We start from the raw sequence: 46,410 nt of genomic DNA on the forward strand, positions 1-46,410 counted from the left end.
GAGCACCTGGTCCAAGTTGTACCGCGATCCGCCCGGTACTCAGCCCGCCTGGTGCGCTCAGGCGCCCGCGGGCACCTTGTCGAGGAAGCCGTAGACGCTCTTAACCTTCCCGACCGCGTCGGTCGCCAGGACGTCGAAGCCGATGACGATGTTCTCGCCGCCACCGACGGGCACCAGCTCCCACTGGAAGCGCGCGATGTTGTGGTGGGAGTCGGCCTCGCCGAGCACCTTGAAGTCCAGGCCCTTGAACTGGTCACGGGCGCCGGCGATAACGGCGCCAATGCCCTCGTGCCCCGCCACCTCGGTCAGCGGGTCAGCGTACGTGGCGTCCGCGGTGAACAGTTCGGAGATCGCCGCGGCGCGCTTGCCGTCGTCCGCCTCGTTCCAGATGGCGATGTAACGGCCGGCCAGGTCGGTCAGATCACTCACGGGTACTCCTTGGTCGCTTCGTCTTGATCGGCTGATGTCCGGAATCCTGGCCCGGGCCGGTCGTCCGGTCCATGACCTCACAGGTCATGGCACCCCGGACACAGCCCCTTAGACTCGCGGACATGAGCGTTGCAGCCGAAGCCCCGCCGGTCGGTGCACTGCTGCGAACCTGGCGTGAACGACGCCGGTTCAGCCAGCAGGAGCTGTCCAACCGGTCGCGGGTCTCTACCCGGCACCTCAGCCGGGTGGAGACCGGCAGGGCACACCCGACACCGGAGATGCTCATGCGCCTCTCCGACAACCTGGACGTGCCGCTGCGGGATCGCAACCGGCTCCTGCTCGCCGCCGGCTACGCACCGCGCTATCAAGATCACACATTGGACGACGTCTCGATCGCGGTAGTGATGGACGGCCTACGCCGACTCCTCGACGCCCATCTTCCCTACCCCGCACTGCTGTTGGACGATCACTGGGACATCGTCGACACCAACGCCGCCGTTGACCAGCTGCTGGCCGGTTGCGCACCGGAACTGCTGGAGCCGCCGGTCAATGTGGTCCAGGTCTGTCTGCATCCGGACGGGCTGGCCCGCCGGATCGGCAATGTCTCGGAGTGGGGCAGCCATCTGCTGCAGCAGGTGAGCCACCGTGCCGAGCGCACCCATGACCAGCGCCACCACGAGCTTGCCGCAGAGATCGCCGGGTACCTCGACACATCCGATGCCGCCATCCCCCTCACGGGACCGGTGATCACCCTCGAAATCGACGTGGACGGCACCCCGCTCCGGTTCTTCAGCACCTCCGCCACCCTCACCGCCACAGATGCCGCCCTGGAAGGACTGCACCTGGAGACGTTCCTGCCAGCCGACGACGAGACCCGACGCCGCTTCGATCAGCGGTAGACCACGCCAGAAAGGACCTGCCACGCGCCCAGCACACGGCATCGGAGCACGCCCGGGCCAGCATCCGGGGAGCACCCGCCCGGCGCCCCGGCCGAGAGGCCCGCGGCCGGAGCGCACGAGTGGACCGTGACCCGGCCGGACGGCGGATGGCGGGCAGCCAGGACGGCGTGGTGTGTGGAGCACATCGTCGTGACAGCCCATAAGTGCAGTGTGATTGAGCGATGGAGCGGACCTACGGCTGGTTCATGCACCGCCGCCGCCTCGCCCGCAACTACGAAACCCACTCGCACCGCTCCGAAGCCATGATCCATCTCGCGATGATCGACCCCATGACCCGCCGCCTCACCAGAGAAACCACCCCGAACTGGCGCGGAACCCAACCCCGGGACCAACACGAATCAGCGGACCAAACGCTCAGTCAGGCCGGAGAGGGTGCTGCCGGTCCCGTTGCGTGTGCCGCGGTGCGCTGGTCGTCGACGAGTACGTGCCAGTGATGCTGGTCGGCGTACTCCTGGTCCAGGTATGCCTGCAGTTCTTCCACGACGACCGGTCAGCCCCGCGGGCCCCGGCGCGCGTGCTCGGCGGCCGGCACGCGGACCCACCAGGCATAGTAGGGATCGTCGTCGCTTCCGAAGGTTCCGTCGTCCTTGCACCCCTCGTAGACACACCCCAGCCGGGCAGCGAGCTCGGTCATCGACGCGCGGCTCCTCTCAGCGAGCATGAACCTGATTCCTTCGGTCTCGTACGGCGCGCTGATCCGGTTCTCAGGATCGTCCACGACAATCTGCCAGACGACCCATTCGAAACCCGACCAGAGGTCCGCGCCGAAAGTGTTCCGCACCATGGAATGGAGGCTTCCTCCGTACATCACGGCGCGCCACCGGAACGGGCGCGCCGTTGGGACGAGGCAACGACGATACTCCGGGCGCCCCACGTCTTTACACAGCGAAGCCCACGCTGCTGCAGTACGCGTAAGCCCCCCTGGCTGCCCAGGTCCGGGAGCACCTCAGTGGTCCACACGTCGTCCAAGCCCTGATCATCCCCGGCAGCCCGCTCCCCGACGGCCCTGTCCAGCGACGCACGTTCAACCCACCCGCTGCCGAGGCCTCGGCACCTGCGACTGGTTCGGAGGACGACCGGTGCCTCACCCAGCGGACCCCGCGGATGAACGGGCCGTCCATCGCACCAAGCGTGGAGTCGGAACCCCGACTACGCCGCCATCTGGTCCACGGCACAGCAGACCCGGCAACGGGCGCCCTGCCGAACCGCGCTCAGCGGAAATCGGCTGAGCGCGCTGTACCTCGTGCACACGGCAGCCCAGGGAACGTGCCGCTCCGGGGTAAGGGGCCACGAGGCGGAGGCCGGCACGCAGCACCTCCTTGACTGCCGTTGCGGTGGACCGCGGGTGCTCCCCGTGCGCCGAGCGGATCGTGGTCGGCGCACTGCTTCTTCCTGCCGATTCCTCGTGGGCCTGGACCCGTCCGAAGGCCCCTGCCCATTGCCAGAGTTCGGACGTCGGATGTGGTGCTACGCAGCCCTGCCAACGGCGAGGTCAGCGGCGCGCACTCGCGGGGTCAGCAGGGCCACCGGAAGGAGCAGGAGGCCGAAAGTGAAGAACACGGCAGGGCCGGACAGCTCTTCCAGCAGCAAACCGGCGAGCGTCGATCCCAGCGGAGGCGCGGCCATCAGCAGCAGGCCGAAGGCGCTGTGCATGCGGCCTTGCAGATGGGTCGGCGTGCGGACCATGCGGGCCACCGTCATCAGGGAGCCGGACAGTGACAGGGCCAGGCTGCATCCGCCCCACATGACGGCGAGGAGGGCGGCCGTACCGCTCAGTGCCATGGCACTGACGAGCACCGCACACGCCACACCCGCCACGAAGAAAAGCAGGCCGGGGGACAGCAGCTTCTCCAGCCGCGGAGCGAGTAACGCCCCGGCCAGTGCGCCGACCGCGGAAGCCCCGGTTACCGAGCCGACGGACAGCCCGGATGCCCCCTGCCGACTGCTGGCCGCCACCACCACGGCCAGGTAGGTTCCGGCCAGCGCGAAGTTCTGGACGGCCGCGATCAGCGCCAGCCGCCGAAGCAACTTGTCACGCCAGATGAAGCGCAGTCCGGCACCCAAATTTCCCCGTCGGCCCGGTTCGTGGTCCGCCTGCGGCACTTTCAGCGACGTCCGTACCGCGTAGACGCTCACCGCGGAGGCGGCGAACGACATCGTGTCCAGCCAGAAAGGGTAGCTGGGCGACTTCGTGAAGAGCCAGCCGCCGAGCACCGGACCGAGCAGGTACGCGGCCTGCCCACGCGCCCGGTTGACCGCCAGTGCAGTCCGAAGCTTGTGCTCCGGGACGATCTGCGGCAGCGACGCGAGGCTGGCCGCGACGCACGGCCCGGTCAGCAGCCCCGTGACACCGCCCACGGCCAGCAGCAGAGCGAGCCCGGTGCGTCCGGTGAGAACGGCCACGGCCAGGACGGCGCTGGCCGCCACCCGTCCCAACTCACCGACCAGCAGCACCGAACGCCGGTCGAACCGGTCCGCGACCGCTCCCCCGGGCAGGCACGCAAGCGCCAGGCCGGCTGTCCACACGGCCTCGACCAGGCCGGTCTGCAGGGGCGACTGGGTGGAGCTCAGCACCAGCAGTGGCAGGGCGAGGCTGGAGGCCGCCGATCCCAGCATGGAGAAACCCTGCCCCGCGGACAGGAGCTTGAAATCGCGGTTGCGGCGCAGGCTGTCCGCTCCGCCCGGCTTCACCGGAGGGAGCCGAGCAGCGGCAGGTCGTCACGGACCGGGATGCCGGTGGTGTGAGCCGTCGCGGCGCTGTGGACAGCCAGCATGACTCCCGCGGTGCCGGTGGCCAGGTCCATCGAGAGCCGGAGCAGGCCGCCCCCACCGAAGGCCGGGCGTCCCTGGTAACGGACGGCGTGGCGGCCGAGCGCCCGTAGGTGTGTGTCCCGTACTCGGCTCGGCCCGCCCAGCCGGGCCTGGCAGTGCAGCAGGCCGGCATGCCCGTCGAACAGTCCCGGGGAGAGCATGAGCTCGATCTCCAGGCTCTTCCTGATGCGGGAGAGCAGCCCGGCGAAGTGGGCGTCAGGCCGCTGTTCCAGGTAGGCGTGGAGCGCGAGGCCGATGCCCGCGCTGCCCCGGTCGGGGCCGATGATCCAGCCCTCCCCGCTCTTCATATGAACGGTCCGCGGCTCCGGTACCCCGCACCACGCCAGGTCCCGGGCCAGCGCGTCGCGCGCGTTCCGGAAGTACGAGGCTTCACCCGTCGCGGCCGCCAGCCGGGAGAAGAGGTATGCCGGACCCGACCATCCCCACATCAGCCCAGGTTTGGCGGGATCGGGGGCGGCGGGGTCGTCGAGGAGGGCCGCGACGCGGTCGGCGAGGCGTACGGCCCGCTCGTGGTCGCCGAGGCGCAGGTATGCCAGGGCGATCCCGGTCAGGCCGCCGAACAGAGTTGGCCCGCAGCTTGTCAGATCGAAGGTGTTCAGCCGGTCGAAGGTCTCCCGGGCCTCTTCGGGTCGGCCAAATTCCTGGAGGGCGAGAGCGACTCCCGCGAGGCCGTCGTACAGGCCTGGCCGCGGCCACTCGGTGGCCCGGTTCGCCCGGACCAGCCAGTCGACGTGGGCGTCGAACTCCGGGTAGTCGCTCCGCCCGGTGGTGTGCAGAGCGTGCAGGACCCCGGCGGCGCCGAAGGCCAGGGATGCCCCCTGGTGGTCGAACTGCCGGATATCTCCCGGGAAGAGGCGATCGTTACGCAAGGGGGTCGCCGTGCTCAGGATGGAGTCGCGCAGCAGATCCAGCGCCGAAGCCGGATCCTGCAGCCAGTCCCCGTCAGCCTGGCCCGGTTCCCGTCCGGGGTGGGTCCGCGCCGGGACCGAGGGCCGGGGGTCTTCGGCCGGAGGCGAGATCTCCGCCAGGATCCTCTTCCCGAACTCCTCGGATACGGGGAAGCGGTCCGCCACCCACCGGACCAGCTGTCCGGCTTTGTCCGGGTCGAAGTGGAGCAATGGGGTCAGCGGACAGAACGTCGCCAAGCGCAGACACGCCAGACCGTAGGCGTCGATCGCAAATCCTGACCGCGCCCAGGGAGCGAAGAAGCCGGCCGTGCCGAACACCGGCCGGAAGTCCTCGCCGACAGCGAAGGCGGTCTCGAAGTCGATCAGGCAGACGGTGCCGTCCGGTCGGACCATGACGTTGCTGGGCTGCAGGTCGCCGAAGACGACCCCGCGCGCGTGCAGCGCGGCAACCGCCTCCTCGATCCGGTCCACAACCCCGAGCGCCCAGCGGGTGTAGTCGTCCGTCCGGGCCGGCCCGGCTCCGGCGGTGTCGCCCAGCAGAGGGTGGCGGCGCCCGACGGCCTCCGTGAGTGTCTCCCCTTCGATCAGTTCCTCTACCAGGAAGAGATGCTCCCAGTGGCGTGCCAGTCCGAGGACGGCGGGGACTGTGCCAAGGCCGGCCAGCCGCCGCAGCATGGCGTGCTCATGCTCCAGCCGGGCCACCGCGTCCATCCCGCTGGGGTCCACGCCCGCGTGCGGCCGGGCCTCGCGGAGCACGACCGTGCGGCCCGTTCCGTGCTCGACAGCCCGGTACACGCCGCCGCTGTTGGAGAAGTGGAGCGCCTTCTCCACGCGGTACGGGAATACTCCGGGAGTACGCTCACGGGCGGCCCGGATGCGCTCCTCGACGAATGCGGGTGCCCGCACCCACGGCGGGACGCGGAAGACAGTGCCCCGGACGTCGGGGACCAGCAGGCCGTCCGGCCCGGTGATGGCCGGAACATAGGCTCCGTCCGGCCCGAAGCAGTACGTGACGCTGAACCCGCCGTAGCGCAGGTGGAGCGGCCCGTCGCCCCAGCGCAGATCGCTCAGGATGTACGGACCTTCGACGCCCCTCAGCAGTTCACCAAGCTCCTCAAGCACCCGCTCCAGGTCGGCATCCGCCTCCGGGTAGACAGTGACCAGCTTCCCGCTGGCGGAGCGCGCGGCCTGCTTGCCGTTGACCAGCGCCAGCATCTGCGTGCTGCGCCTGAACTTGAAGCAGATCCCGCGCTCCACGCAGTACTCCCAGACCGTGTCCACGACCTGGGCCGCTGCGGCCTCCGTCGACGTGACGTGCACCTTCCACCCCTGCGTCGGCAGCCGGGCGCGGTCATGATGGAGGTAGACCCAGCCACCGTTCTCCGCCCTGCGCCAGCCCGGCGGCACCCGGTGACGCGTACGGTCGAACAGCGTGTCGGCGTCGTCGATCTTCTCGATCGAATCCGCGAAGAACGGGTCTGCCGTCAGATGGGCCTGGTAAAGCATGCGGTGTCCCCCCGAGGGCTGCGTCGAGATGTGCGGGAAGGGCGCAGTACTGGCCTGCCGGCCGTCGGGATCATGACCGACGACCGGCAGGCGGTCTTCACACGGCGGGCCATCACGGCACGTAGTGGGTGCTGGGGTAGCTGTTGTTGCATTCGCTCAGCTCTGCGGTGTCTTCCTGCATTTCCTGCAGTTCGAGGATCTCCATCATGTCGTTCACCTCCTTCCAGGTAGGTCGGACGGGTGCCGCGGGTCGAGGAAGGGCAGGCTCGGCCCGCTTTCCTCGAACGCGGAGCTCAGGGCGAGCAGTACGCCTGCGGAGCCGGTCGCCAGGTCCGAGGAGAGCCGGCGCATCCGGAATCCCGGGAAGGCCAGGTGTCCTCGGTACAGCTGCGCGTACCAGCCCAGGCGGCGGACCTGGGTAAGAAGGGCCGGGTCGTCCGGTGGGACGCCCAGTGCGGTCAGGGTCGTGATCACACTCGCCCGCCCGCGCAGCAGGCCCGCGTTGCGCACGTAGACGGGCTCGCAGGTGCGGCGGATAGCGGCCAGCAGCTCCGCCTTCGCCTCGTCCGGGCGGTGCTCGAGGTAATCCCGCAGCGGGACAGCGAGCCCGCAGCTCCCCGCTTGCAGGTACGGCAGGCCGCGCACCCCGTCGTGCAGCATCACGGTGCCGTCCGGAAGAGACCGGCAGCGGCCGATGTCGTGGCGCAGCGCGAGCTCGGCGAGGTCCAGGTGGCGCGGCTGCCCGGTCTCCCGGTAGGCCCGCAGGAAGAGCAGGGCCGCCCCGGTGGTCCCGTGCAGCAGTCCGTACGGCGGAGGATCGCCGCGGCGCGCGGTGAGCGAGCCCTGCGCCACGCGGCCGGCGACTTTCTCGGTGAGGTGCAGTCCGGCGTCCAGGAGGCGGGCGTCGTGCATCGCCGAGGCGAAGTGCAGCAGGGTGAGGGCGATGCCCGCCAGGCCGGAGGAGAGGTTGGCCGGGCAGCCCTGGAGGTCCAGCTTCCGGCAGCGTTCAAGCACCTCCAGTGCCTGTTCGCGGTGGCCGATCCGGTCGAGGGTGTACGCGACTCCGCACAGACCGTCGTACAGACCGGGCCGCGGTTCCGCGTCCCGTTCGGCCGCCGCGGCGAGCCAGGTCAGATATTCCGGGGGGATGGTGGCGTCGGCGCCGTGCAGCGCGTAGAGCACGCCGGCCGCTCCGTGATCGAGGGCATACCCGCCCAGGGTCCGGTGCCAGGTCGGCGAGCTGGGGAAGAGCCGGTCCGTCCGCTCCGGCGTGGCGGTGGCGTGGATACCGGCTACCAGGGAGTCCCGGATCGCGGGCCAGTCATGGTGCTCCGCGGCCAGCAGCGCGGCCGCGGGGTCCTCCCGCGAGGTCTCCCCGGGCGGGCGCAGACCCGCTAGCACGGCAGCCCCGAAGCCCTCCGGGACCGGGAAGTGCTGCTCGATGGCGCGCGTGAGAGTGTGCAGCTTCGCCGGCTGCGGGTGGGGAAGAGGCAGGAACAGCCACAGCCGCAAGGAGTCCACCAGATGAGCGTGCGCGGCCGCACCGCACAGGCCGGCGGGTGCCGTGAACTCCTCCTCATCGAGAGCGTACGGCCGCTCGTCCCGCAAGTCCGTCGCGGAGGCGAAATCGACGACGGCGATGCTCCCGTCGGGCCGCACGAGCACCTGGCCCGGATGCAGCGCCTTGAGACAGACCCCGCGGGCGAGGGCTTCGCCCAGGGCCGCCTCGATCCGTTCCAGGAGCGCCAGCACTCGCGCGGTGTAGCCGGGGGCCTCTCGCGCGGCCCACTCGGCCGAGGTCAGGGGGAACCCCACGGAGACGGACTCGAGCGACTCCCCTTCCATCCGCTCCACGGCGAGGAACCGATGCTCGGCGAAGGCCATGGTGCCCAGCAGGCGCGGCACCCAGCCCAAGCCCGCCAGCAGCGTCAGAGCCCGCTGCTGCGCGTCCAGCCGCGCCACCGCGTCGTCACCGCGCCGGTCCAGCCCCGCATGCGGCCGGGCCTCCCGCAGCACCAGGTCATCGCCCGTCCTGGTGTCGGTGGCGAGATAGGTCGCACTGCCGTTGCCGAGCCTGAGGGCTCGGTGCACCCGATACGGGAACTCCCCGGCGGGCTTGGCGCGCAGGGCTGTGAGGTCCGGACGCAGCACCTCAGGGAGCTCTACCCAGTCCGGGAGGGTGAACACCGGCCGCTGGAGGCAGGGTTCGAGCCCGCCGCCGGGCCGCCGCAGGGCGGGGACACGCTCGCCCGCCGCGTCCTCGCAGCTCAGCTCCCCGTAAGGACCGTAGCCGACATACAGCGGCCCGGCGCGGTGCCGCAGGGTGCACAGGATGTACGGGCCGGGCATCCCGTCCAGCAGGACGCCGAGTTCGCGCAGGACGACGGACAGCGCCTCCTGGCCACCGGGGTAGAGGGTGAAAAGCCGGCCGGCGGCGAGCCGGTCGGCACCCACGCCGTTCGCCTCCCGCGCCGCGGTGCGGCTGCGGATGAGGTCGAAGGGCAGATTCCGAGCCAGGCAGTAGCCCCGCACCAATTCGGCGGCACGCTCCACCTGCTCCGCGACCACTGAGACATGGACCGTCCAGCCCTGCCCCGGCAGTACGGCGTCCTGCCGACGGAACCGCACCCACCAGCCGGCTTCGTCCCGGTCCCACCCCTCGGGGACAGGCCGGCAGGCGGCCGCGAGCCGGTCGTGCTCGTCGAGGAGCCGCTCGGGGAGCTCGTAGAACACCGGATCAACGAGGCAGAAGCGGCCATAATCTCTTACTGTGAGCATGACAATCCCCCCTTCGTGTGCGGGTACGACGGGCAAGCAGGCGAACTCGTCAACGGACGGACGCGGGGCGGCCGGACGAGCGACGCGGCGGACCCGTCGCGGCACTGGAACGAGCTGGCCCGTCCGGCCCCCCTGGGCACGTCCCCCACCTTGGCGCACGCCGCGCAGGCGATGCAACGCGCGGTCCGCTCAGCGGAACAAGCGACGGCCGATAGACCGCCTCGAGGGCCTCCGCCGGACGGCCGGGCCCCGCTTGCCTGACCCGCTGCCAGCACCTCGGCCACACCGAGCACGCCAGGCCACTCCGCCCAGACGGCACCGAAGATTCCGGCAGCAGCCCGGATTACCTCCTGCGCCGCGATTTCCATGGTGCCCGACGCAGCAGCCGCCAATTGCTGCGGATCGACGCTCGACTGGGGTCCACCTGAACATTCCCCAAAGGTTCATTGGGCATGAGACGACACTCCCTCGGTGCCGGTCGCCCACCACCCGTTGCGGAGGCGACTCATCTCCAACGCCATAATGAATTCGAGAGGGAGACGTAGCAATGAATCGGCGATAAATAGCAATAATGACAGTTCACCTGGTGCCAGTTACCGGGTATCACCACTGTCGTTCTGACAGCCTCCTCTACCAGCTGACCACGCGCCGTCCGCCGCGGAGCACCAACACTTGGCCAGGCCATCCGCTACCCGGAACGGCCCGATGCCGCCGTCAAGCCCAAGCCGTTCCGCATCCGGACCCAGCAGCCGCACACCCTCCGCCTCGCCCCCACCGCCCTCGCCTGACCAGCCCCGAGAACCACGGCGCCCAGACAACTGCAGGTGACGCTCAGGCCCGCGCGCCCCGCAGTGCCGAGGCGTAACGAGGACTCTTGAGGTGATACTCCAGGCTGCCGCTCATCCAGTAGCCCAGCCCCGCCACCAGCGTGCGCACGGGTTCGGTGCAGATGACGTGATTCGCCGCCAGCCACAGTGTCCGCATCTGCAGAGCGACGAGCACCTCAGCCGACACGTTCAGCCCCTGGAGAATGTCCAGGAGAAGGAACACCGTCAGGCAGGAGCCGGCGGATTCCCGCATCCGGATGCAGTCCCCGGGAACCGCTCTTCCCCACGGTGCGCGGACTCCCACATCTGGCTGGCCAGATAGTCGCGGACAGCGTCGGCCCACCGCAGGAACTGCACCGGCGAACAGGCATCCCGCACACGGCGGGCGACATCCTGCAGCGCCTTCGCGTACGGTTCCTCCGCCGCGTAGCCGAGATCGTCCACGGCGCGGGACAGGCTGAGCCCCATCTTCGCCATCTCGCCAGGGCCCCCCGCGAGGCGCCTCGTCGCACACGCAGTCGCCGAACGCGTACAGCCACATGCCCCAGTCAGCCACCACCCGCAACGCTTCGCGTCCGAGGAAAGGGTTCGTCAGCCCGGCCAGCAAGGCCGGACGGCTCACAGTGAGCCAGGGAAACCCTCGTCGCTGGCCATGCCGGAATCAGCGGTCCGCTGGAGGGCCTCCTCATCCACGATGTCGATGTGTGGATTGACCTTCACAGGAAACGGCATCGAAAGACGCGGGAAGAGGTGCTCCAGGGTAGTCACATGTCTCCTCCTGTCTCCTCCTTGCGGTGCTGATCAACTGATCAGGACAGAGCGGTAGGACTTCACTAAGGATCTTCAGCGTGGCCACTGATCGAGTGACGGTTGCTGGCCCGTAACGAGCAGGGCTCCCCGGTTGTTGGGCGAGAGGTCTCACGCCTCAACCATCCGGCCAGGGAGCCCTGTTGGTCACCTGTCCTTGCGCACTGGACCTGCCGCACGCCCTCGTGGAGTGGGTCACGATGCTCATCGTCACCCGCGAAGGTGACCGCCGCTGCAAACTCCGGCCTTCGCAAAGGGCCCTGGTGGCCCTGGTGTACCTGCGCGAACACACCACCCTGGCCAAGCTCGCAGCGGGTTTCCGTATCAGCGAAGGAACCGCCCACGCCTACGTACACAGCGTGACCACGCTCCTCGCCGCACGAGCCCCGTCCCTCACCCGCGCACTGCGCAAGGCCCGGCCCGAGTATGTACTCGTGGACGGCACCATCGCCGAGTGCGACCGCGTCGGCGACCGGGAAGCGGACTACTCCGGCAAGGCCAGGCGGCACGGGGTGAACATCCAGGCCGTCACCGGACCCGCCGGCGAACTGCTCTGGTTCTCACCCGCATTGCCCGGCCGGACCGTGGACATCACCGCCGCCCGCACCCATCACATCATCACCGTCTGTGAGCGATTGAAGATCCCCGCCCTCGCGGACAAAGCCTACGAAGGAGCCGGCGGAACCTTCTGCACACCCTTCAAACGGCACTGCGGACGCGACCTGACCGTCAAACAGGAAGCCGTCAACCGGGCACACGCCCGGCTGCGGATGCCCGTCGAGCGGGCCTTCGCCCGCCTCAAGTGCTGGCGCCTCTTCCGCAAGGCCCGCTGCAGCCCCAACCGGCTCACGTCAATGGTCCAGGCCGTCCTCACCCTCGAACAGCAACGCTGAAGATCCTTACTGAGCCGAAACTGGTGGGGTTTCCTACTCGATTGCGTAGCAGTCGTAGCGGGCTCTCAAGTAGTCGCAGACGATGCATAGTTGGCATTGTCCGCGGTGGAGGAAGAGTCGTCTCTCGCGGGCGAGGTCGTCGGCGGAGGTGGCGCGGGCGGCGTGGACGTGGTGGTACAGGTCGGCGTTCAGCAGCTCGTCGTGGCTGAGCTCGGGGCTGTATCTGGTCATCAGGCTCAGCTCGATCCGCTCGGCGCTCTCCTCCAGCCAGGTCCGGACAGCTCTGCTCCGGTGAACCGGGGGCCGGTCGACGATCACGCGGACCTTGGCCCGGCGTGCGTAGCGAGGCGGTCGAGGAAGGCGCACATCACGGTCGCAGTGCGGGCTGCACCTCTTGGATCCCTGCTGGTCAGTGGTGCTGGCGTGGGAGGTCGGTGGTGTACTCACCCTGGGCGGGAGGCTGGCGTGTAGATCATCTGACTCGTCGGAGATGCGGGTTTCCGGTTTCGGCCGCGCCGTGGGCGGCGGGGTTTCTACGATCGCGGGCGGGTGTCGCGCTGTTGGGGAGGGGAACCGTGTCGTCGCTGGAGAAGATCGCAGCTCGCCGCACCGAGCTGGATCAGCTCGCGCAAACACTGGCCAGGCAGCTGGCCGGGGTGGACGCTGAGCGCGAGGAACTCGCGGTCGCGGAACGGGTCCTTACGCGTCTGTACGAGCAGGAAGCCGAGGCCGTCACCGGCGGGCAGAGCGCCGGTCCACCGCGGCAGGTGCAGGTCGCGGGCCGACCGGTGCTGAAGGTGCCGCACCGCAGTGAGGTGCCGGACGCGTCCGCGCTGCCCGGGGACTACCAGCGGATGCTTGAGATCGTGAAGGCCGCGGGCGGGCCGGTGATGGTCAAGGACGTCGGCGCCGAGCTCGGGATCGACGCCTCGGCGCCGGGGCGGCTGGAGCCGTTGCGCGGGAAGCTGTCGAAGCTCGCTGCCCGGGGCTGGCTGCACAAGCTGCCGAACGGCACCTTCACCACCCGGCTGTGATCCACACCCGTCAGGCCGTAACGGGCGGGCCCCCGGCAGGGGTTGGTGAAGTATGCCTACAACAACCGTCCCGGCCGGAGACCACACCGAGCTTGTCTATCAGTGCCGGCTGTCACTGTCCACGCAGACCCTGCGCTTCCTGACCGGGCTGCTGAGCGGGCACCTGAAGAAGATCCGATCCCGGTGGCGGAAGCTCCCGGCCGGGACGAATCGCGGTAATCGTGCTGGCCGCGCTGCGCCACGACCAGCGCCTTTGCGACCTCGCCGGCGGCAACGACATCTCGCGCACCACCGTGGACCGGTGGCTGAAGGAGACGATCGAACTGCTGGCCGCACGGGCGCCGCGACTGGAGCGGGTGCTGGCGACAATCGCCCGCGAAGGTGGCAGCGTCGTGCTGCTCGACGGCTCCCTGATACCCACCCGGCGCCGCACCGGCTCCCCCATGCGGCGCCGCTGGTCGGCCAAGCACAAGCGGCACGGGCTGCTGGTCATCGCCCTGACCGACGTAAAGGGGCGGCTGTTGTGGACCTCCACCGCCCGCCCGGCCCGCGGCTCGGAGATCACCGCCTGCCGCCACGACGACCTGCTCGGCCGGCTGCGCGCGGCCGGCCTCGCCGCGATCGCCGACCTCGGCTTCGTCGGCCTCGACGACAGCGACCCCGATGGCGACCCAGCGATCATCACCGGCTACAAGAAACCCAAGGGCAAGAAGCTCTCGCCCGCCAAGAAACTGGTCAACCAGCTGATCGCGGCAGAACGAGCAGTATGCGAGCACGCGTTCGCGCACTTGAAGAACTGGCGGGTGCTGACCAGGCTCCGCCTCGACGTGAAGTGGGCCACCCGGCTCATACGCGCGCTGATGATCCTCAACCGGCACGAGATCGCCCGCTGACCGACGATCTTCACCACAGACAATCCCCGACGGCCAGCACAAGTACGCCATCACCCGCCCACGCCACCCCCATGACCTGCACCTTCAGGATGAACACAACTCACTCGGCCCGAGCGAGGGGTCAAGTGCCGAAAGGGATCAGCAGTTGACTTCCGCAGTACCTGCCTTAGGTCTCCACGCCTGGCCATGGACGTCTGCGCGGTGAGGCGTCCCCTCCTGTGGCCCGGGGGCCTGTGCCTGCCTCCCTCCACGCGGGAAGGTCCTGGCCATTGCTCATGAGGTAGGTGCCGTCGCCCTTGACCCACCACAGGCGGGGCACGGCCTCGGTTTCTCCGTAGCCGAGCCTGTGCTCGGCGGCCGCGGCCGCGTGCTCAGCGACGGCAAGAACCTAGGTGAGGGGGAAGACCAGCGCGCAGTGCTTCTCCCCGGATTAGGAGAACTGGCCTTTCAAGGTTTCCGGCGGTGGTACATGGCTCGGAGGAGCACGCTCAAGGCGTCGGCCTGTTCGTCGTCGAGGCTGTCCAGCAGGGGCGCCATGTTCATTACTCGGGGGGACGGGCCGTCGTTGGGTTCTACCTCGTACCAGTCTGCGGCGATCATGGCCTGGACCTGTTCTTCGGAGGTCCCGAACAGTTTCGCGATGCCGGGCAGCTGATCGGGGGTCGGGGGCCGACACGGACTGTCCCAGGGCCTTGCCAGGCGCCGAACTCCGCGACGTTCTTCCACCAGGAGTGTGAGCGGGCCTTGTCGGACTCCATCTGCATCACGATGTAGTCCTTGGCGCGGGCCAAGTTGTTGACTGTGTCCCTGAACGGCGTACTCGACATGATGCGATTATTGTCGATGCGCAGGCGCCACACAGTGCTTTGAGCGAAAAAGCAGAGTTGCTCGCGCCCGGAGGGCGCTGTGCGAGCAGACCGTCCGGCACATGCTCGGCGCGGCGGACCGCGCCGGACCCCTGGCGGGGCACCAGGCGCTGTCCGCGTCCCGGATGGCGGGCCGCTGGCCGGTCCGCCTCCCAGACCTCGGCATGCTACGCCGCTCCTCGGCCTCGTTCGATCGTGAGTCGAGTGCGGGCGCTTCACTTGAAGTGCCCGGCCCTCCGGCTTGCACCCCGCTGTGGTTCTCCCGCACGCTGCCGGGCCGCACCCACGACCTCACCGCGGCCCGGGCCCACGGCATCGTCCACGCCTGCCTCACCCGGCAGATCCTCGTTCTCGCCGACCGCGCCTACCAGGGTGTCAGCGCCACCGTCCGCACCCCCTACTACGGACACCGCACCGACCACTACCAGCGATACAACCGCGTCCACGCCAGACTGCGAGCTCTGGGCGAACGCGCCTTCGCCCGGCTGAGGTCCTGGCGCATCCTGCGTCGGGCGATGCTCCACCAACCGGATCGGAACCATCGTCGCCGCTGTCCACACCCTCCTGACCAGCGACTATTCAGGATGAAAGGTTCAGTGGACCTTGGGTACTCTATCGCTGAGTACAAGACCGGTCCCGTCGGCGTGCCGTGCGAGGTGTCACCACACATACGGACGCCCGGGAGGACCGATGTGTTTCTACGGCGCTACCGGACTGAGCCCGCATCAGCTGCCCCTGCTGATCGGCAAGGTCGAGCGCCAGCCTCCGGACTGGGACCGCACAACGGGACGGCCTCATGTGCTTCCGTTGTGGAGAGCGGTGGTCCTGCTGTTTTTTCTCCTGCGGCACGATGCGGTGCAGGAGATGGCCAGCGAGTTCTTCTGCGCTTCCTAGCTGACTGTCTTGCGCTACGGCACCATGCTGCGGTCGGTGGTGCGCGACAGCCTCAGGCGGCTGGGGTTCGGGACCGCCCGGCTGCCCTGCGGCGAGCCGGTCCTCGTCGACGGGTTCCTGGCCCCGTGCTGGGACTGGAAGGCCGCTGGATAGCCGTTTTCTGCAAGACACCGCCGAACCGGGCACAGCATCCAGATCGTCTCCGATCTCCGGGGCCAGCTCCAGGCCGTGGGCAGCCCCCTGCCCAGCGCGCGTCACGACTCCTACGCCTACACAGTGTCCGGGGCGGAGGCCGCCGTCGGCGGACATCCCGGCCTCGGCGACAAGGGCTACCAGGGCTCCGGTCTGTTGACCCCGCACAAGAAGTCCCTGCACCGGCCGCTCACCGCGGTGGAGAAGGACTGCAACCGTGCCCACTTCTCCGTCCGCTCCGCCGCCGAACGCCGCATCGGCCACCTGAAGAACTGGAAGATCCTCTCCGAGAATTACCACTGCGGCCCCCTCGAGCGCTTCCCCGAAACCCTCGGCACAGTCATCTAGCTCGAACTCCCGATCAAGTTCAGTAGCAGTCGAGGCGGGGACGAAGAGCTCGCTGGTGTGGACCCCGAGCGCTGCGGCCATGCGCCAGGCTGTGACTGGTCTGACGCCGCGTTGCCCGCTGACCACCAGAGAGATGAATGCCTGCGAGACATGGGCTTGCTCCGCCAACCGGCGCTGTGACAGCCCCTTTAGACGGATTAGCTCTCCGAGGCGTTTCGTGGGTCGAAGTCGCATGAAATCTCCGGATGTTGTGTGGATAAATGCCGTCCTCTGGAAGGCCAGCACTGCAACGAAGACCACCACAATCACCGCAATCGCCGCAATTGCTGCTGCCGCCAACTCGTGTGACAGTTATCGCAATTTAGACTTCCGCATCTCGCACACATCACGGATATCTTGCCCATTGGCTGCACCACGCCCAGCCGGTCGCAGGTGCCACCGAACGGCTTTGATGTGTACTCCTCACTGCCGCGGTCCGCGCGAAACGCGACGTCGATGATGTTGCCGCCGCGGGTGGCCGCAGCCATGCCTCGTCACTCGATCAGTGACCACCCTGAAAATGCTCAGTACTGGGGTGCCTTTGGGTCAGAGTCAGCGCCTGAAGTACCACCCGTTGTTCCAACAGGTAGCTTGCTTCCTGTCCCGGGCTGACCGAGAGCGCCCGCCCTCGGTAGACCACCAGGTTGGTGCGATGGCGGTCTGACAAAGTTGCCAGAGTGCCAACGGCGGTTTCCAGCGCCCCGTCAATGTCTCCCGTGAAAGCGAGACAAGACGCGTAGTCCAGCCTGATCAGCGGCCGGTAGATGTCCTCCTCAGGCGGAAACAGCTCCAGGGCGTGCTGGTGTTCAGCGCGCGCACGTGCAGTGTCCTGCAAGCACTTCCAGATGTTCCCGGCGTGGAATCGGTACTGTCCCTCGGTGTAGCCGAAAACGGACTCGATGCGTTCCTCGGACGGGAGGTTGCGAAGCGTGTCCGCAGCCCGCCCCAGAGCCTCTGTCGCAGCTGACCGATGGCCGAGGAGTGCGTGCGCGCGGGCTTCTATGGGCGCTGCCAGGGCTGCTCCCGCACATGGGTGGCCCTCCGCCAAGCGCTGAGCATGCACCGCGAGGTCCAGCGCCGTATGCATATCTCCATAGTAATAACGCTGATAGGACTCTTGCGCGTACAGCCATGAGAGGACAGATCGGCTCTCAGCAGCTGTGGCCGCGTGCCGGCCAAGACGCCACCACTCGTGTGCGGCAGCTGGATCTTCTGTCATGAACAAGGCCGAGGCTGTCAGCCCGGCAAGTCGTGCTGCAACCATGTTCAGCCGTCGTCGCACGGGTTGAGGATGCCGTTGACGGAGCAGCTTCCGGAGGTCGCCAAAGTCTGAGGACAATTCTGGAAGCAGTTCCCAGGGTTTTCGGCACCGGAAAGCGCGCCCGTGGCGAGCAACAGTGAAGTCCCATTCCTCCAAGGAGAGGTCGGTGGCCCGGTTTATGGCGAGAGAGTCTGCGAGGGATGCGCGGAGGGCGGCTAGGTGTGCGCCTTCGGCTGGGGCTGGGCCAGTTGACAGCGCATACAACTGGCCGTCGGCTCCGAGGGCACGATCAAGTGCTGCAGCCACGGCTGGGCTGGGTCTTCTGCGTCCGTGTTCCAGGTCCCAGACGTGGCTCTTTCCACAGCGGGCCATCCTGGCAAGTTCCCGGATTGATCGGTCTCCTCGCAGTCGTCTCAAGGCGTGGGCGAAGGTTTCGGTGCTCATATCGCTTGCTTAGTCCTGTCCTCTGAGTGTGAAACGCCGCGCCGCATGAGCATCCGATATTCGCTGGCTGGGGCCTGGCCCAAGCCGGGTGTGGACGTATTGAACCGGAACTATGAGGTTGCCTACCAGCAAGCGACTGAACTGCAGTGATGCCGCTACAGGGCAGGCAACCGAGCCTTTCCGGCTCAATATTTACGCTGGCAGCTAGTGGGGGTCAAGGTCGGATCGAAACGTGGGGCTACAGGGTCGAAACTGAGCTCTTCCGATCTACGTCCTTGTGAGTGATCGTTGTTGGCAGTGGATGACGAGGGTGGTGTGGAGGAGTGCGGTGATGCGATTGGGGCTGATGCGGACGGTGCTGGGGACGCTCCACCGTTTGGGCTCGGCGAGGGCGCGCTCGACGGGCGCGCGGAGCCGGGCGAGGGCGGTGTTGGCCTATCTCTCCCAGCCGTTGTGGCTCTTGCCCGGTGGGCACTTGATCGGAGTGCGGACGGTTCCGCCAGCACCCCTGGCAGCCGGAGTCGGCGGTGGTCCCAATGCCGGCGCTGGTGACGGCTTCGGTGATGCCGTCGGCGCGGGCGGCGGTGAGGTCATGGACGGAACCTGGCTGTGCCTGGCCGAGAAAGACCAGCTCACCCATGGTGTCGGTGAGACCCTGGATGTTCATGCCGCGCTCGCGGCGCCTGCCGCTGCAGAGCGGGTCCGGGTCCGATTCGGTGGTCACGGAGGCGCATCTCCAAGCGGGGACGAGGCTGCCGTCGAGCGGCAGGCGCCGCTCCGGTCCGGCCGCCTCGATGGCGTCGGTGAGGGTGGGCGCGAGCGGGGCGAGAGCCTCGATGCCTTCGTTGACGTACCGCCAGGCGGTGTCAGGGCATGCCAGGTGCTGGCGGCTTCATCTCCAGCCGGGAACCAGGTCCGATGGCACATCAAGAATGGCACGGTGGGTGACCACGAAGTTCCTGGCTCCGCAGAATGGTTGGCGCCCCTGCAACGGCAACGAGCTTCATCACGTCACGGCCCCGTCACCCGAACCGGTCACGAGGGAAGAGCTCAATGTACGCGTGCATAGAGTCGTAATTCAGGGACCCCGATGAGACGACAGGCATGTGAGATCCACCCGTGGAGGCTGAGCCTCTCCAGCAGGTGGGGAGTGCCCAGGGTAACCAGCTCGTCGGCCTTGGTCTGCTGGGCTAGGGCACGGAGCACATGAAGGGGTTTCTCGATATTCTTTTCGATCATCTGAGCATCCATGTCAAGGAGCGATCTCATGCTCAGGTCGGGGGCATACACTTCGGGATGCTGGCCGCGGATGTCGGCAGGTGGCCGTTGGTCTGGATCGAGGTTTTCCAGGGTTTGCAGCAGGCGTTCGTGAAAGCCGCTCGGAGGCACTACCACGATGAACAGGTTCTGCTCGTTCCCGTGTTCTGAGGTCAGCATGTTCACGTCGGCCGGCATCAGTGGCCCCTCGACGAGCACCAGCGTCGTGATCATAAGCAGCGTCCATTCCTGTGGCGGGGATGCGTTGTCGGCCAGTGTTCACTGATGGGTGTTGTCCTGAGGATGCCCGCTCATTGCCGGATGGTCAGATGAGGTCATGACGGACCGCGTATGCGACGGCCTGGGTCCGGTTACGCACTCCCAGTCGGGCGATCAGACTGCCGAACATCGATGTGACGGTCCGCTCGGAGTAGCCGATGCCGCGTGCGATGTCGGTTGTGGAGCATCCCTCGGCCGCCAGCGAGAGGATCCGTTGTTCACGGTCGGTGAGGCTGCCTGGGGCGGTCTCGTTGTGGCCTGCGGCATACTGGTGCAGTTGTTCCACTTGTGCCAGGAGATGGCGCAGCAGGTCGCCGGGCATCGCTCCTTCTCCTCGTGCGGCTGCGGAGATGATGGCGGTGAGGCGTTCCACGGTTGCCAGGCGCCGGGGCAGCAGCGCCAGTACACCACATGCGGCAGCGAGGGGAAGGTCTTTGTTGTCGATGTGGCTGATGAGGAGAGCGGTGCGGTCGGGCGGGCTTTGGTGCAGCTGTCGCAGGAGCTTGATACTGATGTCATCGAGGGCTTCGGCCACCACCAGAGCGACCTCGCCCGGCCCATGCCCGTCTGGCACGATGCGAATGCCAGGGCATTGTTGCAGCTGGGTGATTGTGCCCGCCTGCAGGATGGGGTCATCGGCATAGATCCGGACATCGATGTCCCCCATCAGGCAGACCTTCTCCTCGCCGAGTTCAGCGCATTGAGGCGGAACTGTTGAGTTGCCTGGCTCGTTGGTCGGCTGTGGTCGGGGTAGGGGACGCGCGGTGGTTGACGCCTGCGGGGCGGGAAGTACTGCGTTTGCGGGTGGTGGCTGCGTCGGAGTCCAGGACGGCGTGCAGGTGCTGGCAGGCCGCGGAGATGTTCAAGGTCGGCGAGAGGTCGGTGGGGAGCTGGTGACGTGCCTACCAGGCCGGTGGCCGTCAGGCGCTGGCTGTGCGCCGGGAGGGTCGTCCGAGGCCGAGTGAGCTCATCACCGGCGAGGAACGGTCGGTGCTGTTCCAGGCAATGGCCGACTACACCCCCGAAGAGTTGCCGGTTGGGGGCCCATTGTCGACCTGTCCGCTGGTGGCTGAGCTGGTCCGGATGGCGGCGGGGGTGGTGATGACCGAGCGCGGAGTGGGCGAGTGGCTGCGCCAGCACGGCTTCACCTCGCAGCGCCCGGCCCGCCGCTCCTACCACCAGCAGCAGGACAAGGTGACCGCCTGGCTCCAGGAGGAGTACCCCGCCATCGCCGGGCGGACGCAGGGCGAGAAGGCGGTCGTGGCCTGGGCGGACCAGTGCGGACTGCGCCCGGAGACCTCCCCGCCGGGCTGCTCGTGGGCCACGGCCGGGCAGACCCCGCTCGTGAAGGTCGGCTGCCGGAGGTTCGGGGTGAACAGCATGTCCGCGGTCGCCTCTTGTGGCGCCGTGTGGTTCAGCGTCTTCACCGGGAAGTTCATCGCGAAGGTCGTCACCACCTTCCTCGGCTGGCTCGCCCGCCAGGCCGGACGCAAGGTCCACCTGATCGCCGGTCGGCACCCGGTCCACTGCGGCAAAGCCGTCCGGATCTGGCTCAAGGCGAACACGGGCCGGATCGAGCTGCGCCTGATGCCCGGGTACGGGCCCGAGTTCAACCCCGATGAACTCCTCAACGCGGATCTGGAATACCACGTCCCCGCCACCTGCGCCGCCTCCGCGGACGACCTCGCCCGCGGATGGGCAACCCAACGGTTCCGCCACAGTATGTGGGGTCGCGATCCCCGTGTCGGGGAGTGGATCGGCACGCTGTATAGCGGGTGGAAGGGGACGCTCTTCTATGTGCTGGCGTGTGTCAAGGCAATTTTGGGTGAGGTGTCGCCTGTTTTTCGCAACCAGTGCTGGCGGCACGTCGCGGGCACCCCGGCCCGAGCCCTGGAGGAGGGGTGCTACTTCCCGTGCGGCCCTGCTTGGGATGCGCAGGGTGCTGCAAGGAGTCGCCGATTGGGCTTCGGGCGACTGTCGGCTGCGACTCCTTCTGCTGAAGGTGCTTCTCGGGAGAGCGGTCACGGCTGCCTGCCCTGGCCTTTGAGCGTTCATTGCAGGGCTCCGTCCCACGAACCTCGGATGACAAAGCCGTAGTTGCGTCCGTCCTGGGCGCGCAGCCTCGCATCAAGTACAGCGTCATCCGGGTTCTGCATATGGAGGGCAAAGGGCATGAGCTCATACACCTCGAGTAGTGCGCGGGGTGTTCGTTCGGGTGGCGTAGAAGCCCTGCGCCACCCGGACGCCCTCGGCCAGTTTTCCGCTTGCACCCAACTGAACGCCAGGCCCGTCTGTCCGCATGTGTCCGCAGGTTGCGGACACATGCCCCGTAACCATCATCGTTGTCCCGAAGCAGGCGGGCGTTTCCCCGTGATCGTGGACACCCTGATCATTGGATCGTGAAGATCCATAGGACAGGAGTTCCCGTTGGGGACGTCGAAGTACTCGCCTGAGTTCAGGGCCGATGCCGGCGCGATGTACCACGCCAGTCCGGGTGGGACGTATGCGTCGGTGGCCAAGGACGTGGGCATCAACCACGAAACGCTGCGCACGTGGGTGCGGGACGCCGAGCAGACCGCCTGGCCCGGGGCGGTGGAGGCCACCGCGATGGAGAAGGAGAACCGGCAGCTGCGGGCGCGGGTGAGGGTGAAGGAACTCGAGGTCGAGCGGGAGATCCTGCGGAGGGCCGCGAAGTATTTTGCGGCCGAGACCAGCTGGTGAGCAGCCGCTTCCAGTTCGTCGACGATCACCGTGGCGCCTTCGGCGTCAAGCGGCTGTGCCGGATGCCGCAGGTCTCGCGTTCCGGCTTTTACCGGTGGCTGGCCGGCGCGGACGCGCGGGCCGGGCGGGCCCGGGCGCACGCCGAGCTCGCCGAACATATCGCCCGGATCCACCAGGAGTCGGACGGCCCCTACGGTGTCCCGCGCGTCACCGCCGAGCTGAAGGACGCGGTAGTGCGGGTCAATCACAAGCGTGTCGAGCGCGTCATGCGCAAGTTCAACATCGTCGGGCTGCACCTGCGCAAGAAGATCCGCACCACGGTCCCCGAGCCGTCGGCGACACCGGTGCCGGACCTGCTGCGGCGCGACTTCACCGCCCAGGCGCCGAACACCAAGTACGTGGGCGACATCACCTATCTCCCGATCGGAGGCGGCCAGTTCCTCTATCTGGCAATTCGGTGCTGGACCTATGCTCGAAGCGACTGGCGGGCTGGTCGATCGCCGACCACATGCGCACGGAGCTGGTCACCGACGCGCTCAGGGACGCCGCAGCGGCCCGCAGCGCCGACGGCCTGCGCGGTGCAGTCTTCCACAGCGACAACGGGGCGCAATACGTATCGAAGGAGTTCGCCCAGGTCTGCACAGAGCTCGGCGTGATCAGATCGCGCGGCGCGGTGAGCACCAGCGCGGACAACGCCGCCGCGGAATCCCTGAACGCGACCATGAAACGCGAGACGCTCCAGGGACGGAAACGGTGGAACGGGGCCCGCGAGGCCCGGCTCGCGGTCTTCCGATGGGCGACCCGTTACAACACCCGGCGACGGCGCCCAGGACCATCCGCAGGGTGCTCGATGAGGCCGGCGCCCGCGAGGTCGGCGACGTCCTGGAGGAACTCGACGGCGTGGCCGCCGACGCCGAGGAGGTGCCCGCGCCCGAGCAGCCGCACGCCATCGACGTGCCCGGCCTGCTCGCCGAGCACCTCAAGGACACCAAGGTCGCCGAGATCCGCGAAGCGCTGCGCGGCGGTCGGACCATCCGCCGCAGGCAGGGCTACTCGGTACGCGTCGCCGCCTCGCTCGCGCTCCACCAGGTTGCGTTGAAGCAGTGCGCCGCCCTCGCCGACGACGGTTCCACCCCGGCCGGGCGCAAGGCGTACCGCGCGTATGCCGACCGGATTGCTGCGGCGACGTCTACGGCGCGTCGCTGAGTGCGACCCGGCCGCGCGACGCAGGTCCTGACTGTCCTGACCGGCCAGAGTCGCGCAGGTTATGCTGCGGCGTCGTCCAGCCCCAGGGAATGACGGGCATACAGGCTGGTGCGCACCAGCAGCGCGGTTACGGACGCGGTGCAGTCGTCTTCGCCGGCCTGCAGCGGCGTCTCGTGCAGGGCCCGGCAGGTCTCGTGGTCGTCGTGGCGAACTACGCGATGAACCACAGGGCGAACAGGCTGGCGGCGTCCCCAGGGCGGACGGCTTCCATGTCGAAACGCCAGACGCCACCGGGCTGCCGGGCGACGAAGTTCTTCGGTAGCACTTCGCGCACGACAGCGGCGGCCCCGAGGCACACTTCGTAAAGTGCCTTCGGCGTCGCAGGCGGTGCCGATCTCCAGAAGAGTCTGGGCCAGGCCGTCGGTGTCACGCGCCACGGCGTAGCCGACCGCCCACATGATCAGGGCGATGTGTTCAGCGTCGTCTGGCCGCGCGCTCTGGCTCAGGTCTTCCAAGTGGTGGTCAACGATCCAGGCGGCCGGACGGCACTGGCCGGTGAGGCGCACAGGGCCGATCCTTTGGTGCGTCGTACGCCGCCTGGGCCGCGAGCACCTGGTCCATGCGCTGTTTCGTCCAGCGCGCGAGGCCCGTCACCTGTTCGGCGGCCTCCGTGCCGAGGCCGGTCAGCGAGTAGTCGACGCGGGGCGGGATCACGGGCTGGGCGTGGCGGTGTACGAGGCCGTCGCGTTCCAGGGTCTGCAGGGTCTGGGCGAGCACCTTCTCGGTGGCGCCGCCGGTGGCGCGGCGCAGTTCGCTGAAGCGGTGGGGGCCCTCGAGCAGCGTGGCCAGGACCATGACGCCCCAGCGGCTGGTGACGTGTTCGAGGACCAGGCACGAGGGGCACTGCGCCAGCGCCTGATTGGCCTTGTGTTTGGACGGCTCAGGGTTCGGCGGGCTCACGCTCATGCCAGTGCCTTACTTCAAAGTGGGTACTTACCGGTCATTCATGCTCAATCTAGGGTGGGTGGCGAGCCCAGAGGAAACGGAGATTGCAGTCATGAGCCTCGTCGTCACCGGTGCCACCGGAAACCTCGGCCGCCTCGTCATCGAGGGCCTGCTCGCCACACAGGTCCCGGCGGAGCAGATCGTGGCCCTCGTCCGCAGCAAGGAGAAGGGCGCCGCGATCGCCGAGCGCGGCATCGAACTGCGGATCGCGGACTACGCACAGCCCGAGACCCTCGCCGACGCCTTCGCCGCGGGCGACCGAGTGCTGCTGATCTCCGGCAACGACTGGGGAGCGCGCGTGGCGCAGCACCTGGCCGTGACCGGTGCTGCGAAGGCGGCGGGGGTGGCCCTGCTCGCCTACACCAGCGTCCTGGGTGGTGCTCAAGCTGGTGGATACCGAGGAGCCACCGCTGCGGGCGTTGTTCGGCAAGGTGGCTCTACCGCTCGTCAAGGCGGACTACGAACAGCGGCTCAAGTCCTGGGAGCAGTGGAACCATCTCGCCATCGAAGCGGCCGGATGAACTACTCGGGGCGTCGTCAACGAATAGCGGGCCAGATTCCGGTGTCCCGCGCTCCCAGACCGTCCAGTACCAAGTCGGCCAGTACGTAGGGGAGTCCTTCGCCCAAGGGCTCCCGCGTCATGAGTACTCTGCTGTGCAGGGGCGCGATCAGCGCTTCGAGCGCTATGCGGGGATCGGTCCCGGGGCGCAGTTCGCCCCGGGTGATGCCGCGTTCGATCATCACCGCGGCCAGTTCGATCCTCGACTGCCAGAACCTTTCGCGCGCCTCGGCTATCTCCGGGGCATCCACTGAAATCACCGCGGCGCGGGCGAGTGCGGCGCCGAGCGGGTCGTTGAGGTAGGCCGCCACCAGGGTGGCGAAGGTCCGCAGGTCCTCGCGCACGGAGCCGGTGTCCGGTACGGGGATGCGCTGGTCGCTGGCGGTGAGCATGGCGTCGACCAGGAGGTTCTCGCGGGTGCGCCAGCGACGGTAGAGGGAGGTCTCGTTCACTCCGGCCCGCTTGGCGATGTCGGCAAAGCTGATGCGGATCGTTCCGCCCTCTGCCAGGGCCTCGACGGTCGCGTCGAGCACCGCCTTGCGCACGCGGGCGGCCCGCCCGCCGGGCCTGCGCCGGATCTCGTTGCCACCCACTTGCCTCACCTCTCACGCTCACGCAAGATTCCTTGCTTTTTCGACGATCGTGCCCCATGGCAACTAAAGCAAGCATTCCTGCTTTTGGCGTCGCCGTGTGGTGGCGTGAGAGGAGATCACCATGTCCTTTACCTGGCCCCTTGACCCGCGCGACCTGTTCACTGAGCGCTAACCGCAGATGGTCGGCCTCGGCCTGCCCGCCCAGGATGGGCCTTGACCCTGGGTTTTGGACACCGGAGAGACTTGGATCTTGATGGTCCAGGAGAACGGAGTCCCTGTGGGGATGAAGCACTATCCCGTCGAGTTCAAGGCGGACGCGGTCGCGTTTGTACCGGTCGAGGCCGGGAGCGACGATCAAGTCGGTCGCGACCGATCTCGGGGTGAACACCGAGACGCCGCGGAACTGGATCCGGGCTGCCGACGGGCGCCGCCCCGGCGCCTACTCCGCACCGCCAGCCGCTCTGCGGTCTGATGGTGACGCCGTCCAGGCGGAGCTGGCCGCTGCGCGGAAGAGGATTCGCGAGTTGGAGGAAGAGCGGGACATCCTGCGCAAGGCGGCCCGGTATTTCGCGACGGAGACGCGCTGGTGAACCGCTGCCAGTTCGTTGACGACCACCAGCGCCGTCACGGCGTGAAGCGGCTCTGCGACATTCTCGGCCTCTCCCGGTCGAGCTTCTACTACTGGCGCCGCACCGCGGCCGCGAGAGCAGCCCGGCAGACCGTCGAGGCCGGGCTCGCAGCCCGGATACGCAAGGTCCATCAGGACTCCGATGGCATCTACGGAGCTCCCAGGATCACCGCCGAACTCCGCGGCGAGGGCGAACGGATCAACCACAAGCGGGTCGCGAGGATCATGCGTGCCATCGGGCTCGAGGGAGTCCGTCTGCGGCGCCGACATCGGACCACTGTCGCGGACCAGGCGACGTCGAAGGCGCCGGATCTGATCGGCCGTGACTTCACCGCGGCCGTAGTGAACACGAAGTACGTCGGCGACATCACGTATCTGCCGGTCAGTGGTGCGAAGCCGCTCTATCTCGCGACCGTCATCGACCTCGCCTCACGCCGTCTGGCCGGGTGGGCGATCGCCGATCACATGCGAACCGAGCTCGTCATCGACGCCCTCGCGGCCGCCGAGCGGACCCGCGGGAGCCTGACCGGAGCTGTGATGCACACCGATCACGGCTCGCCCAATATACGAGTCGGGCCTTCGCTGAGATCTGCAGGTCGGCAGGGGTCCGGCAGAGCATGGGCGCGGTCGGGTCCAGCGCGGACAATGCCGCTGCGGAGAGCTTCAACGCCGCCTTCAAGAGGGAGACGCTCAAGGGCCGCAAAGGCTGGCCGAGCGAGCGTGAAGCGCGGCTCGACGCCTTCCGCTGGCTGACCCGGTACAACACCCGGCGCCGGCACTCCCGCCTCGGTCAGCGATCTCCGATCGCCTACGAGAACGACGTCCAACCAGCAGCAACTACCCTGGACCAAACCGTATAGACGTGTTCAAAATCCGGGGCCAAGGCCCCCAACCCAGTTACACCGAAAGCTTTACAGACCTGCGTCGCGGTGCGTCCTGCTCGCACCGAGACCGGCACGGTCCCGTTAGGGAGCGATCTTCATGACGGCTGCCCAGGGCCAGGTTGTGCCGCGCATGAACTGCTCCGGCCACTCCCGCGTGGCGCGGGCTCCCCGCCAGGGGAGCCAGTCGGTCAGGCCAAGGCCGTCGGCACCTGCGCCATGGGGTGCGGCCGGGGAGAGGGCGAAGCCGAATTCGGGCCAGCGCATCCACAGGGACGATCCGATGGGGCGCAGGTCACGGTGGGGGGTGCCGGGGGCGCGGTGGGGGGCGTGGGCTTCGATGAGGAGGGCGGCTCCGTTGCTAGCGGCGCGTACGGCTTCCAGTGAGGACATCAGGACGCGTGCTGTTTCTTCGTCGTTGGGGCTGCCGGAGGCAAGTTTGTAGAGCGGCCCGATGGCGATGATGTCGGGCTGGCTGCGTTCGACGATGCGCAGCAGTCGGGAGCGGTCGGTGGGGTGGTGGAGGTCCAGGCCGTTCTCGATGGCGGCGACGGTGAGCCGGTCTGGGGTTGTCTCATCTGCGCCTTCGGCTGTGGCGGCGGTGAGCATAGTGCGCAGCCAGGGCCGGATCTGGGATCTGCTGTTCTCGGCGTCGATGAGCAGCGCTTGTTGTGGGGGGATGCGGGTTTTTTTCCAGGGGTGGAGGCCAGCGGCGGTGCGCAGGAGGATCTGGCGGTTGAGCAGTGATTTTCCGCCTCCTTCGGCGGCGGTGATGATGAGTCGGTCCCGTCGGGCGAGGATGCCGGGGATGACCCATGCGGGCTCGTCGTCGGCTTCGCTGAGGAAGGTTCGCAGTGTGGTGGAGGGGGTGTCGTCTGTGCGGGGGCCGCGGTCGCGTACGGCTCGGATCCGTTCGATGGTGTCTTCGATGATTTCCTGGGCGTCGCCGTCCGGGTTGTGGAGTGCCTGGACAGCGCGTGTGGCTTCTTCGATGCCGCTGCGTCGGGTTGCTTTTTCGCGGATGATCTCGGCGTAGTACTCGGCGTTTGCTGTGGTGGGGACGGTGTTCACCAGGGTGTGGAGGTAGGCGGGTCCGCCGGTGCGGGTGATGATGCCGCGTCGGGTGAGTTCGGCACCGACGGTGATGGGGTCTGCCGGGGTTCCTTGGTGGTGCATGCTGGTGATCGTGTTGAAGATCAGTTCGTGGGCGGGCCAGTAGAAGTCGGGTCCTGTGATGTGGCGTGTGACGTCGGTGATGGCCTGTGGTGAGAGCAGCATGCTGCCGAGGACGCAGGTTTCGGCCTCGCGGTCGCTGGGGGGGATCCGTTCGTAGGAGGCGGGCAGTGCTGGGCTGTCGCAGGGGCTGGGTGCGGGGTTGGTCATGGCCGGTTTTTCCGTTGTGGCGGTGGTGGGGGCAGGCTGGCTGGGGTGCGGTTGCGTCGGGACAGGGGTCAGAGTCCGGAGCTTTGGATGCCGAGAGCTGTGAGCTGGGCGGTCTGGCTGGCGGGCGGGGCGGGGGCAGGCTGCTGGGGGCGGGGGCAGTGGCGGTGTGTTCTGGCGCGGCCGAGGTCCAGGTAGCCGCGGTCGGCCATGAAGGGCACCACGGTGTGCAGGAGCCAGGTCAGTGAGTCGCCGTCTGTCAGGGCGTCGCTGGCTTCGGCTGTGATCTGTGCGAGTTGCCTGCGTCCTGGTCGGGTGCCGTGTGTTTTCTTCCATTGGGCGGCGAGGGCCTGTGCTACTGCGGCTGCCTGGGTATGGGCGGTGGGAGTGGTGATCCTGTAGGGCCGGGCGGGGGCTGGGACTGACTGGTGCGAGACGTGGCCGACGGGTGGCAGTTGTGCGGGGGTGGCGGCGTGAGGAGGGGCTGGTGGGGCGGGAGGAGAGAGGGTGTTCTTGGCTTTGGTTTTCTTACGTTGTTGCTGGGCCGCATACGGTTTGTCCGTTTGCGGGATATCGCATGGCGGTGCCGACCTGGGGGTTTTCTCCGTGATGCGGTTTTCGCATGACGGAGAGGGCGCGGGTGCGGTGCCGGTGGTGTCGTGGGGAGGGGGGATGCTGATGACGAGGCCGTCCGGCATGTCGGTGATGTAGTACTCCACGGGTCCGAAGGATCCTTTTCTTGCTGTTGGTTTCTCCTGTGTCGGGCCGTCCAGCCGGGACTGGTCACGGCGCAGGTAGCCGAATGCTTCGAGTTCGTTCAGGCCGGTGCGTACTGCGCTAGTGCCGTCCGTGCCGGAGGAGACCACGGCTTCGATGGAGAGTCCGAAGCCGTCCCGGTGCGTGCTGATGAGGCCGAAGATGCCTTTGGCTTTGAAGGACATCCTGCGGTCGCGGAAGACGGCATTGTGAACCTGGGTGTACTGCCGTTCGAAGACATCGGCGGCCATCGGGCCGCGGCGGATGAAGCCGTTCGCGGTCACCGGACCGCCTCAGGGAGATTCCGGTGCAGTGCGGGAAGTGCTGCCGCACGTCCGCGGGTGTTGTGTGCGGTGCTGGGCTCTGGTGTGCCGCAGAGGGCGCGCCGGGTGCCGCCGGGGCAGACGGCCGACAGGAGCCTGGTGCCATTGCTGGCCTCATGGGATAGGCAGGTGCCGGTGGTTCGCGGGAGGTGTGCGGCTGGTCGCGTGCGGTGCATGGTTCAGTGGTCTCCCCAGGATCCGGGGGAGCCGTGCGGGGAGAAGCTGCCGGTTCGGCAGCACCGGGCTTGTACGGCTGCGCATGGTGGGGTGTCTGGCTATCCTGGTGCTTGCCTGCGGCCCTGCGAGAGCCGGGGTATGGCGTTCTGCCCGTGTACGACTCGAGGCTGTGGTGGCTTGGGTCGGCAGGTGAGGGCCGTTCCCGTTGTGGCGACGGGGCGGCCTTCGGCATTCATGGCGCTGTCATGATCATCCTGAGGGTGCGTCGTCGAGGGCCGACGGAGTGGGGACGCGCGGACCGGCCGGGAGACAGGGCGATTCCGGCAGGGCGGCGGCCGGGCACGGGGGGCTTGCGGGTCGGGGCCGTAGTCTTGCATGGGGCGTCTGGTTCCGGCCTTGCGAGAGCCGCTGCCTGGCTGTCCGCAGTCGACCTGGGCCCGGCGGCGCACGACGGACCCGGCCAGGTGGCACGAGCATATCCTCCACGATGTGGTTGCCCGGTTGCTTGTACCTCTGCGCCGGAGTGTCGGAGCTGGGACCTCTGCGAGTCTTGAGGGTACGGTCCGGCGGACCCTGTGGTTGCCGTGCCCACACAACTCCGCGTCAGCAGCTTTGTCTTGACGGAATTCATTCATACAGGCTGTCCCCTTCCGCGGGGCTGGCAGGGCACGGCCCGGATGATGGGCCCGGCAGGGTTGACGATGGCATGGGTTCCTGTACGTGGCCCTGGCCCGGCTGCACTCAGCCCCCCGCCGGGCACTTGCGGCACAGAGCCAGCGGGACTTGAGCGGTTCGAGGGCAACAGGACCGCTGGGGAGCCTCCGTGAGGTCCCGGGCGGATCCCGGTGGTGCGCCGGCGGGATCCGCCGGGCGCACGCTGCAGAGGGGCCCGCTGGCCCGCTGGTATCCCCGGGCAATTTCCCGTGCACTCTGCCCATCTGCCCCCTCCTTCGCCAGCTGGAGCCGCTTGTGCAGCTGGGCGGCAGGGATCCGTGCGCGTCGGCCGCCGGACAGCACCCGGCCCTGTCCGACAGCATCCGTGCCGTGCGGCGCAGCACAGTGGTCTTTGCCGGCCGCCTTCAGCCCGTCGGCTGGGTGGCATGCCGACCAGGGCGCGTCGCCAAGAAGGATCACTACTGGACTGCCTGGCAGGGCGCTTCCCTTCCTCGGCTGTCTGCCGCTGGTTGGGCATGCCGCAGGCCCAGCCAGTCCGCAGGTTGCCGCACCGGACCGGGGCAGGGCGCGTGACACCAACTGCAGGCGGGCGGTTGACGGTTACGACCCTTGGCTGCGGCATCAAAGCACCGTTTTGTCGGCGCTCCTAATAGGTCATGCGGTGGGGTGACAGCGGGCGCAGCGCGGACGGACTCCTTTGCACTTGACCGTTTCGACCTTAGGTGTCACGATTTATTCGCAAGCTCTTGCACTGCGGCCTCCGGCAGGTGCATCAGATACAGCGGCCCTGGCGAGGCTTTGCCGCAGGCCCGACGGCTCCACACTCCGAGCCCCGCTATTTGACATGACCGGGCCCGCCCGCGCCAGCTGCGTCGGCGGGCCCGGTCATGCACAGCCGGAGCCTGCACCCCCGGCCAACCCACAATGAACGGAAGCTCCGTTCTCCTGTCGCGGGAAAGCGCGCCTATGACAGCATCCAGCGCCGTCACAGTGTCACAACGAGCAGGCAGCGCCCGTAAGGTCGGCGCTGTCCGGTCGGCGAACCCGCCGCGTCCAGACAGCGCGGCCCACCACATCCGCTGCAGAGCGATTCCCTGGCTCGCACTCGGGGGCCCAGGCACAGACATAACCGCCGGGGTACAGCGATAGCGTCCGGTCCCCCCTGACGGACTACACGTTCCGCGATAACTTCGGAGCTCCCTTCCGGCGGTGGCACGGGCTGGCGGAGGCGGAATTCCTCATGGCAGGGGCGCTGGAGGCAAGTTGAGGGATTGATAACTGCGCCAGGAATGGGATGTATGCGGCAATTGCAGTGATTGCGATAACTGTGGTGAGGTTCACCGTGACGCCACCACTGGCCGTGGCGCGCTAACCGGCAGTCAGACTCAGGGAGATGCATTCCATGCGACTTCGACACCCGGAACGCTTCGAAGAGCTGGTACGGCTCGAGGGCCTTTCCCAGCGCAAACTCGCCGAGCAGGCTCACGTCTCGCAGGCCTTCATCTCGCTGATGGCAAGCGGCCAGCGCGGCGTCAAGCCGGTCACCGCGTGGCGCGTGGCCTCTGTGCTAGGTGTATACACCAGTGAGCTGTTCGTTCCCGACACGGAGGAGAACGGACTGCCCATGCCGTGCGGGGAAGACTCTGCGCATCCCGGTCAGCGAAGTAAGTTGAATTCCAGACACGTCACTCCTGCTGGGCGCCGACCGGGAACGGCTCTCGTTCCTACTCCGGCCAGGAGGTCACGACGTTGTCCCTCAGTTCCGACCCGCCGCCCCCTCGTCTCAACGCCCGTGTAATGCAACTGCGCGCCGCGCAGACAGCGAAGGAAGCGGTCAAAAGACCAGGCGTCTACGTGCTGTTCGGCACGTACTCGCAGCACCAGGCAGACCGGATCGTCACTCGCGTCAAGACCGGGGGGTACCCCGCCTTCGAACGAGGGATGTGGGACGCCACACGCCGCAAGGACCAGGTATGGGTGATGTACCTGGGCAGCAAACAGAGTTGACTTTCCATCCGGCTGTGCACGTGAGCGCGGACACTGCTGTGCGAAGACAGCAACAGCCACCTCACAAAGCCAGGAACGATGCCAACGACGCCAGGAGGTCTGCTCACCAACGGGTCTCCGGCGTGCGGCCCTCCCCTTCTTCGATGGCTGCGCGCCCTTGCCGTCGGCGAAGCTGCAGGTCCAGACGGAGCACCCGGGCGAAGCGAGGACGAACAGCCTGCACAGGCGGTAAGCGACGGCCGCACCCGGCCTGCGAGGAAGGGCGCGGTGGCATGCGAAAGCCAGTGTCATCGACCTTACTGGAGGCCGCCTGGCTGACTCCCGAATCCGTCGCGACACGGCTCCCGCAAGACCTGACAACAGCCACCCCGTAGCCACCCTCTTCCCCTGTCGCACCCTCCCTGCAGGTACACACTCGTGCCCTGTGGACCGGCGCAGCCGGAGCTGCCCCAGCTGCGCCTCTTCTTCCCCGGTCTCGTCTCCATCCCTGTGGCAGGCCGGTTCCTGCTCTGTGACAGCGGACGCTGGTCCCGGCTGCCCCCGCGGCGCCTTCTGCTGCATTTGTGCTCCGGCGGACAGCGGCCCGTTGTTCTGGATCCCCCACGCAAGGTAAGGAATTTACTGTCGTGATGTCTGCCCGTCATACGCGATGTACTGCCCTGCTCGGCCCCCGTAACCGGGCTGCGCGCAGAGTCCTGGCTTCTCTCACGGCGGGCCCGTCCCGCAGAACAGGCTGGTGCCCGCGAACCTGCCAATGGCTCGGTGAGGTATCCGTGGTGTCCCTGCCCCGCGGACGGCGGGCGGAGGCCGGTCCCGGGGAAGACGAGGGCACCGTGCCAGGCAATTGTCGGCTGGGTGCTCTGCCGCATCCGAGCCGGGGATCGCTGCCGCAGGGACCGCCTCCCGAGTACCCCGGCCATGCCTATTTCGGCCCTGGCAAAGGCAACATCTGGATCCTGCTCCTGCGCCTGAAGCTGATCACAGCGGGGTGGGCACCGGAGCAGCGCGAGGCTCTTGAGCACTACAACGGGTGGGAAGAGGGCCGGTATTGGGACGAATCCCTGCGGGAGGCATGCACGCGCTTCCAGCTCGCTCAGGGCCTGCGCGGTATGGGGGCGAACGGCTACCCGGATGCCGACACCTGGCAGATGCTGTGGAACGGCTGACCCCATCCGCAGCAGGAGCGCGTTCCTGGGATGTGTACTGGCGCCAGCGCGGCGCCTGCACCCTCTCTGAAGGCGACGCCTACTTCTTCGCCACCAGAAGCCAGGTCTACCAGCAAGAAGCACTCCAGATCTGCCGCATGTGCACGGTGAGCACCGAATGCCTGGCTTATGCGCTGGACGGACGCATCCTCGAGGGGATTTTCGGCGGGACGACCGCAGACTGGCGCCGGGAGCTGCTCGAGCGCCGCCCTCAGGTCACCTCGTGGCGGGACCTGCTGGAGCGTGCCCGCGCCGAGCACCACCGCGCGCACGCTCCCTGCCTTCCACGGTCCACACCTGCCACCGGGAAACGCCGCGTCCTGCGACGGGCACACCCCCAGGCAAGAGCTGGCAGCACATCCCCTGAGCCGTAGGGGTGTTGCCGGGCGAGTGGCGAAACCGGCAAACGCCGCGGACTTAAAATCCGCTGCCCCTTGAGGGCTTGTGGGTTCGAATCCCACCTCGCCCACACAGCGTTCCCCCTCTCTCCCCAGCAGGCAGCCGGGCACCCACCCGGCATCACACCCCCATCGACGTATCCCAAAGCCCGGGGCAACAACACAGCGGAGGAGCATCCGGCAATGAGCAGCACAGCGTCCCGGTCCGCTCCTGTCCTCCCGTCGCGGGCCGGCCCGGTGACGAGCCGGTACCTGATGATCGCGCTCAAGGAAGCGGCCCGCTCCGAGTGCCGCTTCAAAGTAGGTGCCGTCCTCGTCAAAGGCGGACGGGTCCTGGGCCGGTCCTGCAACCGCAGGCGTAACTGCCCCCGGACGGATTTCCGTCATGCCACCTTCCATGCCGAGGAAGCCCTGATGCGCACCACGGACATACCGCGTCGGGCTGTGGTCTACGTGGCCCGCCTGGGCCGTACGGGCGCCCCTCTGCTGGCCCGCCCGTGCCCGCGATGCCAGCACCAGCTGGCCGCTCGTGGCATCACACTCGCGCACTACACCACGGGCGCCGGTTCCGGCACCCTGCGCATGTCCTGAATACAGCAACGCCCCTTGCCTGTCCGGCCCCCGGGGACCATGCCCGGGATACGGCACCCCAATGGCAGGGGAAGCAAGGAGGCGTTAGCTCAGCCGGTCAGAGCACGGGACTCATAATCCCACGGTCGGGGGTTCAAGTCCCTCACGCCTCACCCCGCTCCGGGACACGGGCCCTGACCCGTTGCACTTCCCACGGGCGGCGGCGCCAGCGCCGCCGCAATTGCCCCGCCATGTCTTCCCAGCCACGCACGAAGGACGGCCATGCCCGGTTCCACGCCCCTCAGCTATGGCGAGCTCATGCTCCACCGCCGCAGCGGCATCCATGGACTGCACCTGTCCGCCATCAGCCTCAGCGTCGGCAGCTGCGCCGCCGATCCTACGGCCCCTACCTCTTTGCAGACGCTGCTGCACCACGCGATGAGCCTGGGCATCTCCCACTTCGACGTCACCCCCAGTACACGCAGCCCCGAGAGCACCACCGCCGCCATTGCGCTGGCCCTGCCCGCGCTGCTCCCTCACCGCGAGTCGCTCATCTTCTCCGCCCGCATCGGCCTGGGCAACCAGCCGCCAGGCCTGCCCGGCTTCGGATCCCGCAAGCGCCTGCTGTCAGGTCTGGACAGTCTGCTGCTGCACACCGGCCTGGACTACCTCGACCTCCTGTACGCCCACCGCTACGACACCGGCACTCCGCTGGAGGAAACGATCACGGCCCTGGCCTCGGCGGTGCAGCAGGGCAAGGCCCTCTACATCGGCCTGTCCGGCTACGCCCCCTCCATGGTCCGCGCCGCCCTGCGTCACTTCCAGACTCTGGGCATCCCTCTGGTCTCCTGCCAGGCCAGCTACTCCCTGCTCGACCGGTGGATCGAAGACGGTCTCCTGGACATGCTGGAACGCAACGGCATCGGCTGCGTTGCCGCCGCCCCTCTGGCACACGGCGCACTGACCCCCTCATTTCTGCCCCCGCAGGAGGACGCCCCTCCGCTGCCCGCGATCTCCCGCATCGCCGCAGACCGCGGGCAGAACCTCGCACAGCTGGCCCTGAGCTGGGTCCTGCACAACCCGCGCATCACCTCCGCCCTGATCACCGCCACGCGCCCGCACCATCTCGCCGAGGCCCGCGCCGCCCTGGAACACCTCTCCTTCACCCCCGCCGAACTCACCGACCTCGACGCCTGCTGCCCACCCCCCGAACAGCCGGCCCCGCCACCCCTGTATCCCGCCCACACATCCTCGTCCCCCTCACCGGGTCACACAGCGGCACCATGACCTTGCTGCCACGAAAGCCCACAGCGGCCGGTTTCCATCCTCGGCCTGTGCGCCGAGTCACGAAACGTCCTGCTGTCCGCCCGGTGCTCACCTCCCTGCGCCACCGCAGGCAGCAGGACCCGGCCCTCCGCCACCGTGCCAGGCGCCCTCTCCGGCCCGGACGGCTGCCAGGCGGCTATGTTCCCGTGCCCCCGCACCGGCAACCACGGTGAGCAAGCCCTGCCAGGCCGACACAGACACACACCCAGGCAGGGAAAGCCCAGAATGCCTCTCACCCCGTCCCCGCAACCGCCTGAGCCCGGTAACGCGCGGCCCCGGGCACACACGCAGTCTGCGGACGGACCACAAGCTGCGCCGGTCCCACCACGACCGGCCGGCGCGGGCCTGGCCTCTGGGAGGCACCCGCCTCCCAGAGGCCAGAGCACACCAGATACGGAACACAGATCACCGCCCCCATAAGAGAAAAACCAGTGCACCAAAGACAGCCGACTCTCACGCTCTCAAGCATTCATCCGACCGCCCCACCGTCCCCATGACTACTGCTCTGCAGTGCCCCATCCCTCCGGGAACCACAGCACACATGGAAGCAACCTGCCTGGTTTGCGCCACGCCCCTGCAGGAGGACGCCCCGTCCTTCCCCGCATGCTCCACCTGCATCGCCCGGCTCCGGCAAGCCCTGGACCGCCTGCCCGCCCTCTACGTCCAGATGCACACCGAACTCCCCCACCCCGCCTCCCGCACCCCCGCCACAGCCCGCCCCGCTCCCCTGCCCTGGAAATACCGCCCCGTCCCCGTCCCGCTGAACATGCCGCTGCTCACCCACGCCGACCACACCGTCCGCACCGTCCACGCCTGGGCCCTGTACGCACTCCCCCGAGCGCTGCCCACGACCCCGGTCCGTCCCGGGTACCTGCTGCAGCACCTGTGCCGCCAACTGACCCGGTCCATGCCCGCATCTCTGCAGCCCCCGGTCCTGCCGGACCACCCCCAAGCCGTCTGGAACTCCTACCTGAGAGCTGTGCAACTCCTTCAGCAGGAAAGCACACCCCAGCGGCTGAGCACCCCGTGCCCGGTGTGCGACCTGCGCGCCCTGTACCAGGACTCCACAGGAACCACCTGCCGTTCCTGCCACAGCCGCATCCCTTGATGCCGCCGATACCCGAAAGGCAGCAGCCAGGACACCGGCCCTCCACGCATCCCCTTCCGCAAGGCGGCACCCAGGTCAACCTCCCTAGCTACCCCACAGCCCTCCAGCGCAGAATCCCCGTGCCCTGCGCCTGCCATGATGCCCGGCCGTTGCTACAACCTGCGGCACTCCCCGGCTACGTGCGGAGCACACCGCCGTCGGTGCCCCAGTCCCACCGCACACCACCGCCCCTGCCTGCTCTCCCGGAAACTCTCCGGGACGTCGCCCCCGGACCAGGCGATCCCAACCCTTCACGGAGGTCCCCATGCCCCCCACACGCCGACGCGCTGCTGCCGCCGCCCAAGACAGCGACTCCCCCCGCCGCAGGCTCCTCACCACACAGGAAGCCGCAGTCGTGGCTCAGGTGACCCCCGCTTGCATCCGCCAATGGACAAGCCGCGGCTACCTTGTCCCCACAGCCCGGCAAGGCAGAACCAACCTCTACCTCGAGGACCACGTCCTTCGCACCGAACGTATCCGCCGCAACCGCCGGTCCGCTGCCCGCACGCCCCAGCCAGACCAGGACGTCACGCCCCTGGTCCCCGGCCGACGCGGCCCGCAGCACTCTGCCCGTGAGCCGGGACACCAGGCCCGGCCCGGTCCCACTCTCCTCATGACCAGGCAGCACACCGCACACACCCCGGTCCTGCCACGGCGCGGCCGCCTCTCTTTGACCAACGCGTGGCGCCGGATCAGGGCCCCCCGCTGGATGTGGCGTCCCGCCAGACGCTGCCACGAGCACCGCGAGAGCCACGACTGACCCAGCCTCGCGCCAGGTGACGGGGTGTGTTGCTATCCGAGGAGGATGCGGTGGCGAAGGAGGGTGAAGCCGGCTGGGTGTAGTTCCCTTGCAGGGACCGGTGGCCTGGGAAGTTGTGTGTTGATCTGTTGTGAAGGGGTGACTTCTCCTACCGTTCTGGGAGGGAGCGAGGAGATGCCCGATGAGTTCGCTGCTCGAGGAACTGCGTCGGCGTGAGGCTGCGGCCCGGTCAGAGGTGAACGAACTCCAGCGTGACATCGCGGAGTTGCGCAAACGTTAACTCAGGCCGAGGGGCGGCTGTCCCGGCTGGAGATCGCCCGGGAAATGGTTGGCGAGATCCTCGATGAGACCGATGCGGATCCGGCGGCTGCCGGACAGGATCGGGAAACGGAAACCGGAGCAGACCGGGCGGCGGATTCCGGGTTCGGGGATGGCTCTCCGATCGGGGTGCAGACGGTGCCGCCCTGGCACTCGGGCCTTGGTGTGTCGGTGCTGCCGGGTGCCTATCAGGATCTCGTTGAGGTGATCGCTGATGCCAAAGGGCCGTTGCAGGCGATGCGGGTGGCCGAGGCGGCCGGGCTGAGCGTGGACAGGTCGAAGGTCGAGGGGCTGCGGTCGAAACTGAAGCGGCTGGTGGAGCGGGGCTGGCTGGTCGAGGCCGGGCCGGGCCGGTTCGCCTTGCCCGAACGGCAGCCGGACGGAACGGAATCGTGAGGCCGTAGCGCGGGCGGGCTCTTCTCCCTAGGTTCGAAGGTGCCAACGCCCTCGGAAGAAGAGCCCGATGGGACCGTACGACATGCCCTCGGCAAGCTGACCCCTTTGACTGCGCGACTGATTTCTTCACCGCCCTGGTTGCCGACCTCGCCGCCCCGGAGTGCGGCGTGCTGACCCACGATGAACTGGAAGAACTCCTCGACGTGCGGGGCCAGGAGATCCTGCGCCAACTGCTGCAGGGCCACCTGGACCTGCGAGCCCTGCGCGAAGAAAGCCGCCCAATCCCGTCCCCGCCCGCGGATCGGGGACGAGTTCATGGAGGTCCTGAAGGGCCTTCAGCTCCGCAGGTCAGCCGACCGCACCGGGACCTGCTTCGATAACGCTATGGCCGAATCATTCTTCAGAGCTCTGAGGGATGAACGCGTATCGCGGGTCACGTACTTGACTCGCGAGGCCGCCCGGCAGGACATCACCCAGTGTATCGAATTCTGGAACAATCACCAACGCCTTCACTCGGCAGTGGAATACCGCCCTCCCCGCGAAATCCACGCCGAGCACCAGAAGTTGCGCATCACCGCGTGAAAGAAACCGTCAGACGACTGTCCGGGAAACGCGAGGCCCCTCACAGCAAGGAGCCAGGAAGCCATGCTCTTCTATCGGCATGCAGCCGCACCCGCCAGCACCCCAAGTTCCACTCAATTCCCCACACAGCAAGGCAGGCACAGCAAGTGGCCACTGGAAAAGTAAAATGGTTCAACGCCGAAAAAGGCTACGGCTTCATCTCCCGCGAGGAAGGGCCCGACCTCTTCGTTCATCACTCACAAATCGACATGCCCGGTTACCGCTTCCTCCAAGAGAACCAGAAAGTCGAATTCACCATCGTCGAGAGCGAACGAGGCGTCCAGGCCGAACAGGTCCGGGTGCTGCCCGGCTGAACCGCCAAAGTTCCACCCATAACGAGACCACCACACCGCCAGCTAACCAGCCGCCGTAGGAACCACACGACAGTGGCAGACAAGACAGAACGCCTGCCATTGAGCGAACCGCCCAGCATGCACACCTGCGGGCCCGGCTCGGGAAAGCGGCCAGACCACGCCCCCGCCAGAACGGTTCACACGACCCCGCTTGCCTCGCCCCGCCCAGGTAAGGGCACGGCAAAGGCAAGGCACAACGTGCAGGCCACGACCTGGCCCATGGCGGGACTGTCACTGCTTGAGAGGCCGACCGGTGAACCACCTCGACACCTGGAAAATCATCAGCTACAACGTTGCCTTCACCCTTCCCTGCCCTGGGGAAGAGAGCTATGCCAACACTCGCCGGGCACGGCTGATCCCTGCGGCAGGATTCCTCCAGGGCGCCAGCGTCATCATCCTCCAAGGCCTCTTCGAGACAGACAGCTCGCTGCGTCTGCTGCAGTGCCTGGCCCGCCACGGCTTCACCCACCAGGCCCCCGCTATCGACTCGTTCTGCGCGCACACCGGTACCGTGAGCACGGGGGTCGCCGTGGTGAGCCGCCACACCATCACACACGCCGAACATCACCTCTACCCGAGGTCGCCGAAGACAGGCGCCAGCCCGAAGAGAGGATTCACCTACGCAGCTGTGCGCACCGCCCGCAGCAGCCTGCACGTCGTCGGCACCCACCTGCGTAGTGGCCAGGACGCGGCTTCCAGGAACATCCGCAGCCACCAGCTCGCCTGCCTCGCCGACTTCCTGATGGAACAGGAGAAGAACGGCACCATGCCACCCGAGGACATGGTGGTCATCGCCGGCACCCTGAACACGGCCTACGGCAGCAGCGAACACGCCCGCGCACTGACGGCACTTCACGCAGAAAGTCCCACCGCGAAACTGGGCTGGCCGTACTCTTTCGACACCACCAACAATACCCTCGCCCGACGACGCCAGGCCGATGTCCCTGCCCGCTCACGCAGACCCGCGCAGGACCTCGACCACATTCTCCTGCGCCGCGGGCACGCTCACCCCTCACGCTGGAACAGCCGGGTCCTCGTCTCCCGCACTCCCTGGAACTCCGGCACCCGCCTGTACACCGACTACAGCAACCATCAGCCCGTGATGGCCGGGGCCAGCGTCACCACCCGTCCAGGCCGCTACGACCTCATCGTCAGCGCCGTCCGACTCATCACCCGACACTCCGCCGACGGCGAATGGCCCCGTCCATGGGGCACCGTCGCCGTCTCCACCGACACCAGCGGTCCCACCATCATCTGGGAGTGCAGGTCTTCGCGTTCCCACGACCAACGCCCCGGCACCAACCTCCTTCACCACCCCCTGCTCTTTTCCTCTGCCACAGCCTTCGCCGTACAGATCGACCTCTCCCACGGCAGCCCAGGACGGGACGCCACCCTCGGCTACGGGACCCTGTGGTGGCAGGCAGGCGCCCGCCTCGGACGCCACATCGCCACCGTCGAAGGAAACGCCGGACAAGCCACCGTCTCCTTCACCGCCCGACTCGCACCCACCCAGTTGCCCGCTTCCGCCCGCCATCTCAGTCACAGAGTCTGGCCATAGGACCGCGTAAACGATGCGTCTCGCCAGCAGCCAGGAGCACAACACTCGCGCAGGACCTACCCCTCCAGAACGTACCGGCGACTGACCGCCCCGGCGCACCCCGCCCGCCAGGCGCGCCTCACCGGCCCTGCCAACGCCATCTGCTCCTACCCCCTTACACCGCCGTCCTCACGCGCGCCCTCCGTCCCCACCGGTACCAGCGCTGACGGCGGCGTGCCAGCGTCCTCTGCCGGACCCTGGCAGCCCCGCCCGTGTCCCCCGCGCACCTCCGGCGAACAGGCCACCATCGGAATCGCCCCGCTTACCCGCCGTCCCGCGCTCAGTCACCAGCAGCATCTGACGACCGTCCCGGGAACACACAATCAGCCCTGACCTGCACTGCCCAACACGCGCAGCAAGCCAATGCCGCAGTGCCCACCACTGCGACGGCCCATCCTGGAGAGGCACGTGACGAATCTCAGCAAGTACGTGTTCGCGGCAATCGCCCTGTGCGGGCTTCTCGTCGTGAATCTAATCCTGTGCGAGATGAAGAAAGAAAGAGACACCGCCCATGGCAAGGCCACGATCAGCACCGGCGAAGACACTACTGGGCCCATCATCGAGTTCACCCAGAAAGACTGCTCGACCGGCGCCGGAATCAGTGCTGCTTCCGGACGGGTCAAGGTCTCCGACGGCGAACTCACCCGAGTACACATGACCGCCCGCGACGGGACTGCCATCCCCGGCACGTACACAGCCGACCGGCGCTCCTGGGCTCCGGACAAAAGCCTGGTTCCAGGCACTACTTACTCCCTCACCGCCGAGGCCAAGGGCGACGGCAGCGCCACGCCCCGTACAGCTACCGCTTCCTTCACCACCAGCGATCCCCAGCACAGCACCACCGTTTCCTGCACGCCCCAGGACGGCGCCGTCGTCGGCGTGGGCATGCCGGTCTCCCTCACCTTCGACAAACCGGTCCTCTACCGCGACGCCGTACGCTCGCGCATCACGGTCCACTCCAGCAGCGGCCAGAAGGCCGTCGGACACTGGTTCGGTGACAGACGCCTGGACTTCCGCCCCCCCACCTTCTGGCGACCCCACAGCCGCATCACCGTCCGTATCGACCTCGACGGCGTCACCACTGCCCCTGGGGTCAAAGGAATCCAGACCGAATCCACGCAATTCACCACAGGCCCTGCCCAGATCTCCACCGTCGATGCTCAGGCCCACAAGATGACTGTCACCCGCGACGGCATCCCCCTACGCACTCTGCCCATCAGCGCCGGCTCTCCTGCCCACCCCACCTACAACGGCATCATGGTCATCTCCGAGAAATACCCCACCGTGCGCATGAACGGCAGCACCGTCGGATTCCCCCAGAGCCCTGCAGCAGGCGGCTACGACATCCCCGATGTCCCCCACGCCATGCGCCTGTCCGACTCCGGCACCTACGTCCATGGCAACTACTGGGCCACCCACAGTGTCTTCGGCACCGCCAACACTTCTCACGGGTGCATCGGCCTCGAAGACACCCGCACCAGCAACCTCCACACCCCAGCCGCCTGGTTCTACGAGCACTCCCTGCCGGGTGACCTCGTCATCGTCATTGGATCCACCGGACCCACCGTCCGCCCCGACAACGGTCTCAATGGCTGGAACATGGACTGGTCTACCTGGAACACCACCTCCCCCACCACCCTCACCACCCGGATCACCGCCTGGTGGCAACGCACGAAAGGCACCCTCCTACACCGCCCAGCCCTCGCCCTCCAACGGCGCGGCTACCACGACGGGAATGCCTGAGCACCAGCACGGACTGGAGCTGCCAACGGCACCTACGGGCCTCCTGGCCCTCGTTCAAGGGAACACGTCATGCCACGCAAGCCGCACCTTGCGACCGCCGCCGTTTTCTCCTCGGGCGTGTTCTGTGCCACCACGGTGCTCCTCCTAAGTCCCCTGCTGCACCGACTGACCTCGGCTGCTCTGATCCGGATCGCCCATTGGGCCCATACCCCCACAGACCCAGAAGAGGCCCTGGCATGCCAATGCGGCTCCTGACCCCCAGCAACAGTACAAAGGGGCCCACTCATTACTGGCGACAGCGACACTGGTGGCACACCACCAAACTCACCAGGCAACCGGCGTCCTCTCCCTGGAGGCTCCGGGCGCCCGGCGGCCCCCCAGGACCGGTCCGATGTCACCGAGACCGCGTCTGAAAGGCATGGCCCTGGACAGGCCTCAGCAGGAAAACCTGCACACCTGCACCCGCGCAGGCACGGTGATGGCCCTGGGAACTCTCGTCTGCCGCATCACCGGCTTCGTCCGCAACTCCATGGTCGTCGCCGCCCTGGGCACATCCCTGCTCGGCGACACCTACGCCGTCGCCAACGTCTTGCCCAACACCCTTCTGATGCTGCTGCTGGGCGGCGCCCTCAACGGCGTTCTCGTCCCTGAACTAATCCGGGCACGCCACGCCCCCGACGGTGGCGCCGGCTACCGCGACCGGCTGCTGACTCTCGGTACCATCGCCCTGGCCATCACCACCACGGGGGCCGTCCTTGCCGCTCCCGCCCTCACCCACACCGTTGCCACGGCATTCACCGGCCGACAGCTGGACCTGGCTGTCTCACTCGCCCAATACTGCCTACCCCAGCTGTTCTTCTACGGACTGTTCGCGCTCCTGAGCCAGATCCTCATCGCCCATGACCGCTTCACCTCAACAGCCTGGGTACCGGCACTGAACAACCTCATCGCCATCGCGGTGTTCGCCACCTTCATCATCCTCACCCGTACCACCACACCGCAGGAACTCACCGGCGGACAAGCAGCCCTACTAGGGCTCGGCAGCACCCTGGGCATCGCGGTGCAGGCCCTGGCCCTGTGGCCCGCTCTTCGTCGCACCGGCTACACCTGGACACCACGGTTCGACTGGCGCGGACACGGCCTGGCCCGTCTCGCCCGCGCAGCGGGCTGGGCCTGCACCGCTGTCGCCACCAGTCAGGTCGCGTTCTGGGCCATCACCCGCATGGCCACCCGGCTCAGCCAGCGTGCCGCCCGCCAGCAGCTGGACACCGGCATGGGACTGAGCACCTACTTGAACGCTTACCAGGTGTGGATCGTCCCCCACGGCGTCATCGCCGTCTCCCTCACCACCGCAGCCCTCCCTGCACTGACTCGCACAGCCCTGCACCACAACGCCGCAGCCTTTCGCCAACGACTCACCCACCTCAGCCGCGCCCTCACCGGCCTCCTCGTCCCCATTACCCTCATCCTGGGCACCACCGCCCCACACCTGGCCACCCTGGCCTACGGATACGGCCGCACCACGGCTGCGGACTGCCTGGTCATCGCCCAAACCCTCACCGCATTCGCCCCCGGCCTGCCCGCCCTGTCCCTCCAGTACGCCTACGCCCGCGCGCTGCAGACCCTGGGAGACGCCCGCACCCCCGCCCTGCTAACCACCGGCATCAGTGCCCTGAACGTGACCGGCAGCGCGCTGGCCTGCACCCTCCTACCCACCCGCTGGGCCGTCATCGGCATGGCCAGCGCCCACACCTGCGCCTGCCTGGCCGGAGCCGTAGCCACGGCTGCCCTCCTGGCCCGCCGGACACACACCACGGCCCACGACACCGACGACGCCCCGCACCCAGTCCTGCCACTACAGACCACACCCCCCGGGCGCGGCCCCGTCAACGCCCACCTGCGTATCACGGCAGCGTGCCTCCCCGGAGCAGCAGCCGCAACCCTGCTCACCTATGCCTGCCCCGCACCCCGCACCATGAGCCATCTCCAGGCTGCCGTGCAGGCCCTTACAGGAGGCGCACTCGTGCTCATCTCCCTCCTCCTCTTCGCCCGCCCGACAGGTGCAGCCCAACACCTCGGCATCCTCACCGAGCTCACACGCACCACCCTCCGGCACACCCGTGCCCAGACCCGACGCGCACGCATACGCCTGCACGCGCTCCGGGGCGCCCGCCGCCACCCAGGACGACGGCCATGATCTGGCTGACGGGGTCTGACAGGGCCTGTAAATAGAACGGCCCTCTCTCACATTCGGTGGTGACAGAGCGTGCTGCTATCCGAGGAGGATGCGGTGACGGAGCAGGGTGAAGCCAGCTCGTCCGTGCATCTGTCGTGCGATCCGCTTGGTCTTGGTGTTGGCGCCCTCGGTCGGGCCGTTGCTGTACGGAAGTGTGAGCGCGGCGATCACAGCGTCGAGGTCCCGCTCCAGCCCCCAGGTGAAGGCATGCAGGTGGGGCAGGCCGGCTCTGCGGACCTTCGTGATCCAGCGCGTGAGCGCGTCGGTATTTCCGGCGCGAGGCGTCAGCAGCTGAGCGAAGTCCCTGATACAGGTGGTCAGTTGGGTCATCTCGGGGCAGGCGGCGGTGAGCTTGTCCAAGAGCTCGTGATGCTCGGCCTTGAGGTTGTCGGGCCTGGTCAGCAGCATCCGGGCGAGTCTGCGCGCGGACCGAGATCGTCCGCGCCGCGGGCCGTGAGGCTCAGCGGCTGGAGAAGGAACTCGAGGACACCGGAATGAAGATCAGCTCGGTCCTCAGCGACATCGTCGGCGTCACCGGACGCGCCATCCTGGAGGCTCTCATCGCCGGCGAGCGGGAACCTGAACGTCTCGCGGATCTGGCATGCGGCAAGGCCAGGAACAAGATCCCGGCTCTCATCGAGGCCCTGGACGGCGAGTTCACCGCCCACCACGCGTTCATGGTCCGCCACTACCTGGACGAGATCGACCGTCTCAACAGTGGCACTGCCCTGTTCGACAGCCGGATCGCCGCGCTGCTGGCCGAACGGCAGCAGGACCTGGACAACCTCGACACCATCCCCGGCATCGGCCGTCTCGCCGCCGAGGTCATCATCGCCGAGACCGGCGGCGACATGGCCCAGTTCGCCTCTGCCCAGCACCTTGCCTCCTGGATCGGCGTCTGCCGGGCCAGAACGAGTCGGCCGGGGTGAACAGATCCGGACGGACCCGCCCGGGCAACAGCAACATCAAATGCCTGCTCGGGACCGCCGCGATGGCCGCGATCAGGGACAAGAACTCCTACCTCGCTGCGTTCTTCCCCCGTATCTCCGCCCGCAGGGGCGGCAAACGGGCACTGGTCGCCGTCATGCACAAGCTCGCCATCGCGATCTGGCACGTCCTGCGCGACAAGGCCCCCTACCGTGACCTCGGCGCCGACTACTTCACCAAGCGCGACCCCGAACGCGCCATGCGCCGCATGACCAGGGAAGCCAACAGCCTCGGCCTGACCGTCCGCTTCGAACCGATCACAGCGGCCTGAGCTGCACGGTTCACTCTATTTTCGTGTCAGTGAGCTCTTTCAGCGTGACCACTGATCGGGTGACGGGATCGGTCTCCGCAACGCACGAGGCTCCCGTGCCGTTGAGGGAGGTGTTCGAAGTCTCA

Annotated in this window: 40 protein-coding genes, 2 tRNA genes and 10 pseudogenes; 32 read left to right on the forward strand and 20 right to left on the reverse strand. The window is 67.8% G+C overall.

Features of this window, described 5'->3' with window-relative positions:
• Positions 1-57: 57 nt before the first annotated feature.
• Complete coding sequence (locus tag ACWD4A_RS24380) at positions 58-429, reverse strand: nuclear transport factor 2 family protein (RefSeq protein WP_451197179.1); 372 nt, start codon at positions 427-429, stop codon at positions 58-60.
• A gap of 122 nt (positions 430-551) precedes the next feature.
• Between ACWD4A_RS24380 and ACWD4A_RS24385 the strand changes: the two genes are divergently transcribed.
• On the forward strand, positions 552-1,328 hold the full coding sequence (locus ACWD4A_RS24385; protein WP_451197181.1) for a helix-turn-helix domain-containing protein: 777 nt from the start codon (positions 552-554) through the stop codon (positions 1,326-1,328).
• 221 nt (positions 1,329-1,549) lie between these two features.
• Positions 1,550-1,705, forward strand: a pseudogene (locus tag ACWD4A_RS24390) (IS5 family transposase); the annotation flags it as partial.
• 173 nt (positions 1,706-1,878) lie between these two features.
• On the opposite strand, the gene ACWD4A_RS24395 reads toward ACWD4A_RS24390, so the two are convergent.
• The 7 genes from ACWD4A_RS24395 to ACWD4A_RS24425 all read right to left on the reverse strand — a co-directional run bounded on the left by ACWD4A_RS24395 (position 1,879) and on the right by ACWD4A_RS24425 (position 11,007).
• A complete protein-coding gene (locus ACWD4A_RS24395) occupies positions 1,879-2,172 on the reverse strand; it encodes a hypothetical protein (RefSeq protein ID WP_451197182.1) in 294 nt (97 codons plus the stop codon).
• A gap of 683 nt (positions 2,173-2,855) precedes the next feature.
• Complete coding sequence (locus ACWD4A_RS24400; protein ID WP_451197183.1) at positions 2,856-4,079, reverse strand: MFS transporter; 1,224 nt, start codon at positions 4,077-4,079, stop codon at positions 2,856-2,858.
• On the reverse strand, positions 4,076-6,634 hold the full coding sequence (gene lanKC, locus ACWD4A_RS24405; protein ID WP_451197185.1) for a class III lanthionine synthetase LanKC: 2,559 nt from the start codon (positions 6,632-6,634) through the stop codon (positions 4,076-4,078). Before lanKC (ACWD4A_RS24405) ends, ACWD4A_RS24400 begins: the two co-directional genes overlap by 4 nt.
• Before the next feature lie 213 nt (positions 6,635-6,847).
• Positions 6,848-9,412, reverse strand: a complete 2,565-nt coding sequence (gene lanKC, locus ACWD4A_RS24410) for a class III lanthionine synthetase LanKC (protein ID WP_451197187.1) — start codon at positions 9,410-9,412, stop codon at positions 6,848-6,850.
• 831 nt (positions 9,413-10,243) lie between these two features.
• On the reverse strand, positions 10,244-10,492 hold the full coding sequence (locus tag ACWD4A_RS24415) for a hypothetical protein (protein ID WP_451197188.1): 249 nt from the start codon (positions 10,490-10,492) through the stop codon (positions 10,244-10,246).
• Positions 10,465-10,707 (reverse strand): terpene synthase family protein, encoded by a 243-nt coding sequence (locus ACWD4A_RS24420; protein ID WP_451197189.1) that lies wholly within the window; start codon positions 10,705-10,707, stop codon positions 10,465-10,467. The genes ACWD4A_RS24415 and ACWD4A_RS24420 overlap by 28 nt, the downstream gene beginning before the upstream one ends.
• A gap of 150 nt (positions 10,708-10,857) precedes the next feature.
• The gene (locus ACWD4A_RS24425) at positions 10,858-11,007 is read right to left on the reverse strand and encodes a hypothetical protein (RefSeq protein ID WP_451197191.1); all 150 of its coding nucleotides are present in this window, start codon (positions 11,005-11,007) and stop codon (positions 10,858-10,860) included.
• 182 nt (positions 11,008-11,189) lie between these two features.
• On the opposite strand from ACWD4A_RS24425, the gene ACWD4A_RS24430 reads away from it, so the two are divergent.
• The gene (locus tag ACWD4A_RS24430; RefSeq protein WP_451197192.1) at positions 11,190-11,939 is read left to right on the forward strand and encodes a transposase family protein; all 750 of its coding nucleotides are present in this window, start codon (positions 11,190-11,192) and stop codon (positions 11,937-11,939) included.
• Between the two features lie 33 nt (positions 11,940-11,972).
• Here the strand turns inward: ACWD4A_RS24430 and ACWD4A_RS24435 are convergent, their stop codons facing one another.
• Positions 11,973-12,575, reverse strand: a complete 603-nt coding sequence (locus ACWD4A_RS24435) for a transposase (RefSeq protein ID WP_451197194.1) — start codon at positions 12,573-12,575, stop codon at positions 11,973-11,975.
• Here ACWD4A_RS24435 and ACWD4A_RS24440 point away from each other — a divergent pair.
• From ACWD4A_RS24440 to ACWD4A_RS24465, 6 genes and pseudogenes are all read left to right on the forward strand, one after another.
• A complete protein-coding gene (locus ACWD4A_RS24440; protein WP_451197195.1) occupies positions 12,515-12,973 on the forward strand; it encodes a hypothetical protein in 459 nt (152 codons plus the stop codon). The two genes, ACWD4A_RS24435 and ACWD4A_RS24440, sit on opposite strands and share 61 nt — an antisense overlap.
• Positions 12,974-13,194: 221 nt before the next feature.
• Positions 13,195-13,866 carry a transposase family protein gene (locus tag ACWD4A_RS24445; protein ID WP_451197197.1) on the forward strand — a complete coding sequence of 224 codons (672 nt, stop codon included), beginning with the start codon at positions 13,195-13,197 and terminating at the stop codon, positions 13,864-13,866.
• Positions 13,867-14,968: 1,102 nt separating this feature from the next.
• Positions 14,969-15,320, forward strand: a pseudogene (locus tag ACWD4A_RS24450) (transposase family protein); the annotation flags it as partial.
• A gap of 102 nt (positions 15,321-15,422) precedes the next feature.
• On the forward strand, positions 15,423-15,626 hold the full coding sequence (locus ACWD4A_RS24455; protein ID WP_451197230.1) for a hypothetical protein: 204 nt from the start codon (positions 15,423-15,425) through the stop codon (positions 15,624-15,626).
• Positions 15,627-15,635: 9 nt separating this feature from the next.
• Positions 15,636-15,779, forward strand: coding sequence for a hypothetical protein (locus ACWD4A_RS24460; protein ID WP_451197231.1), 144 nt, complete (start codon positions 15,636-15,638; stop codon positions 15,777-15,779).
• Positions 15,780-15,794: 15 nt separating this feature from the next.
• Positions 15,795-16,166 (forward strand): annotated as a pseudogene (locus ACWD4A_RS24465) (transposase family protein); the annotation flags it as partial.
• A gap of 57 nt (positions 16,167-16,223) precedes the next feature.
• Here ACWD4A_RS24465 and ACWD4A_RS24470 read toward each other — a convergent pair.
• From ACWD4A_RS24470 to ACWD4A_RS24490, 5 genes and pseudogenes are all read right to left on the reverse strand, one after another.
• Positions 16,224-16,400, reverse strand: a pseudogene (locus ACWD4A_RS24470) (helix-turn-helix domain-containing protein); the annotation flags it as partial.
• Between the two features lie 307 nt (positions 16,401-16,707).
• Positions 16,708-17,292, reverse strand: a complete 585-nt coding sequence (locus ACWD4A_RS24475; RefSeq protein WP_451197232.1) for a hypothetical protein — start codon at positions 17,290-17,292, stop codon at positions 16,708-16,710.
• Between the two features lie 447 nt (positions 17,293-17,739).
• A pseudogene (locus tag ACWD4A_RS24480) lies at positions 17,740-17,910 on the reverse strand (helix-turn-helix domain-containing protein); the annotation flags it as partial.
• 1,050 nt (positions 17,911-18,960) lie between these two features.
• A complete protein-coding gene (locus tag ACWD4A_RS24485) occupies positions 18,961-19,401 on the reverse strand; it encodes a hypothetical protein (protein ID WP_451197198.1) in 441 nt (146 codons plus the stop codon).
• Positions 19,402-19,492: 91 nt separating this feature from the next.
• Complete coding sequence (locus tag ACWD4A_RS24490; RefSeq protein ID WP_451197200.1) at positions 19,493-20,113, reverse strand: LuxR C-terminal-related transcriptional regulator; 621 nt, start codon at positions 20,111-20,113, stop codon at positions 19,493-19,495.
• 245 nt (positions 20,114-20,358) lie between these two features.
• Between ACWD4A_RS24490 and ACWD4A_RS24495 the strand changes: the two are divergent.
• The 3 genes and pseudogenes from ACWD4A_RS24495 to ACWD4A_RS24505 all read left to right on the forward strand — a co-directional run.
• Positions 20,359-21,543 (forward strand): annotated as a pseudogene (locus ACWD4A_RS24495) (IS630 family transposase); the annotation flags it as partial.
• 330 nt (positions 21,544-21,873) lie between these two features.
• A pseudogene (locus ACWD4A_RS24500) lies at positions 21,874-22,990 on the forward strand (IS3 family transposase); the annotation flags it as partial.
• A 20-nt stretch (positions 22,991-23,010) separates the two neighbouring features.
• Entirely contained in the window at positions 23,011-23,373 is a 363-nt protein-coding gene (locus ACWD4A_RS24505; RefSeq protein WP_451197234.1) for a hypothetical protein, read from the forward strand.
• Positions 23,374-23,432: 59 nt separating this feature from the next.
• On the opposite strand, the gene ACWD4A_RS24510 is transcribed toward ACWD4A_RS24505, so the two are convergent.
• Together ACWD4A_RS24510 and ACWD4A_RS24515 are read right to left on the reverse strand one after the other, a co-directional pair.
• Positions 23,433-23,939 carry a hypothetical protein gene (locus ACWD4A_RS24510; protein WP_451197201.1) on the reverse strand — a complete coding sequence of 169 codons (507 nt, stop codon included), beginning with the start codon at positions 23,937-23,939 and terminating at the stop codon, positions 23,433-23,435.
• A complete protein-coding gene (locus ACWD4A_RS24515) occupies positions 23,896-24,339 on the reverse strand; it encodes a winged helix-turn-helix transcriptional regulator (RefSeq protein WP_451197202.1) in 444 nt (147 codons plus the stop codon). The genes ACWD4A_RS24510 and ACWD4A_RS24515 overlap by 44 nt, the downstream gene beginning before the upstream one ends.
• Positions 24,340-24,430: 91 nt before the next feature.
• On the opposite strand from ACWD4A_RS24515, the pseudogene ACWD4A_RS24520 reads away from it, so the two are divergent.
• Positions 24,431-24,766 (forward strand): annotated as a pseudogene (locus tag ACWD4A_RS24520) (NAD(P)H-binding protein); the annotation flags it as partial.
• Between the two features lie 149 nt (positions 24,767-24,915).
• On the opposite strand, the gene ACWD4A_RS24525 reads toward ACWD4A_RS24520, so the two are convergent.
• Positions 24,916-25,530, reverse strand: a complete 615-nt coding sequence (locus ACWD4A_RS24525) for a TetR/AcrR family transcriptional regulator (RefSeq protein WP_451197204.1) — start codon at positions 25,528-25,530, stop codon at positions 24,916-24,918.
• 277 nt (positions 25,531-25,807) lie between these two features.
• Here ACWD4A_RS24525 and ACWD4A_RS24530 point away from each other — a divergent pair.
• Positions 25,808-27,018: pseudogene (locus tag ACWD4A_RS24530) on the forward strand (IS3 family transposase).
• A gap of 105 nt (positions 27,019-27,123) precedes the next feature.
• On the opposite strand, the gene ACWD4A_RS24535 reads toward ACWD4A_RS24530, so the two are convergent.
• Positions 27,124-28,422 carry a DnaB-like helicase N-terminal domain-containing protein gene (locus ACWD4A_RS24535; protein ID WP_451197205.1) on the reverse strand — a complete coding sequence of 433 codons (1,299 nt, stop codon included), beginning with the start codon at positions 28,420-28,422 and terminating at the stop codon, positions 27,124-27,126.
• A gap of 68 nt (positions 28,423-28,490) precedes the next feature.
• Positions 28,491-29,459, reverse strand: coding sequence for a hypothetical protein (locus tag ACWD4A_RS24540; RefSeq protein ID WP_451197206.1), 969 nt, complete (start codon positions 29,457-29,459; stop codon positions 28,491-28,493).
• A gap of 2,293 nt (positions 29,460-31,752) precedes the next feature.
• Between ACWD4A_RS24540 and ACWD4A_RS24545 the strand changes: the two genes are divergently transcribed.
• The 16 genes from ACWD4A_RS24545 to murJ all read left to right on the forward strand — a co-directional run bounded on the left by ACWD4A_RS24545 (position 31,753) and on the right by murJ (position 44,988).
• Positions 31,753-32,148: a helix-turn-helix domain-containing protein gene (locus ACWD4A_RS24545; protein WP_451197208.1), complete on the forward strand. Its 396-nt coding sequence runs from the start codon at positions 31,753-31,755 to the stop codon at positions 32,146-32,148.
• Positions 32,148-32,357, forward strand: a complete 210-nt coding sequence (locus ACWD4A_RS24550; RefSeq protein ID WP_451197209.1) for a hypothetical protein — start codon at positions 32,148-32,150, stop codon at positions 32,355-32,357. Before ACWD4A_RS24545 ends, ACWD4A_RS24550 begins: the two co-directional genes overlap by 1 nt.
• A 776-nt stretch (positions 32,358-33,133) precedes the next feature.
• A complete protein-coding gene (locus ACWD4A_RS24555; protein WP_451197210.1) occupies positions 33,134-33,523 on the forward strand; it encodes a hypothetical protein in 390 nt (129 codons plus the stop codon).
• The gene (locus tag ACWD4A_RS24560; RefSeq protein WP_451197212.1) at positions 33,430-33,936 is read left to right on the forward strand and encodes a WhiB family transcriptional regulator; all 507 of its coding nucleotides are present in this window, start codon (positions 33,430-33,432) and stop codon (positions 33,934-33,936) included. The genes ACWD4A_RS24555 and ACWD4A_RS24560 overlap by 94 nt, the downstream gene beginning before the upstream one ends.
• 10 nt (positions 33,937-33,946) lie before the next feature.
• Positions 33,947-34,031, forward strand: a tRNA-Leu gene (locus tag ACWD4A_RS24565).
• 112 nt (positions 34,032-34,143) lie between these two features.
• Complete coding sequence (locus tag ACWD4A_RS24570; protein WP_451197213.1) at positions 34,144-34,551, forward strand: hypothetical protein; 408 nt, start codon at positions 34,144-34,146, stop codon at positions 34,549-34,551.
• 78 nt (positions 34,552-34,629) lie between these two features.
• A tRNA-Ile gene (locus ACWD4A_RS24575) sits at positions 34,630-34,703 on the forward strand.
• A 109-nt stretch (positions 34,704-34,812) separates the two neighbouring features.
• On the forward strand, positions 34,813-35,817 hold the full coding sequence (locus ACWD4A_RS24580) for an aldo/keto reductase (protein WP_451197214.1): 1,005 nt from the start codon (positions 34,813-34,815) through the stop codon (positions 35,815-35,817).
• Positions 35,818-36,397: 580 nt separating this feature from the next.
• Entirely contained in the window at positions 36,398-36,964 is a 567-nt protein-coding gene (locus tag ACWD4A_RS24585; RefSeq protein ID WP_451197215.1) for a hypothetical protein, read from the forward strand.
• Between the two features lie 304 nt (positions 36,965-37,268).
• On the forward strand, positions 37,269-37,763 hold the full coding sequence (locus ACWD4A_RS24590; protein WP_451197216.1) for a MerR family transcriptional regulator: 495 nt from the start codon (positions 37,269-37,271) through the stop codon (positions 37,761-37,763).
• A gap of 324 nt (positions 37,764-38,087) precedes the next feature.
• Positions 38,088-38,477 (forward strand): hypothetical protein, encoded by a 390-nt coding sequence (locus ACWD4A_RS24595; RefSeq protein WP_451197218.1) that lies wholly within the window; start codon positions 38,088-38,090, stop codon positions 38,475-38,477.
• Positions 38,478-38,792: 315 nt separating this feature from the next.
• Positions 38,793-39,059, forward strand: a complete 267-nt coding sequence (locus tag ACWD4A_RS24600; protein ID WP_451197219.1) for an integrase core domain-containing protein — start codon at positions 38,793-38,795, stop codon at positions 39,057-39,059.
• A 146-nt stretch (positions 39,060-39,205) separates the two neighbouring features.
• Positions 39,206-39,412, forward strand: coding sequence for a cold-shock protein (locus ACWD4A_RS24605; RefSeq protein ID WP_451197221.1), 207 nt, complete (start codon positions 39,206-39,208; stop codon positions 39,410-39,412).
• Between the two features lie 292 nt (positions 39,413-39,704).
• On the forward strand, positions 39,705-41,009 hold the full coding sequence (locus ACWD4A_RS24610) for an endonuclease/exonuclease/phosphatase family protein (protein WP_451197222.1): 1,305 nt from the start codon (positions 39,705-39,707) through the stop codon (positions 41,007-41,009).
• Between the two features lie 447 nt (positions 41,010-41,456).
• Positions 41,457-42,791: an Ig-like domain-containing protein gene (locus tag ACWD4A_RS24615; protein ID WP_451197224.1), complete on the forward strand. Its 1,335-nt coding sequence runs from the start codon at positions 41,457-41,459 to the stop codon at positions 42,789-42,791.
• 391 nt (positions 42,792-43,182) lie between these two features.
• On the forward strand, positions 43,183-44,988 hold the full coding sequence (gene murJ, locus ACWD4A_RS24620; protein ID WP_451197225.1) for a murein biosynthesis integral membrane protein MurJ: 1,806 nt from the start codon (positions 43,183-43,185) through the stop codon (positions 44,986-44,988).
• 75 nt (positions 44,989-45,063) lie between these two features.
• On the opposite strand, the pseudogene ACWD4A_RS24625 reads toward murJ, so the two are convergent.
• Positions 45,064-45,456 (reverse strand): annotated as a pseudogene (locus ACWD4A_RS24625) (ISL3 family transposase); the annotation flags it as partial.
• A gap of 65 nt (positions 45,457-45,521) precedes the next feature.
• Between ACWD4A_RS24625 and ACWD4A_RS24630 the strand changes: the two are divergent.
• Entirely contained in the window at positions 45,522-45,956 is a 435-nt protein-coding gene (locus ACWD4A_RS24630) for a transposase (RefSeq protein ID WP_451197227.1), read from the forward strand.
• Positions 45,953-46,285: a hypothetical protein gene (locus ACWD4A_RS24635; protein WP_451197228.1), complete on the forward strand. Its 333-nt coding sequence runs from the start codon at positions 45,953-45,955 to the stop codon at positions 46,283-46,285. The genes ACWD4A_RS24630 and ACWD4A_RS24635 overlap by 4 nt, the downstream gene beginning before the upstream one ends.
• The last annotated feature ends 125 nt before the right edge of the window (positions 46,286-46,410 follow it).

The organism is Streptomyces sp. NPDC002537, from assembly GCF_053594975.1.

Excerpts from the sequence above, each read along its gene's own strand:
- ACWD4A_RS24385 (WP_451197181.1), top strand. The coding sequence starts at position 552 with ATGAGCGTTGCAGCCGAAGCCCCGCCGGTCGGTGCACTGCTGCGAACC.
- ACWD4A_RS24395 (WP_451197182.1), bottom strand. The coding sequence starts at position 2,172 with ATGGTGCGGAACACTTTCGGCGCGGACCTCTGGTCGGGTTTCGAATGG.
- lanKC (WP_451197185.1), bottom strand. The coding sequence starts at position 6,634 with ATGCTTTACCAGGCCCATCTGACGGCAGACCCGTTCTTCGCGGATTCG.
- lanKC (WP_451197187.1), bottom strand. The coding sequence starts at position 9,412 with ATGCTCACAGTAAGAGATTATGGCCGCTTCTGCCTCGTTGATCCGGTG.
- ACWD4A_RS24415 (WP_451197188.1), bottom strand. The coding sequence starts at position 10,492 with ATGCGGGAATCCGCCGGCTCCTGCCTGACGGTGTTCCTTCTCCTGGAC.
- ACWD4A_RS24420 (WP_451197189.1), bottom strand. The coding sequence starts at position 10,707 with ATGGGGCTCAGCCTGTCCCGCGCCGTGGACGATCTCGGCTACGCGGCG.
- ACWD4A_RS24455 (WP_451197230.1), top strand. The coding sequence starts at position 15,423 with ATGTGTTTCTACGGCGCTACCGGACTGAGCCCGCATCAGCTGCCCCTG.
- ACWD4A_RS24475 (WP_451197232.1), bottom strand. The coding sequence starts at position 17,292 with ATGCATACGGCGCTGGACCTCGCGGTGCATGCTCAGCGCTTGGCGGAG.
- ACWD4A_RS24485 (WP_451197198.1), bottom strand. The coding sequence starts at position 19,401 with ATGATCACGACGCTGGTGCTCGTCGAGGGGCCACTGATGCCGGCCGAC.
- ACWD4A_RS24490 (WP_451197200.1), bottom strand. The coding sequence starts at position 20,113 with ATGGGGGACATCGATGTCCGGATCTATGCCGATGACCCCATCCTGCAG.
- ACWD4A_RS24515 (WP_451197202.1), bottom strand. The coding sequence starts at position 24,339 with ATGAGCGTGAGCCCGCCGAACCCTGAGCCGTCCAAACACAAGGCCAAT.
- ACWD4A_RS24535 (WP_451197205.1), bottom strand. The coding sequence starts at position 28,422 with ATGACCAACCCCGCACCCAGCCCCTGCGACAGCCCAGCACTGCCCGCC.
- ACWD4A_RS24545 (WP_451197208.1), top strand. The coding sequence starts at position 31,753 with ATGCGACTTCGACACCCGGAACGCTTCGAAGAGCTGGTACGGCTCGAG.
- ACWD4A_RS24550 (WP_451197209.1), top strand. The coding sequence starts at position 32,148 with ATGCAACTGCGCGCCGCGCAGACAGCGAAGGAAGCGGTCAAAAGACCA.
- ACWD4A_RS24560 (WP_451197212.1), top strand. The coding sequence starts at position 33,430 with ATGCACGCGCTTCCAGCTCGCTCAGGGCCTGCGCGGTATGGGGGCGAA.
- ACWD4A_RS24570 (WP_451197213.1), top strand. The coding sequence starts at position 34,144 with ATGAGCAGCACAGCGTCCCGGTCCGCTCCTGTCCTCCCGTCGCGGGCC.
- ACWD4A_RS24580 (WP_451197214.1), top strand. The coding sequence starts at position 34,813 with ATGCCCGGTTCCACGCCCCTCAGCTATGGCGAGCTCATGCTCCACCGC.
- ACWD4A_RS24585 (WP_451197215.1), top strand. The coding sequence starts at position 36,398 with ATGGAAGCAACCTGCCTGGTTTGCGCCACGCCCCTGCAGGAGGACGCC.
- ACWD4A_RS24590 (WP_451197216.1), top strand. The coding sequence starts at position 37,269 with ATGCCCCCCACACGCCGACGCGCTGCTGCCGCCGCCCAAGACAGCGAC.
- ACWD4A_RS24595 (WP_451197218.1), top strand. The coding sequence starts at position 38,088 with ATGGTTGGCGAGATCCTCGATGAGACCGATGCGGATCCGGCGGCTGCC.
- ACWD4A_RS24600 (WP_451197219.1), top strand. The coding sequence starts at position 38,793 with ATGGAGGTCCTGAAGGGCCTTCAGCTCCGCAGGTCAGCCGACCGCACC.
- murJ (WP_451197225.1), top strand. The coding sequence starts at position 43,183 with ATGTCACCGAGACCGCGTCTGAAAGGCATGGCCCTGGACAGGCCTCAG.
- ACWD4A_RS24630 (WP_451197227.1), top strand. The coding sequence starts at position 45,522 with ATGAAGATCAGCTCGGTCCTCAGCGACATCGTCGGCGTCACCGGACGC.